General features: G+C 67.2%; 54 protein-coding genes and 2 riboswitches (1 of these 56 only partly in view). Of the genes, 30 read left to right on the top strand and 24 right to left on the bottom strand.

Annotated features, from left to right (window positions below; translation table 11 throughout):
- Together QGG75_01265 and ccrA are read left to right on the top strand one after the other, a co-directional pair.
- Positions 1–478, top strand: partial view of a nitronate monooxygenase family protein gene (locus QGG75_01265; protein MDP6065876.1) — the final stretch only. It extends 650 nt beyond the left edge of the window; only the last 478 of its 1128 coding nucleotides appear in the window; its start codon lies beyond the left edge, outside the window; its stop codon occupies positions 476–478.
- A gap of 115 nt (positions 479–593) precedes the next feature.
- Positions 594–1862 (top strand): crotonyl-CoA carboxylase/reductase, encoded by a 1269-nt coding sequence (gene ccrA, locus QGG75_01260; GenBank protein ID MDP6065875.1) that lies wholly within the window; start codon positions 594–596, stop codon positions 1860–1862.
- A 225-nt stretch (positions 1863–2087) separates the two neighbouring features.
- Here ccrA and QGG75_01255 read toward each other — a convergent pair whose 3' ends face one another.
- The 8 genes from QGG75_01255 to QGG75_01220 form a co-directional block, all read right to left on the bottom strand.
- The gene (locus QGG75_01255; protein MDP6065874.1) at positions 2088–2951 is read right to left on the bottom strand and encodes an amidohydrolase family protein; all 864 of its coding nucleotides are present in this window, start codon (positions 2949–2951) and stop codon (positions 2088–2090) included.
- Positions 2944–4152 carry a CoA transferase gene (locus tag QGG75_01250; protein ID MDP6065873.1) on the bottom strand — a complete coding sequence of 403 codons (1209 nt, stop codon included), beginning with the start codon at positions 4150–4152 and terminating at the stop codon, positions 2944–2946. The genes QGG75_01255 and QGG75_01250 overlap by 8 nt, the downstream gene beginning before the upstream one ends.
- Before the next feature lie 2 nt (positions 4153–4154).
- The gene (locus QGG75_01245; protein MDP6065872.1) at positions 4155–4934 is read right to left on the bottom strand and encodes an enoyl-CoA hydratase-related protein; all 780 of its coding nucleotides are present in this window, start codon (positions 4932–4934) and stop codon (positions 4155–4157) included.
- 66 nt (positions 4935–5000) lie between these two features.
- Entirely contained in the window at positions 5001–5642 is a 642-nt protein-coding gene (eda, locus tag QGG75_01240; GenBank protein MDP6065871.1) for a bifunctional 4-hydroxy-2-oxoglutarate aldolase/2-dehydro-3-deoxy-phosphogluconate aldolase, read from the bottom strand.
- On the bottom strand, positions 5639–6535 hold the full coding sequence (locus tag QGG75_01235) for a sugar kinase (GenBank protein MDP6065870.1): 897 nt from the start codon (positions 6533–6535) through the stop codon (positions 5639–5641). The genes eda and QGG75_01235 overlap by 4 nt, the downstream gene beginning before the upstream one ends.
- 21 nt (positions 6536–6556) lie before the next feature.
- The gene (locus QGG75_01230) at positions 6557–6982 is read right to left on the bottom strand and encodes a Zn-ribbon domain-containing OB-fold protein (protein MDP6065869.1); all 426 of its coding nucleotides are present in this window, start codon (positions 6980–6982) and stop codon (positions 6557–6559) included.
- A gap of 2 nt (positions 6983–6984) precedes the next feature.
- Positions 6985–8145, bottom strand: coding sequence for an acetyl-CoA acetyltransferase (locus tag QGG75_01225; protein MDP6065868.1), 1161 nt, complete (start codon positions 8143–8145; stop codon positions 6985–6987).
- A gap of 7 nt (positions 8146–8152) precedes the next feature.
- Positions 8153–8941 carry an enoyl-CoA hydratase/isomerase family protein gene (locus tag QGG75_01220; protein ID MDP6065867.1) on the bottom strand — a complete coding sequence of 263 codons (789 nt, stop codon included), beginning with the start codon at positions 8939–8941 and terminating at the stop codon, positions 8153–8155.
- Between the two features lie 52 nt (positions 8942–8993).
- Between QGG75_01220 and QGG75_01215 the strand changes: the two genes are divergently transcribed.
- From QGG75_01215 to QGG75_01195, 5 genes are all read left to right on the top strand, one after another.
- Positions 8994–9317, top strand: a complete 324-nt coding sequence (locus QGG75_01215; protein ID MDP6065866.1) for an NIPSNAP family protein — start codon at positions 8994–8996, stop codon at positions 9315–9317.
- A gap of 74 nt (positions 9318–9391) precedes the next feature.
- A complete protein-coding gene (locus QGG75_01210; protein ID MDP6065865.1) occupies positions 9392–9850 on the top strand; it encodes a MaoC family dehydratase in 459 nt (152 codons plus the stop codon).
- A gap of 24 nt (positions 9851–9874) precedes the next feature.
- Positions 9875–10795 carry an SDR family NAD(P)-dependent oxidoreductase gene (locus QGG75_01205; protein ID MDP6065864.1) on the top strand — a complete coding sequence of 307 codons (921 nt, stop codon included), beginning with the start codon at positions 9875–9877 and terminating at the stop codon, positions 10793–10795.
- A 32-nt stretch (positions 10796–10827) separates the two neighbouring features.
- A complete protein-coding gene (locus tag QGG75_01200) occupies positions 10828–12009 on the top strand; it encodes an acetyl-CoA C-acyltransferase (protein MDP6065863.1) in 1182 nt (393 codons plus the stop codon).
- A 2-nt stretch (positions 12010–12011) separates the two neighbouring features.
- Complete coding sequence (locus tag QGG75_01195; protein ID MDP6065862.1) at positions 12012–12761, top strand: hypothetical protein; 750 nt, start codon at positions 12012–12014, stop codon at positions 12759–12761.
- 3 nt (positions 12762–12764) lie between these two features.
- On the opposite strand, the gene QGG75_01190 is transcribed toward QGG75_01195, so the two are convergent.
- Positions 12765–14033, bottom strand: a complete 1269-nt coding sequence (locus QGG75_01190; GenBank protein ID MDP6065861.1) for an MFS transporter — start codon at positions 14031–14033, stop codon at positions 12765–12767.
- A gap of 115 nt (positions 14034–14148) precedes the next feature.
- Here QGG75_01190 and QGG75_01185 point away from each other — a divergent pair, with 115 nt between their 5' ends.
- From QGG75_01185 to QGG75_01160, 6 genes are all read left to right on the top strand, one after another.
- Entirely contained in the window at positions 14149–15408 is a 1260-nt protein-coding gene (locus tag QGG75_01185; GenBank protein MDP6065860.1) for an EF-hand domain-containing protein, read from the top strand.
- A 180-nt stretch (positions 15409–15588) separates the two neighbouring features.
- Positions 15589–16839 carry a branched-chain amino acid ABC transporter substrate-binding protein gene (locus tag QGG75_01180; GenBank protein ID MDP6065859.1) on the top strand — a complete coding sequence of 417 codons (1251 nt, stop codon included), beginning with the start codon at positions 15589–15591 and terminating at the stop codon, positions 16837–16839.
- A 143-nt stretch (positions 16840–16982) separates the two neighbouring features.
- Positions 16983–17933 (top strand): branched-chain amino acid ABC transporter permease, encoded by a 951-nt coding sequence (locus QGG75_01175; protein MDP6065858.1) that lies wholly within the window; start codon positions 16983–16985, stop codon positions 17931–17933.
- Positions 17930–19291 (top strand): branched-chain amino acid ABC transporter permease, encoded by a 1362-nt coding sequence (locus tag QGG75_01170; GenBank protein ID MDP6065857.1) that lies wholly within the window; start codon positions 17930–17932, stop codon positions 19289–19291. The genes QGG75_01175 and QGG75_01170 overlap by 4 nt, the downstream gene beginning before the upstream one ends.
- Entirely contained in the window at positions 19288–20046 is a 759-nt protein-coding gene (locus QGG75_01165; protein ID MDP6065856.1) for an ABC transporter ATP-binding protein, read from the top strand. The genes QGG75_01170 and QGG75_01165 overlap by 4 nt, the downstream gene beginning before the upstream one ends.
- Before the next feature lie 26 nt (positions 20047–20072).
- On the top strand, positions 20073–20756 hold the full coding sequence (locus tag QGG75_01160) for a helix-turn-helix domain-containing protein (protein ID MDP6065855.1): 684 nt from the start codon (positions 20073–20075) through the stop codon (positions 20754–20756).
- Between the two features lie 20 nt (positions 20757–20776).
- On the opposite strand, the gene QGG75_01155 is transcribed toward QGG75_01160, so the two are convergent.
- From QGG75_01155 to QGG75_01125, 7 genes are read right to left on the bottom strand one after another with little or no spacing between them, the layout of a single operon-like run.
- Complete coding sequence (locus QGG75_01155) at positions 20777–20947, bottom strand: hypothetical protein (protein MDP6065854.1); 171 nt, start codon at positions 20945–20947, stop codon at positions 20777–20779.
- Between the two features lie 27 nt (positions 20948–20974).
- The gene (locus QGG75_01150; protein ID MDP6065853.1) at positions 20975–21334 is read right to left on the bottom strand and encodes a hypothetical protein; all 360 of its coding nucleotides are present in this window, start codon (positions 21332–21334) and stop codon (positions 20975–20977) included.
- A gap of 33 nt (positions 21335–21367) precedes the next feature.
- Positions 21368–22765 (bottom strand): heterodisulfide reductase-related iron-sulfur binding cluster, encoded by a 1398-nt coding sequence (locus QGG75_01145; protein ID MDP6065852.1) that lies wholly within the window; start codon positions 22763–22765, stop codon positions 21368–21370.
- A gap of 2 nt (positions 22766–22767) precedes the next feature.
- Positions 22768–23772, bottom strand: coding sequence for a methylenetetrahydrofolate reductase (locus QGG75_01140; GenBank protein ID MDP6065851.1), 1005 nt, complete (start codon positions 23770–23772; stop codon positions 22768–22770).
- Positions 23769–24485, bottom strand: a complete 717-nt coding sequence (locus tag QGG75_01135; GenBank protein MDP6065850.1) for a methylenetetrahydrofolate reductase C-terminal domain-containing protein — start codon at positions 24483–24485, stop codon at positions 23769–23771. Before QGG75_01135 ends, QGG75_01140 begins: the two co-directional genes overlap by 4 nt.
- Positions 24482–24937, bottom strand: a complete 456-nt coding sequence (locus tag QGG75_01130) for a hydrogenase iron-sulfur subunit (GenBank protein MDP6065849.1) — start codon at positions 24935–24937, stop codon at positions 24482–24484. Before QGG75_01130 ends, QGG75_01135 begins: the two co-directional genes overlap by 4 nt.
- Entirely contained in the window at positions 24934–29508 is a 4575-nt protein-coding gene (locus tag QGG75_01125) for an FAD-dependent oxidoreductase (GenBank protein ID MDP6065848.1), read from the bottom strand. Before QGG75_01125 ends, QGG75_01130 begins: the two co-directional genes overlap by 4 nt.
- 195 nt (positions 29509–29703) lie before the next feature.
- Positions 29704–29846: riboswitch (cobalamin riboswitch) on the top strand.
- A gap of 141 nt (positions 29847–29987) precedes the next feature.
- On the opposite strand from QGG75_01125, the gene cobW reads away from it, so the two are divergent.
- Genes cobW through QGG75_01105 form a run of 4 tightly spaced genes read left to right on the top strand, consistent with a single transcriptional unit; the run spans position 29988 to position 36872 of the window.
- Entirely contained in the window at positions 29988–31040 is a 1053-nt protein-coding gene (gene cobW, locus QGG75_01120; protein MDP6065847.1) for a cobalamin biosynthesis protein CobW, read from the top strand.
- Positions 31041–31042: 2 nt separating this feature from the next.
- Positions 31043–34789, top strand: coding sequence for a cobaltochelatase subunit CobN (cobN, locus tag QGG75_01115; GenBank protein MDP6065846.1), 3747 nt, complete (start codon positions 31043–31045; stop codon positions 34787–34789).
- A complete protein-coding gene (gene cobO / locus QGG75_01110; GenBank protein MDP6065845.1) occupies positions 34789–35409 on the top strand; it encodes a cob(I)yrinic acid a,c-diamide adenosyltransferase in 621 nt (206 codons plus the stop codon). Before cobN ends, cobO begins: the two co-directional genes overlap by 1 nt.
- A gap of 14 nt (positions 35410–35423) precedes the next feature.
- A complete protein-coding gene (locus QGG75_01105) occupies positions 35424–36872 on the top strand; it encodes a cobyric acid synthase (protein ID MDP6065844.1) in 1449 nt (482 codons plus the stop codon).
- A gap of 151 nt (positions 36873–37023) precedes the next feature.
- Here the strand turns inward: QGG75_01105 and cbiB are convergent, their stop codons facing one another.
- Positions 37024–37983 (bottom strand): adenosylcobinamide-phosphate synthase CbiB, encoded by a 960-nt coding sequence (gene cbiB / locus QGG75_01100; GenBank protein ID MDP6065843.1) that lies wholly within the window; start codon positions 37981–37983, stop codon positions 37024–37026.
- 100 nt (positions 37984–38083) lie between these two features.
- Here cbiB and QGG75_01095 point away from each other — a divergent pair, with 100 nt between their 5' ends.
- The 10 genes from QGG75_01095 (at position 38084) to QGG75_01050 (ending at position 46628) form a co-directional block, all read left to right on the top strand.
- Positions 38084–39088, top strand: a complete 1005-nt coding sequence (locus QGG75_01095) for a sirohydrochlorin chelatase (GenBank protein MDP6065842.1) — start codon at positions 38084–38086, stop codon at positions 39086–39088.
- 7 nt (positions 39089–39095) lie between these two features.
- On the top strand, positions 39096–39716 hold the full coding sequence (locus tag QGG75_01090) for a precorrin-8X methylmutase (protein MDP6065841.1): 621 nt from the start codon (positions 39096–39098) through the stop codon (positions 39714–39716).
- A gap of 267 nt (positions 39717–39983) precedes the next feature.
- Entirely contained in the window at positions 39984–41240 is a 1257-nt protein-coding gene (cbiE, locus tag QGG75_01085) for a precorrin-6y C5,15-methyltransferase (decarboxylating) subunit CbiE (protein MDP6065840.1), read from the top strand.
- Positions 41237–41956 carry a precorrin-2 C(20)-methyltransferase gene (gene cobI, locus QGG75_01080; GenBank protein ID MDP6065839.1) on the top strand — a complete coding sequence of 240 codons (720 nt, stop codon included), beginning with the start codon at positions 41237–41239 and terminating at the stop codon, positions 41954–41956. Before cbiE ends, cobI begins: the two co-directional genes overlap by 4 nt.
- A complete protein-coding gene (cobJ, locus tag QGG75_01075) occupies positions 41953–43716 on the top strand; it encodes a precorrin-3B C(17)-methyltransferase (GenBank protein ID MDP6065838.1) in 1764 nt (587 codons plus the stop codon). The genes cobI and cobJ overlap by 4 nt, the downstream gene beginning before the upstream one ends.
- A 118-nt stretch (positions 43717–43834) precedes the next feature.
- A complete protein-coding gene (gene cobM / locus QGG75_01070) occupies positions 43835–44596 on the top strand; it encodes a precorrin-4 C(11)-methyltransferase (GenBank protein ID MDP6065837.1) in 762 nt (253 codons plus the stop codon).
- 21 nt (positions 44597–44617) lie between these two features.
- On the top strand, positions 44618–45556 hold the full coding sequence (locus QGG75_01065; protein MDP6065836.1) for an AEC family transporter: 939 nt from the start codon (positions 44618–44620) through the stop codon (positions 45554–45556).
- A 70-nt stretch (positions 45557–45626) separates the two neighbouring features.
- Positions 45627–46022: a hypothetical protein gene (locus QGG75_01060; protein ID MDP6065835.1), complete on the top strand. Its 396-nt coding sequence runs from the start codon at positions 45627–45629 to the stop codon at positions 46020–46022.
- Between the two features lie 23 nt (positions 46023–46045).
- Positions 46046–46180: a hypothetical protein gene (locus QGG75_01055; protein MDP6065834.1), complete on the top strand. Its 135-nt coding sequence runs from the start codon at positions 46046–46048 to the stop codon at positions 46178–46180.
- A 10-nt stretch (positions 46181–46190) separates the two neighbouring features.
- Positions 46191–46628, top strand: a complete 438-nt coding sequence (locus tag QGG75_01050) for a MaoC family dehydratase (protein ID MDP6065833.1) — start codon at positions 46191–46193, stop codon at positions 46626–46628.
- A 3-nt stretch (positions 46629–46631) separates the two neighbouring features.
- On the opposite strand, the gene QGG75_01045 is transcribed toward QGG75_01050, so the two are convergent.
- From QGG75_01045 to QGG75_01030, 4 genes are all read right to left on the bottom strand, one after another.
- Complete coding sequence (locus QGG75_01045; GenBank protein MDP6065832.1) at positions 46632–47405, bottom strand: enoyl-CoA hydratase/isomerase family protein; 774 nt, start codon at positions 47403–47405, stop codon at positions 46632–46634.
- A gap of 11 nt (positions 47406–47416) precedes the next feature.
- On the bottom strand, positions 47417–48697 hold the full coding sequence (locus tag QGG75_01040) for an ArgE/DapE family deacylase (protein ID MDP6065831.1): 1281 nt from the start codon (positions 48695–48697) through the stop codon (positions 47417–47419).
- A 40-nt stretch (positions 48698–48737) separates the two neighbouring features.
- Positions 48738–49475 carry a cobalt-precorrin-6A reductase gene (locus tag QGG75_01035; GenBank protein MDP6065830.1) on the bottom strand — a complete coding sequence of 246 codons (738 nt, stop codon included), beginning with the start codon at positions 49473–49475 and terminating at the stop codon, positions 48738–48740.
- A 143-nt stretch (positions 49476–49618) separates the two neighbouring features.
- A complete protein-coding gene (locus tag QGG75_01030) occupies positions 49619–50701 on the bottom strand; it encodes a cobalt-precorrin-5B (C(1))-methyltransferase (protein ID MDP6065829.1) in 1083 nt (360 codons plus the stop codon).
- A gap of 406 nt (positions 50702–51107) precedes the next feature.
- Here QGG75_01030 and cobA point away from each other — a divergent pair, with 406 nt between their 5' ends.
- Both cobA and QGG75_01020 read left to right on the top strand, forming a co-directional pair.
- Positions 51108–51947: a uroporphyrinogen-III C-methyltransferase gene (cobA, locus tag QGG75_01025; protein ID MDP6065828.1), complete on the top strand. Its 840-nt coding sequence runs from the start codon at positions 51108–51110 to the stop codon at positions 51945–51947.
- Positions 51934–53265: a cobyrinate a,c-diamide synthase gene (locus tag QGG75_01020; GenBank protein ID MDP6065827.1), complete on the top strand. Its 1332-nt coding sequence runs from the start codon at positions 51934–51936 to the stop codon at positions 53263–53265. The genes cobA and QGG75_01020 overlap by 14 nt, the downstream gene beginning before the upstream one ends.
- On the opposite strand, the gene QGG75_01015 is transcribed toward QGG75_01020, so the two are convergent.
- The 3 genes from QGG75_01015 to QGG75_01005 are packed head-to-tail and all read right to left on the bottom strand — an operon-like array spanning position 53248 to position 54392.
- Positions 53248–53466 carry a hypothetical protein gene (locus QGG75_01015; protein MDP6065826.1) on the bottom strand — a complete coding sequence of 73 codons (219 nt, stop codon included), beginning with the start codon at positions 53464–53466 and terminating at the stop codon, positions 53248–53250. The genes QGG75_01020 and QGG75_01015 overlap by 18 nt on opposite strands.
- Before the next feature lie 27 nt (positions 53467–53493).
- Entirely contained in the window at positions 53494–54204 is a 711-nt protein-coding gene (locus QGG75_01010) for a CbtA family protein (GenBank protein ID MDP6065825.1), read from the bottom strand.
- A 2-nt stretch (positions 54205–54206) separates the two neighbouring features.
- Positions 54207–54392: a CbtB domain-containing protein gene (locus QGG75_01005; GenBank protein MDP6065824.1), complete on the bottom strand. Its 186-nt coding sequence runs from the start codon at positions 54390–54392 to the stop codon at positions 54207–54209.
- 123 nt (positions 54393–54515) lie between these two features.
- Positions 54516–54728: riboswitch (cobalamin riboswitch) on the bottom strand.
- Between the two features lie 73 nt (positions 54729–54801).
- Here QGG75_01005 and cobU point away from each other — a divergent pair.
- Positions 54802–55335, top strand: coding sequence for a bifunctional adenosylcobinamide kinase/adenosylcobinamide-phosphate guanylyltransferase (gene cobU, locus QGG75_01000; GenBank protein MDP6065823.1), 534 nt, complete (start codon positions 54802–54804; stop codon positions 55333–55335).
- Positions 55336–55515: the final 180 nt, after the last annotated feature.

The following is a 55515-nucleotide window of genomic DNA, read 5'->3' as shown; positions in this document are numbered from 1 at the left end:
CGACGCCATCGCGCCGGTGCCGGTGGTGGCCGCCGGCGGCATTGCCGACGGCCGCGGCGTGGCCGCCGCCCTGGCGCTGGGGGCCCAGGCCGCTTGGGTCGGCACGGCTTTTCTGGTGGCCGACGAGTGCGGCATTCCGGAATATCAAAAGCAGCAGATCATCGATGCCCAATCCACCGATTTCGTGGTCAGCCGGGCCTGGACGGGAAAGCCCACCCGAAGTTTCAACAACCCCATGACCCGGGCCTGGGCCGAATCCGACCTGGAGCCCCTGGAGGCACCGGTGCAAAAGGTGCTGGTGGAAGACTTTCATCAGGCCGCCATAGAGACAGACCGCCAGGAGCTTTGGTTCAATCCCGCCGGCCAGATCGGTGGCATGCTGACGCGAAGGCGCCCGGCCGCGGAAATCCTCGAGGACATGGTGCTCGGTGCCATCGAGGTGCTGAAAGGGCTGCGGGCGGAAGTCTCTGTCGCCTAGTACCCCCGGGTGCAAAGGGATGGCTGGCCGATGGTTGCTGGCACTTTGTGTTCCAGAGCACTTACAATGCGCTGAAAGTACAGAACAGCTCAGTACAGTACCGGGAGGACGAGCCATGAACACGGACACGACGCAGGCAGGCGATTCGGCCCCTGAAATCTTCGATCTCGGCGAGCGGCCGGCTTTGGGCGTGGTGCCGCAAAAGATGCACGCCTTCGTGGTTCGCCAGGACCGCTTCGGCGAGCCTGAGCAAGCCTGGCAGCGCGAGACCATCGCGACCCCCGCGCTGGGGCCCAAGGACGTGTTGGTCTACGTCATGGCGACGGGTATCAATTACAACAACGTCTGGGCAGCCCTCGGTTATCCCGTCGACGTCATCGCCGAGCGCCAGAAAAAGGGCGAGCCCGAGGACTTTCACGCCGGCGGCAGCGATTGCTCGGGCATCGTCTGGGCCATCGGCGACCAGGTCAGCGAGGTGGCCGTTGGCGACCAGGTCGTGGTCCACAGCGGCTGGTGGGAACCGGACGATCCCTGGGTGCTCTCGGGCCGCGATCCGATGCTGGCGCCGTCCACCCGGATCTGGGGTTACCAGACCAACTACGGCAGCTACTGCCAGTTCGCCCGGGCCCAGTCGCACCAGTGCCAGCCCAAGCCCAAGCACCTGACCTGGGAACAGGCGGCGTGTTACATGCTCTGCGCTTCCACCGCCTATCGCATGCTGATGGGCTGGCCGCCCCACACCGTCGAGGATGGCGACGTGGTGCTGGTTTGGGGTGCCGCCGGCGGTCTCGGCAGCTTGGCGCTGCAAATCGTCGCGGCCCACGGCGGCAAGCCCGTGGCCGTGGTTTCCGACGAGGCCAAACGTCAATTCTGCCTCGACCACGGCGCCGTCGGCGTGGTCAACCGCAACGACTTCGACCATTGGGGCACCATGCCCGATACGGCGAGCCAGGAATGGGGCCAATGGATGAAGGGCGCACGGGGCTTCGGCAAGGCCATCTGGGATTGCCTGGGAGAGCGACAGAACCCGCGGATCGTGTTCGAGCATCCGGGCGAGGCGACCTTGCCGACGTCGGGTTTCGTCTGTGACACGGGTGGCCTGATCGTGATCTGCGCCGGCACCAGCGGCTACAACATCAGCATGGATCTGCGCTACCACTGGATGATGCAAAAGCGCTTCCAGGGCAGCCACCTGTCCAACGACGAACAGGCGGCGGCGGCCAACCAGCTGGTCATCGACAAGAAAGTGGACCCCTGCCTATCGGACACCATGCCGTTCGACGAGATAGGCCAGGCCCATCAGCTGATGCACGAGAACCGGCATCCCTACGGCAACATGGCCTGTCTGGTGAACGCCACGGAAACGGGTCAAGGCGCGGGCTAAGGCCCATGTGCCAGTATTTGCTGCCTGCCAGGCCGCCACCGTGCCGTCGGTATCCTGTTCCATGAGCCGCGTGTAGCCCACCACGTCGGCGGCCAGGATAGCTGAAAGCCGCCGTTGAACGCCGTTCTCGTTCACCGAATGCCCCCCCGAAGGTGTCGGCGAAATCCTACACGATCTTGGCTTGGTGGGGCGATTCGGCGGGACATTCCGGTGGCAAGGCAGTGTTCACAGATTGATACGGTAGATCTCGACGGCGTTGTCGCGAAACAGCCGGCGGCGCTCGGCCTGGCCCAGATCGGCGACGATTTCCTGAAAACCATCGAAGATGGTGTCTAGGCTGTCGGCGGCCAGGCTGTCGACCGGCCAGTTGGAGGCGAACATGGCGCGCCCGGCCCCGAAGACCTCGATGGCATCAAGCACCACGCGGCGGTTGGCGGCCGCTGTCCAGGGCTGGCCGGCCCGGCCCAGGCCGGAGATCTTGAGGGCCGTGTTGGGCTCGGCGGCGAATTCCTCGATGGCGGTTCGCCACACCGCCAGCGCCGCCTCGTCGCGGTCTGTCGGCAGGCCGGTGTGGTTGAGGATGATGAGGGTGTCGGGAAAGTCCCGGGCCAGCGCCGCCGCTTCGCCGAGCTGGCTCCACGGCGCCTGCAAGTCGTAATGAAAGCCGTGCCGGGCGAGCAGGGCATAGCCCTGGCGCCATTGGGGGTCGGCCATGGAGACCGGCTTTTGCCGGATGGAACGCAAGAGCGGATATTGGGCGTGGCCGGCCAGCACCTCGGCGATATCCGCGCGGGCGAAATCGGCCCAGCCCACCACCGCGTTGGGCAAGCCGTGGCGTTCGGCGATCTCCTGCAACCAGGCGCTTTCGGCCACCGGATCCTCACGCGCCCATTCGGCCTCCATGTGCACCGTGGCGACGACGTTCTGCCGGGCCGCGTCGCGCCGGTAATCGTCGGGCAGGTAGTCGCGCTTGATGGCGTCGTAGTTGTCGCCGTAACGAAATCCCACCAGCGACTCGTCCTGCAGCCAGGGATAGGGGTTGCGCCCCAGGTACCAGAAGTGCTGGTGGGCGTCGACGATCTCAGGCATCGCCCAGCACGATAGCGCCGGAGGCCGCCAGTTCCTCAATCTCGGCGGTGGCGTAGCCGTATTCCAGGAGCACCTCGCGGGTGTGCTGGCCGAAGGTGGGGGCCGGCCGGTGGACGCCGCCCGGTGTTGTGCCGAACTTGACCGGCGGGCCCAGGGTTCGCACCCGCCCGGCCAGCGGGTGGTCGGTCTCCAGCACCATGTCGCGGGCCAGCACCTGTTCGTTCGCGTGCATCTCGGCCACGTCGAGGATGGGGCCGGCCGGAACGCGAGCTGCTTCCAGGATTTCCAGCCATTGGGCGCTGGTCTTGGTGGTGAAGACGGCTTCGAGCTCGGCGATCAGTTCCGCCCGGTTGGCCATGCGGCCCTCGTTGTCGGCAAAACGCGCATCCTGGGCCAATTCCGGCCGGCCGATGGCCTCGACCATGAGACCCCAAGTGCGCGGGTTGGCGGCGCCGAGATTGAAATAGCCGTCCTGGGTACGAATCGCCTGGTAGGGCGCGTTCAAGGGATGGGCCGAACCCATGGCGCGGGGCGGATCACCAGTGGCGAAGCTGATGGCCGATTGCCAATAGGTATGGACGATGCCGGCCTCCATCAGCGAGGTGTCGACCATCTGGCCTTCGCCGGTTTTCAGCCGCCGCGTATAGGCGGCCAGAATTCCCATGGCCAGCAGGATGCCGGCGGTGATGTCGGCCACCGGCGCGCCGACCTTGACCGGCGGCCGTTCGGGTCCCTCGCCGGTGATTGACATCAGCCCGGAATAGCCCTGGGCCACCAGATCGAAACCGCCGCGCAAGGCATAGGGCCCGGTGCGCCCGAAGCCGGAGATGGCGCCGTAGATCAGGCCGGGATTGGTTTTCCGCAGCGTCTCGAAATCGAAACCGAGTTTGGCCATGGTGTCGGGGCGGTAGTTCTCGGTCACCACGTCGGCGGTCTCGAGGAGCTTCCGCAGCACGCCTTTGCCATCCTCGGTCTTGAGATCGATGACCATGCCGCGCTTGTTGCGGTTCATCATCAAAAACGCCGCCGATTCGCCGTTGACGTCGGGCGGCAGCGTGTGCCGCGTGTCGTCGCCCTCGAGTTTCTCGACCTTGATCACGTCGGCGCCCATGTCGGCCAGCATCAGGCCGCAGGTGGGGCCGGCCATGACGTGGCAGAGCTCGATCACCTTGACGCCCTCGAGCGGGCCGAAAGGTTCCATCTTCAGCGCCCTTCGAATTCGGGGTTCTTCTTGGCCAGGAAGGCGTGGTAGCCGATCTGGAAATCCTCGGTGGCGAAGCAATCGTAGCTCTCGTCGCGCTCGGCCTCGGTCAGCGGGGCCGGGTCCATCAGGCGGTTGACGAACTGTTTGTGCCAGCGCGCTGTCAGCGGCGCGCCTTCGGCGATGCGCCGCGCACTGGCATAGGTCGCGGGTTCGAGGTCGTAATCGGGCACGACACGATTGACCAGGCGTTTTCCCAGGGCCTCCTCGGCGCCGAAAACGCGGCCCTCGAGCAGGATCTCCAGCGCCGCCGCCTTGCCCACGATCTCGATCAGCGGCTGCATCTCGTCGATCGCCACGACCAGGCCCAGGCGCTTGACGGGGATGCCGAAACGGCCCGATTCGCCGGAGATGCGCAAATCGCAACAGGCCGCCAGCTCGAGTCCGCCGCCGACGCAGACGCCGCCGATCATGGCGATCACGGGATGGCGCAGCGCGGCCAAGGTGCGCAGCGTGCCGTGGGTCTTGAGGGCGTAGGCGCGGGCCTGTTCGGCCGTTGAGCGCTCGGTCTCGAATTCCGAAATATCGGCCCCGGCGGCAAAGGCCTCGTCGCCGGCGCCGCGCAGCACGACGCAGCGCACCGTACCGTCGGATTCGAGTTCGGCGAGAATCTCACCGAGTCTGCGCCACATGAAAACATTCAGCGCATTGCGCCGCTCGGGCGCGCTCAAGGTCACCGTCACGATGCCCCCGTCACGGGCCAGTAGAACGTCACCAGACATGGAACTCTCCGCCAAACGGCGCGCCGCGTGCGCCGGGGGGAAATCTGCGGGCCGGGCCGGTCGTTGTCAACGATGGGCACCCAGCGCCGCCGCCTGGCGGGCGCGGTCCTCGATGGCCTGCCAGTCGCCCGCCGCCAGCAGCTCCGTCGGCGCCGGCCAGGAGCCGCCGACGCAGACGACGTTGTCGAGGGCCAAATATTCCGCCGCGTTGGACTGGTCGATGCCGCCCGTGGGACAGAATCGAAGTTCCGGGAAAGGCCCGGCGAAGGCCCGTAACGCGGCGCTGCCGCCGGCCGGCTCGGCCGGGAAGAATTTCAAAGTCGTGAGGCCGAGCCTCCGGGCGCGCTGCACTTCGGAGGCCGTGGCGACGCCGGGAAGATAGGGCAGGCCGGCCTCGGCCGCCGCTGCCACCAGATCGGCATCGAACCCCGGGCTGACGGCGTAGCGCGCCCCGGCGGACCGCGCGGCGGCTATTTCCTCGGGCCCGGTCAGCGTGCCGACGCCCACCACGGCCTCGGGGACGGCCGCTACCATGGCCTCAACGGCCGCCAGTGCGGCGGCGCTGCGCAGCGTCACCTCCAGCACCGTCAAGCCGCCGGCCACCAGGGCCCGGCCCAGCGGCACGGCAATGGAGAGGTTTTCGATGGTCAGTACCGGCACCACCGCGACCGGTGCCAGCAGTTCCTCGATGGTCGTTCGGTCAGTCATTCACGGCTTTCCTTCGGAAGTATCGCGCCATGGCAGCCGATGACCCGGGCCGCCAATTGGTGGCCCGCCGCGGCGGCCGCCGCCGGGGCCCGGCCGGCCAGGCGGGCCGCCAGATAGGCGGCGTTGAAGCTGTCGCCGGCACCGGTGGTGTCGACGGGCGCCAGGGTCTCGGGCACCGGGATGGTCGTTGTTCCTCCCTCGGCCGCCACCAGGCAGCCGTCCGCGCCCATCTTAACGACGACCTCGGCCACCCCGGCGGCGCGGTGGCGGGCGGCACAGGCGGCGCCATCGCCGTCGCCATAAAGCGCCTGTTCGTCGTCGAGCGTCGGCAGCGCGATGTCGACCAGCGGCAGCAGGCGATCGAACTCAGTCCGTGCCGCCGCCGCCTCGGGCCAGCCGCGGGGCCGGTAGTTGCTGTCGAAGGCAAGACGCAGACCACCCGCCTTGAGCTCGCCCAGACGTCCCGCCAGCGCCTGGCATCCGGCCGCACCGATTACCGAGAGCGTGATACCGGAGAGATAGACCCAGTCGTAGGCCGCCAGGGACTCGAGCACGGCGGCGCCGTCGCCGGCAAAGAGTTCGCGGGCCGGGGCCCGGTCGCGCCAGTAATAGAAACTGCGCTCGCCGCCCTCATTGGTGCGAATGAGATAAAGCCCGGGCAGCCGGCCCGGCCGGCGCACGATGCCTTCGATGCCGACGCCCTCGGCCTGCCAGGCGCGCAGCATTTCGTCGCTGAAGGGATCATCGCCCAGCGCCGTCAGGTAATCGACCGAAACGCCGGCCCGGGCGAGGTAGACGGCGGTATTCAGGGTATCGCCGCCAAAGCCGATGCGGGCCCGGCCGGCCGGCCCCGAGATCTCGATCATGCATTCGCCGATGGCCGCGACCTTCACGACGGCCTCCACGGCAGGGTCTTAGGCCCGGAGCGGCCGAAACAGCGGCAGCGTCGTGTCGCCCCGCTCCTCGAACACCACCTCGACCGGCATGTCGGCGCTGATCTTGGCGGGGTCGCAGCCGACGATGTTGGTGGGCAGGCGCACCCCTTCCTCGAGCTCGACCAGGGCCACGGCATAGGGCACCTCGCCGGCGTAGATCTCCTTGGGCACGGCATGGGTGACCACGATCCAGCTATAGACCCGGCCGCGGCCCGAGGCCCTGACGTGCTCTACCGAGGCGCTGCCGCAATGGGGGCAAAGCCCGACCGGCGGAAAGCGCAGGCGAGTGCAGTCTGCGCAGCGCTGGATGATCAGCTCGTGGCGGGCGCAGGCCTCCCAGAAGGTGCGCGAATCGGCGTCGAGAGTGGGTGTTGGTTTCTGTGGTTTCTGTGGCTTCCGCGTCATGCTCAGTTCCCCAGCACCAGGGCGCTGCCGCAGGTCATGGCGCCGGCCGTGGTCAGCGCAATCTCGGCGCCCTCGACCTGGCGTGGCCCGGCCTCGCCGCGCAACTGCTCGACCGCCTCGACGACGTGGTTGAGGCCGTGGATATAGGCCTCGGACAAGAGCCCGCCGTGGGTGTTGATGGGCAAGCTGCCGTCGCTGGCAATATGGCCGTCGGCCACGAAGTCGCCGCCCTCGCCGTCTTTGCAGAAACCGAAACCTTCGAGCTGCATGAGCACGCTGTAGGTGAAGCAATCGTAGATCTCGGCCACGTCGACGTCGCCGGGGCCGACACCGGCGCTTCGCCAAAGGTCTTCGGCGATGTAGCGGCTGTAGTTGTGGGCGTGTTCGGGCCAGCGCATGGCGTCAAACAGGTCATCACCCTGGTTGGGGCCGCCGCCGTAGGCCGCGCCCATGATGCGAACGGGTTTTTGTTTGAGATCGCGGGCCCGCTCGGCGCTGGTCACCAGCACGGCGCAGGCGCCGTCCGATTCGAGGCAGATGTCGAGGAGCCGGAAGGGCTCGACGATCAGGCGCGAGGCCTGATGATCCTCCAGCGTGATGGGGTTTCGCATCATGGCGCGCTCGTTCTGGGCGGCGTTTTGCCGGCACGTCACGGCGACCTGGCCCAATTGCTCGCTGCTGGTGCCGTACTTGATCATGTGGCGCCGGCACCACATGGCCATGGCCTGGGGATAGGTGATCCAGCCGAAGGGGGCGGTGTATTGCGTGATGCCGAGGGTATTTATGTCGCGGCTGCCGCCCAGCCTGAAACCCGAACGCCCGTTCATGGCCCGGAAACAAAGCACGTTTTCGGCCAGGCCGGCGGCGATGGCGGCGGCGGCGGTCTGGACGATCAGGGCGGCGGCATTGCCGCCGGCCGAGAACTCGACGGCGTAGCGCGCCGCCGGCAGGCCGAGCCCGGTGGCGACCGCCATCGAGGGCACCGAGTCGCCGAAATTGAAGCTCACCACGCCGTCCACCTGGGCCGCTTCGAGGCCGGCATCGGCCAGCGCCGCGCGGCAGGCCTCGAGCGCCAGATTGAGGACCGTGGTCCCCGATTCCTTGGAATACGCCGTGTTGCCGATGCCGGCGATGGCGTACTTGTCGCGCAAGGTCCAGGCCATGGCTGCCTCAACGGCCCTTGAAGTCGGGGTTGCGTTTTGCGTCGAAGGCGACCAGGCCCTCGGTGGCGTCGTGGCTGGCCGTGGCCCAGTTGTAGACGAAGCTCATTTCGAGCTGCAGCCCCGCTTCCAGGCTGCCGCGCAGGCCCTCGTTGACCAGGTGCTTGGTGGCGGCCAGCCCGGCCGGGCTCTTGGTCAGGTACTCCTCGATCATGCTCTCGATCTCGGCCATCAGCCGTACCCGGGGCACCGAGCGGTTGACCAGGCCCATGGCGGCGGCCTCGGGGCCTGAGAGCAAACGGCCTGAGAACATCAGCTCCTTGGCCCGGAAGGCGCCGATGGCGCGGGGCAGGCGCTGCGAGCCGCCGGCCCCGGGGAGTTGTCCGAAATTGAGGTGGCCATCGCCGATGCGCGCCTCGTCGGCCGCCACCGCCAGGTCGCAGCAGAGCAAGAGCTCGAGCCCACCCGCGACGCAGGCGCCGTTGACGGCGGCGATGAGGATCTTGTCGCTCTGCTCGAACTGGTCACAGAGCGCGAAGAAATCGCGGAGATACTTGCGGAACTCGGTCGGCTGCTTGTAAAGCCCGAGATAGCCCTTGAGGTCGCCGCCGGCCGAAAAGGCCTTGCCGGCGCCGGTCAGCACGACGATGACGATCTCGGGATCGGCATCGATCTCGGCGAAGGCGGCGGCCAGTTCCTTGATGGTGTCCCAACTCAGCGGATTCAGGCTGTCGGGCCGGTTCAAAGTCAGCTTGGCCACCCGATCCTGGCGTTCGAAGAGAATGTTCTGGTATGTCATGGACCCACTATAGCCTGGGCACCACGTCACGGGAAAAGTCAGGGAGAAAAAAATGCTGCTCGACGTCCGCACCTACCGCTGCAAGCCGGGAACCATCAAGGCCCACCTCGCGCTCTATGCCGAAAAGGGCGCCGGACCGCAAAGCCGCAACCTGGGCCAGCCGCTGGCCTACATGACCACCGAGACCGGCAACCCCAACGAATACGTCCACATCTGGGTTTACGAAAGCGCCGCCGACCGCGAGGCCAAGCGCACCGATCTTTGGGCCGACGCCGACTGGATCGCCTACACCCAGGCCAGCGCCAAGCTGGGAGCTCTGGAAAGCCAGGAAAACAAGCTCATGGTGCCGGTGGATTTCTTCCCGTCGCCGCGCTGATTCTCTGCTAAGCTTTTTGCTGGGGGGCAGGCCATCGGGCCTGCCTCTTGCATGCAGAGCACGGAGGACAGCATATGACCACGGTCGCCAAGGAAGAGCTCGCCTCGTACATCGGCAAGGATCTCGGCACTTCGGACTGGGTTACCGTCGACCAGGCCCGCATCAACGAGTTCGCTGACGCCACGCTGGACCACCAGTACATCCACGTCGACGAGGAACGCGCCAAGGAAACGCCCTTCGGCACCACCATCGCCCACGGATTCCTGACGTTGTCGCTGATCCCGCATCTGGCCAGCCAGGTGCGGGTGGAGCCCGAAAACGTCGTCATGGGCATCAATTACGGCCTCAACAAGGTGCGGTTCCTGAATCCTGTCAAGGTGGGAAGCGAGGTGCGGGCCCGGGTCAAGATGCTCGGCGCCGAGGAAAAGCAGCCGGGCCAGTTGCTCGTCACCACCGACGTCACCATCGAGATCAAGGGTGAGGAAAAGCCGGCCCTGGTGGCCGAATCGCTGGCCATGTTCATCACCCAATAGGGCCAGCCCGGGAAAGGAAAAATCATGACCATTCGTTTCGATGATCGCGTCGCCATCGTCACTGGCGCCGGCCAGGGGCTGGGGCGGAGCCACGCGCTGGCGCTGGCCGAACGCGGGGCCAAGGTGGTGGTCAACGACCTGGGCGCCGCCACCGACGGCACCGGCGGCTCTAGCGAAGCGACCCAGGCCGTGGTGGCGGAAATCGAGGCCCAGGGTGGCGAGGCGCTGGCCAACGGCGCCAACGTGGCCAAGCCCGACCAGGTCGAGGCCATGGTGGCCCAGGCCATGGAGCGCTGGGGGCGCATCGACATCCTGGTCAACAACGCCGGCATCCTGCGCGACAAGTCGTTTGCCAAGATGACCATGGAGGACTACCGCACCGTGCTCGACGTCCACTTGATGGGCAGCGTGCACTGCAGCCAGGCGGTATGGCCCATCATGCGCGAGCAGAGCTATGGCCGGATCGTCGTCACCACGTCTTCGGCGGGGCTTTACGGCAATTTCGGCCAGGCCAACTACGGCGCCGCCAAGATGGCCGTGGTCGGCCTGATGAACGTGCTGCATCACGAGGGGGCCAAGTACGACATCCGTGTCAACACGCTGTCGCCCAGTGCCGGCACGCGCATGACCGAAGGCCTGGTGCCGCCCAAGATCTATGAGCTGCTGACACCCGAATCGATTACCCCCGGGCTATTGGTGCTGGTCAGCGAGGAGGCGCCCGCCAAGGAGATCCTGGCCGCCGGCGGCGGCACCTTTTCGCTGGTGCGCATCTACGAGACCGGCGGCATCGTGCTGGGACCCGACGAGATCAGCGCCGAGGCCGTGGCCAGCCGCTGGGCCGAGGTCAGCGAGCCATCGGCCCAGCGCGAGCTTGGCGGCGCCTTCGACCAAACCGAAAAATTCGTCACCGCGGCGGCCGAGGCCCTGGGCCTCGACGTTTCCTAGCCGGCGGTACAGCAAGCAACGGAGAACTTGAAATGAAAGAAGCAGTCATCGTGTCGACGGCGCGCACCCCCATCGGCCGGGCCTATCGCGGCGCCTTCAACAACACCGAGGGCCCGGCCCTGGCCGGCCACGCCATCAAGCACGCCGTCGAACGCGCCGGCGTCGAACCCGGCGAGATCGACGACGTGGTGCTGGGTTGCGCCATGCAACAGGGCACCACCGGCCTCAACACGGCGCGCCAGGCGTTGCTGGCCGCCGGCCTGCCGGTCGAGGTCAGCGGCATGACCATCGACCGCCAATGCTCGTCGGGCATGATGGCCATCGCCACGGCGGCCAAGCAGGTGCTGCACGACGACATGCCGATCTGCGTCGGCGGCGGCCTCGACAGCATCAGCCTGGTGCAGAACGAACACGCCAACAGCCACCGGGCGGCCAACGAGAGCGTCCTTGCACGCGCCAAAGACATCTACATGCCCATGCTGCAGACCGCCGAGGTGGTGGCCGAACGCTACGGTATCAGCCGCGAGCGGATGGACGAATACGGCTTGCAAAGCCAGCAGCGCACCGCCGCCGGGCAAGAGGCGGGCCACTTCGACGACGAGGTGGTGGCCATGACGGCGACCAAGATGCTGGTCGACAAGGCCTCGGGCGAGGTGGCCTACGAGGAGGTGACGCTGGCCAAGGACGAGGGCAACCGGCCCGATACCACGCTCGAGGGTTTGCAGAACCTGAAGCCCGTGTTCGAGGGCGGCAACATCACGGCCGGCAACGCCAGCCAGCTTTCCGACGCCGCCGCCGCCTCGGTGGTGATGGACGCCAAGCTGGCCGAGCAACGCGGATTGGAGCCCCTGGGCTACTACCGCGGCCTGGCCGTGGCCGGCTGCCAGCCCGACGAGATGGGCATCGGCCCGGTCTTCGCCGTGCCCAAGCTGCTGCAGAGCCACGGCCTCAAGGTCGACGACATCGATCTTTGGGAATTGAACGAGGCCTTCGCCGTGCAGGTCATCTACTGCCGCGACCGCCTGGGCATCTCCAACGACATCCTCAACGTCAACGGCGGCGCCATCTCGATCGGCCACCCCTACGGCATGTCCGGCGCCCGCATGGTGCCGCACAGCCTGATCGAGGGCAAACGGCGCGGCGCCAAGTACGTCGTCTCGACCATGTGCATCGGCGGCGGCATGGGGGCGGCCGGGTTGTTCGAAGTGGCCTAAAGATGGCGCAAACGGCACTCTTCGAACCCGGCGGCTATCGCTACGTCCGCGGCCCCTTCCAGTATTCGGGCGGGGTGGCGGCGGAAGCGGGGTTCGTAGTCGAGCGCGCTAGCTTCGCCCGACCCCTGCCGATCGTCGAGGGTTTCGCGGCCATCGAGGCGCACCTCAAGGCGCAGGGCCGGCCGCTGACCGCCTTCTGTGCCTGCGAGCTGCGCTCGCCCGCCCCTTTCACGGCCGAGGGGTTCGTCGCCTTCAACCGGGTCTACGTCGGCACCCTGGAACGCTGGGGCATTTTCCACGACGAGGAAAACCCGGTGGCGCGCTCCAACGTCTGCCCCGAGATCGAGCCGCCGCCGGAGCCCAGCTTCGTGGCCTTCAGCTACACCGTTCCGGGCAGCGCCGCCGGCCCCAACTTCGTGGTCGCCGGCTCGGCCGAGGCCGCCGAGGGCACGGGAAGCTACGAGAACCGCATCGTGCGTGAGGGCGAGACCTCAGCCGATGCCTTGCGTGAAAAGGCCTGCTTCGTGCTGGACGCGATGGAGGCGCGCATGGCGGCGTTGGGCGTGAGTTGGGGCAATGCCAGCGCCGTCCAAGCCTATACCATCCACGATCTCCACCCCTTCCTGGCCGACCAGATCGTGGCCCGCGGCGCCGCCGCCAGGGGCCTGACCTGGCACTACACCCGGCCGCCGGTGGAGTTGCTGGAATTCGAGATGGACGTGCGCGGTGTGGCGTTGGAGAGGATGCTCTGAGGGCTAATCCTCGACATCCCACGACGGCGTACGCAGAAATAACGCCAGTACGGAGCAGCCCAGCGGCACCAGGGCCAGGATCTGCAAGGTGGCGATGTAGCTGCCGCTGAGGTCGAAGGCCAGGCCGAAGGGCAGCGGCCCCACCGAGGCGCCGACGACGCCGATCATCTGGCCGGCGCCCTGCACCGAGCCCAGGTGCTTGCGGCCGAAATAGCGCGCCCAAATGTAGCTGAAGAAGGTGATGTTGGTGGCGTTGTTGGCGCCAAATAGCGCCCCGTAGATCAGCGCCGTGACGATGTTATCGACCAGCGAGGCGGTGAGCATCGTCAGCGACAGCAACACCAGCGCCCCGGCAAACACGTATTGCGTGGGAAAGCGGTCGAGGATGCGGCCGAAGACGGGTATCGCCAGCACCATCATGACCCCCGAGACGGTGAAGATCTGGGCCGCCATCTGCTGGCTCAGCCCCTGGGACTGAAAGATCGAGACCTGGAAGAAAAACAGCGCCGTGACCAGCGCCGCCGGGGTGAACAGGCTGACTGAAATGATCCAGAAGGCCCCTGTGCGTATGGCCTGCTTGAGCGTCAAGCCGGCCACGGCGGCGGCCGATTCCTCCCCCGCCGCCGTCTCGGGCGCATCGCCATCGGGCAACAGGCCGCAGTCCTCGGGCTTGTTGTGGACCAGCAGCAGGACCAGCGGCAGCAGAATGGCCCAGGTCATGATGCCGAGCCAGAGCCAGGCCTGGCGCCAACCGACGCTGTCGACCAGCCACTGCACCAACGGCGGATGCAGCGCCATCGAGGCCGAGAAGCCGAGCGCCATGATGCTCATGGCGAAGCCGCGCTTCCGGTGGAACCACTGAGCCACCAGGTTGGCGCAAAACAGCATCAGCGAGCCTTGGCCGAGAAAGCGCAGCGCGGCAAAACCCAGCGCCAGGGTGATGCCACCGCTGACGGTGCCGAAAGCGACACAGGCCAAACCCAGCAGCACGGACACCACCAGCATCACCCGCCAGACGCCATAACGATCCACCAGCCCGCCCATGCGCGGCAGGCCCAAGGCCGCCACCAGGGTGGCGATGGCATAAGCCGAGGCGATCGAGGTCTGGGCCATGCCCAGGTCCCGGCTCAGGGGTTCGATGAAGACGCTGAAGGTGTGGGACTGGCCGGGACCGCTGGCGAAAAAGCTGACGGCGGCGACGGCCAGAACCGCCCAGCCAAAGAAAAACCGCCGTTGCACGGCGGCAAAGAGGGAAGCTCGCACGCTGTTCATGAACCAACACCCTACGCCAATCGCCCGCATGCGGCCAGCAATTCGATAGATCGACAGCCGAGGTCGATCGGACGTACCCTGGGTTTCCGGCCCATTCAAGGAAACCCGACCCACCGTGCGCATCCTGGCCCTCAGCTTTTTTGGCATTCTTTTGCTCGTCCCCGGTGCGCCGGCCCGGGGGGCTGACCCGGGGGCCGAATTCGAGCGCATCTCGGCCGCTTGCCAGGCCGACAAGGCGGGCTGCGAGGGGGCGCTCTGGACTTTCGTCGACATAAACGCCGACGGTCGCCTGACGGTAGCCGAGATCACGCGCTTCTTCCGCTTTGCCATCGGCGGCCAACACCGCCCGCCGGCGGAATCGAGCGCCGCCGACCGCCTGCTGGCCAGCGTCATCGGCGGGCCGTTGGGGGCGCGGGTCTTCATCAAGAATTTCGATTACGACGGCGACGGCCAAGTGGCCCGCAAGGAGTTCTACCGGGACGCCGGCGAGGCCGGCATGGAGCCCCTGCTGGTGCGCCTGCGCCAGGCTTTCGAACAGACCGCCGGCCAGGCCGCGGCGCTGGCCGGTGCCGTGGCAGGCGGTGCCATGAAGGGGCCGCCGGCCCCTCATCCGGCCCCGGCCCCGGCTCCCGCCGCCAGGGATCAATCCGAACCGCCTTACTTGGCCTTTCTGCGCCTGGCCGGCCAATGCTGGCAGCCCATCTCCAGCGCCGGCCAGGCCAATACGCCGCTAATCATCTACCGCGTCAAACTCAAGACCAACGGCTTCCTGGCCCGCGACCCCAGACGACGCAGCAGCCACAGCCGCAAGGAACAAGCCTCGCACCTTTACAAGGTCATCAGGAGCCGTGGTCTGGCGGCCATCGCCGACTGCCAGCCTTATGAGCTGCCGCTGGCGGACTACGATGGCTGGAAGGAGATGGACGTGGCGTTCAGTCCCCAAGGCCTGCGGCAGGTCGCGAAAATCCGGATCAAGGCGAAGCAGGGCAAGGCGCCAACGATCAAGGCTCAGCAAATCAAGAATTTCAGGTCAAAAGACGGCCTGCGCCTCAGGTATCGCAAGGGGAAGATGTCGCCCCCGGTAAAACGATCCTTCCACACGCGATTTAGTCGCTGCTGGGACAACCAACCGAGGGGCACCGGGGATTCCACGCCGTTACTACAATACCGCCTGCAGTTGGACGAAAACGGATACCTGGAGATGGCCGACATGCAGGCCAATAAGCGCAAAAAAGCAGTGGGCTGGGAGATCGTTCATGACGCCGCGATCAAGGCCTTTGCCAAATGTCAGCCTTATAAACTTCCAAAGAAACTCTATCACGAGTGGCAGGTAATCGGGGTCCAGCTCTGGCCCAAGGGGTTCGCGACCTTCTAGTGCCGCACTTCGGTTGACAAGCGATTTTCCCACGGACAAACTGACGGTTGTCAGCCAGACATCAATCAGGGTGATTTGGCGGTACTTGACGGTGTTCGACGCCTAGGCGTTGGGTTCGCTGTCCGTGTCGCCGGGTGCAAAAAACATACGAAACCCACACCCCCCCATAGGGAGAATGCCATGCAGTTTCACAAACTGGGACTAACGGTTGCCACGGCCGCCACCGGCGCCCTGTTGGCCGCCTCGGCCTGGGCCGCCGAGCCCATCAAGATCGGCTTCATCGATCCGCTGTCCGGCCCCTTCTCGGCGGTCGGCGAGAACGGCCTCAGGGAGTGGCGCTTCGCCGCCGACACCTTCGTCAACTCCAAGGGCGGGTTGCTGGGCGGGCGCATGATCGAGGTGGTCGGCTTCGACAACAAGATCAGCCCCAAGGAAAGCCTGATCCAGCTCAAGAACGTCATTGGCCAGGGCATCAACTTCATCGCCCAGGGCAACTCCTCGGGCGTCGCCAACGCCCTCACCGATGCCGTGCGCAAGCACAACAAGCGCAATCCCGGCAAGCGCGTGTTGTTCATGAACTATTCGGCGGTCGACCCGGCGCTGACCAACAAGAAATGCAATTTCTGGCACTTCCGCTTCGACGCCAACGCCGACATGAAGATGAATGCGCTCACCGACGTCATCGTCGCCAATAAAGGCATCGACAAGATCTACATCATCGGCCAGGACTATTCCTTCGGCAAAGCCGTGGCCGCGGCCGCCGTCAAGTACCTGGGCGAGAAGAGCAACATCAAGATCGTCGGCAACGAGCTTCACCCCATCGGCAAGGTCAAGGATTTCACGCCCTACATCACCAAGATCAAGGCGTCGGGCGCCCAGGCCGTGATCACCGGCAACTGGGGTGCCGACATGGTCAACCTGGCCAAGGCCGCGGGTAGCGCCGGCCTGAATGTCCAGTTCTATACCTACTACGCCGCCGGCACCGGTATCACGGCAGCCATCGGCCCCAGCGGCAAGGGCCGCATCCGGCTGGTCAGCGAAGGGCACTCGAACCCCACAGTGACCAAGGCATATGACGACTACGTCGGCGCCTACAAGGCCAAGTACCCCAAGAAGGATCTGTCGCAGGCGCGCATCATCTATGCGCTGCGCATGTTCGCGGCCGCCGTCGAGACGGCGGGCAGTGCCGATCCTTTCAAGGTGGCAATGGCCTTCGAGGGCATGGAGCACAGGACCCTGGCCGGCGACAAGGTGGTCATGCGCAAGGGCGACCACCAGGCGCTGATGCCGATTCAGATCAGCGTTCATACCAACGAGAACATCAAGTGGGACTTGGACGGCTCAGGCTTCGGTCTCTACACCGAATCCTCGGTATCCTTGGAAAAGGCGGCCATCGGGCATTCCTGCAAGATGAAGCGGCCCTCATCCTAGGTCCACAAGTCCCAGGGTCTTTTCCCGCGTAATTGCGCAAGGCCGGCCGTCAGCCCCATCCCGAGCTGCCGGCCGGCCCCTTGCGCGCCTTTGCCGGCAGCCTGCATGGTCGCCTGCACCATCCTTCTCCAGGAACCCCAGAGATGATGGAAATCACGTTCTTTTCCATGCTCAACGGGCTGGTTTACGGCCTCCTGTTGTTCATGCTGGCGAGCGGCCTGACGCTGATCTTCAGCATGATGGGTGTGCTCAATCTGGCCCACGCCGGCCTCTACATGCTGGGGGGCTATTTGGGCTATACCATCTCCAAATACATGGGCTACTGGCCCGGACTGGTGTTGGCGCCCCTGATCGTCGGCTTCCTCGGGGCCATGATCGAACGCTACGGCTTGCGCAACGTGCACAAGTTCGGCCACGTGGTGGAACTGATCTTCACCTTCGGCGTGGCCTTCCTGCTGGAAGAGGTCGTGCAGTTCATCTGGGGCAAGGACCAGCTTCCCTATAACCCGCCCGCGTCCCTCGAGGGCCCGCTGTTCGTTCTCTTCGGTACCGAATTCCCGGCCTACAAGGGCTTCATGCTGGTGCTCTCGATTGCCATTTTCGTCTGCCTCCTGACAGTACTGGCGCGCACCCGGGTGGGCCTGATCATCAAAGCAGCCATCGAATACCCCGCCATGCTCTCGATGCTGGGCCATAACGTGCCCTTCGTCTTCATGATGACCTTCGGTGTCGGCGCCGGGCTGGCCGGCATAGCCGGTGCCATCGCCGGCCCGGTCATGGGCACCTACCCGGGCATGGCCTTCGATCTCGGCACCATCGTTTTCGTCATCGTCGTCTTTGGCGGCCTGGGCTCGCTGACCGGTGCCTTCGTGGCCTCGCTGATCATCGGCATCGTGCAGACCTTCGCCGTTTCCATCAACGCCTCGGTGGCCGACTTCCTCGCCCTGCTGGGCGTGGCCTTTCCCCAGGACCATTTGCTCTCGGATCTGTGGACTATGACGTTGCCGCAAATCGGTCCTTTGATTCCCTACATCATGCTGGTGGTGATCCTGATCTTCCGGCCCACCGGCCTATTCGGGACGCGTGAGACATGAGCGCGCTGACCGCTGCCCGCCGGGCCCAGTACGCCCAAGCCAAGCGGCGCCGGCTGATATCCTGGGGCGTGGTCCTGGCCGTGCTGGCGGCGTTGCCCTTTGTCTTCCAACTGAACATCTTTGCGCTCGCGGTGATGACCCAGATGGGCATCGCCGTGATCTTTGCGCTCAGTTACAACATGATGCTGGGCCAGGGCGGCATGCTGTCGTTCGGCCATGCCGTTTACTTCGGCATGGGCGGCTTCCTGGCCATGCACTTCATGAACTTCATCGAGGAAGGCGTGATCCCGCTGCCGATCCCGCTGCTGCCTCTGATCGGCGGCCTTTTCGGTCTGCTCATCGCCATTATCATCGGCAGCTTCTCGACGCGGCGCGCCGGTACCGTTTTCGCCATGATCTCGATGGGCATCGCCGAGTTGGTGGCCGCCTCGTCGCTGATTTTCGTCGCCTTCTTCGGCGGCGAGGAAGGCATCAGCGGCGACCGCACCATGGGCCCCAATCTGTTGAGCTTCGACTATGCCTCGGAGATCGAGGTCTACTACATCGTCGCCATCTGGGTGGCCATCGCGATTTATTTCATGCACCGCTTCTCGCGTACCCCGGCCGGGCGCATGGCCAACGCCGTGCGCGACAACTCCGAACGGGCCGAGTTCGTCGGCTACAGCCAGCGCGCCGTGCGCTGGATGTCGTTCTGTGGCGCCGGCTTCTTCGCCGGCGTGGCCGGCGGCTCATTCGCCATTGCCTACGAGATCCTGACCGAAGAGACGCTAAACGTGGTGACCTCGTTCGGTGTCCTGCTATGGGCCTACATCGGCGGCATCGGCTTCTTCATCGGCCCCATCGTCGGCGCCATCTTCTATACCTTCCTGCAGACCGTGATGAGCAACTACACCGAGATCTGGGTATTTTACGTCGCCATCATCTTCCTGCTCACGGTGTCCTTCGTTCCGGCGGGCCTCACCGGCATCATGATGATGCACCTGCCGGCCTACCAGAACGGCCGGCTGAAGCTGCTCTTCCAGCCCTATGCCTTGATGGCGGTGCCGGGGCTGTTGTTCGTGTTCGGCGTGGTCGGTTTTCTCGAACTTGGGCATTTCATGAAACTGACCGCGGCGACGGAGCGCGAAACCAGTTTGTTTTTCATCACCATGAACGTCGATTCCGTGGTGCCCTGGTTGGCTTTCGCGATCATGGTCGGGCTCGGCATTTTCGGCATGCGCCGCTTGATGCCCGGCTTGATGGCGGCCTGGACCGAAGCCAATCCGACGCTGGGCGCAGCCGTCAAGGCAGCGCCCGAGGCGACAATCGAGACCGTCGAGGACGAGGCTGCGGTTAAAGAGGGAGCGGCTTCTCCATGACGGCGGTCATCGAACTCAGCGGCGTCCACAAGGACTTCAGCGGCTCGCAAATTATCCGCGGAGTCGACTGGAGCATCGACGAGGGCGAGCGCCACGCCCTGATCGGCCCCAACGGCGCCGGCAAGTCGACGCTTTATAACCTGATCAGCGGCAAGTATCCCATCAGCGCCGGCTCGATCAAGCTCAGGGGCCGCGAGATAGCCGGCTTGCCGCCCTTCGAGATCAACCGCATGGGGCTCAGCCGCAGCTTCCAGGTGACCAACATCTTCCACCGCATGACGGTCTACGAAAACGTTCGCTGCGGCGTGCTCTGGTCGCTGGGCTACAAATACTCCCTGTTGCGGCCGGTGGAGGAGCTTGAGGACGTCAACCTGCGCACCGACGAGATCCTGGAAGAGATCGGCATGGCCGGGCGGGCCGCCGTGCCGGCCGGCATCTTGACCTACGCCGAACAGCGCGCCCTGGAGATCGCCATCACCATCGCCGGCGGCGCCGACATCATCCTGCTCGACGAGCCCACCTCGGGCATGAGCCACAGCGAGACCGAGCAGACGGTGGAACTGGTGCGCCGCATCACCGAAGGCAAGACGCTGGTCGTCGTCGAGCACGACATGGGCGTGGTGTTCGACCTGGCCGACCGCATTTCAGTGCTGGTCTACGGCGAGATCATCGCCACCGACCGGCCCGACAGGATCCGCTCGAACCGGGCCGTGCAGGAGGCCTATCTGGGCACCGAGGAGACGGTGGAAAGTTGAGGCCCGCAGCCGGGGGGAACAGAGCCGTGACAACGAACAGCGAGATCGAGAAGCGACACGACCTGGGTATCGCGCGCGTCAAGCGCATCCGCAACCGGGCCCTGGTGCGGGAACGCCGGGGGCAAATCCTCGATGCCGCGCTCGAGCTCTTTATCGAGAAGGGCTATCACCGCACCACCATCCGCGATATCTGTGCCCGTTCGGGTACCAACCAGGCCAGCCTCTACGACTACGTCCAGAACAAGGACGACATCCTGCGCCGCCTGCTCTACCGCATGCACCATCCCGAGCGGCCCGAAGGCGATGGCGAGCCCTGCGAGCCCGCGGATTTCGAGAGCTTCGAGGCCTATCTGGTCGATTTCTTCAGCTTCGCCTGGACCGAGAACAAGAAGGCCATCCAGCTTACCTACCGCACCGCCGGCGACATGGCCCGGGACGACCTGGCCGAGGTGCTGGGCCGCGACGCCGCCCTGGTCGACAGCGTGGCCGCGGGCATCGACCATTTCTTTGAGCTCTCGGCCGACGACGACCGCGTCGTCCTGGTGGCCAACGTCGTCGTCTTTCTCGATGCCTTCCTGCCGCTCCGGGGCTGGAACCTGCGCCAGTTCGAAGCCGAATACCTGGCCCGCACCCTGGCCGGCCTGGTCAGCGACATGATCGCCGGCCTGGAGAACGACGCGGTCACCGAGGCCCAGAGGCGCCGGGCCTAAAGCAGCGCCGCCCCCAGCCCCTACTTTCGCGCCCTGAGCAGGATGATGGTCTCGCGGATGACGTTGAGGTCCTTGCGGGCGATGTTGGCGATCTGTTGCAGGGTGAGCTCGCCGGCGTCGAGTTTCTCCTGGTAGACCTTCTCGGGCACGATGGCCACCTGTTCGATCGAGAAGTCGACGCCCAGCGCCATGGCCAGCTTGGAATTGGCGCCGCCCTTTTACTGCCACTCGCGGTTCAGCTCGAGATCGAAAAGCGCCAGCATCTCCGGCGTCACCGGCCGCACATGCGTGGGGTCGTTGATGAAGTCGTCGTGGCGCGGGTGCGGCACCTTGATCACCACCTGGGCGCTGGGCGCGCAAATTCGGTAGAGCTCGGACATGATACCGAGGAAGACCTTCGAGGTCTCGCCTAGGTGTTCCAGCACGTGGTTGAACACCACTTCCTCGGCGGCGTTGTCGTCGAAGGGCCAGGGAAAGCTTTCCAGGTCGTGCACCACGTCGGGCGCGAAGGTGTCCTCGCCGTCGAGGTTGACATAGCCCTCGAGCTTGCGCGTGCTGCAGCCCATGTTGATTTTCATTCGTCCCGCCTCATGCCGCCGTGACGCAAGTCGCTATCCTAACACCCCTTTGGCATCTAGCAGCGGCCGCGGGTCGGTGATGTTCTTCGAAAGCTCGGCCGTCCCCTCGTCGCTGCCGAAGGCCAGCAGCATCAACTGCGTGGCATGCAGGATGGGAACCGGCGCTTCGAGCCTCATCTCGGGCTGGCGGGCATCCAAATTCAGGTGGCACATGGGGCACATGGTGACGACGGCCTCGGCGCCGCAGTCCTGGGCATTGCGCACCACACGCCCCGAGAGCTCCGTGGCCACCTCGGTCTGGGTCAGACTCAGCGAATTGCCGCAGCATTCGGTCTTGAACGACCAGTCCACGGGCTCGGCCCCCAAGGCCCGCATTAGCTCGTCCATTTGCTGCGGGTATTCGTAGTGCGCAGCGCCGGTCAGCTTGGCCGGCCGGGTGATCAGGCAGCCATAGTAACAGGCCACTTTCAGGCCCTCGAGCGGCTTGGACACCTGGGCCGCGATGGCGTCGAGTCCGGCCTTTCGGTAAAGCGTGTCGATCAGGTGCTCGACGCTGACGCCGCCCTGGTAGGTGTAGCCGGTCTCGGCTTCGGCTGCGGCCGCCGCGCGCTGGTCGCTGGTCACCTCGTGCTCGGCCGTCTTGAGCCTGGCAAAGCAAGACGAGCAGGGCGAGGTAATGGTGTCGACGCCCATCTTTTCGACCGTGGCGATGGTACGCATGGGCAGCACCGTGGCCAGGGTGTGGTCGCTGGCGTGGGCCGGGCTGGAGCCACAACAGGTCCAGCCTGGCGGCTCGACCAGGTCGATCCCGAGCTGCTTTGCCACGCGCCTCGCCGTGCGGTCGTATTCCGCCGACGAGCCCTCCAGGGCGCAGCCCGGGAAGTAGGCGACGGCTTGTTTGCCGGTGGCGGGTTTGGCCTTCCTGGCCGGGCGCACGAATTTGGGCAAAAACCCCAGGCGGCGGCGCTTGAGCATCTGCCAGGCCAGGTCCAGGTGCCGGAACGGCTGGCCCAGGCGCAGGTTCAAAAGCCCCATCAGGCCGACCTCGAAGACCCGGCCGAAGAGCTTGATGTTGGCCAGGAAGATGTCGTTGAAGTGGGCGATCTCGGGGATCGCCGGGGCGATGCCGCGCTTTTTTGCCTCCTGGCGCAGCGTATCCATCACGGCGGTGACGTCGATCTCCTGCGGACACCGCGTGGCGCAGGTGTGGCACGAGGCACAAAGCCAGATGGCGCGGCTTTCCAGCACGTCCGGCAATCCCAGTTGCAGCGAACGCATGACCTGGTTCGGGGTCAGGTCGAAGTGCGCCGCCAAGGGGCAGCCGGACGAGCATTTGACGCACTGGTAGCAGCGAAAGACGTTCTCGCCGATGGCTTCGAGAACGGTCTGGGAAAGCGCTGCCGCGGGCACGGATTCGACTCTGGCGTCCACCTTCAATCGTCCCCCACCTCGGGCCGCGGGTAGAGCCCGGCGCCCTCGACCAGCGGCTTGATCGCGGCCTCCCATTCGATGGCCATGATGTGGACGCCGGCCACGCCCTCGATCTCGCGGATCTCCTGGATCTGCTCGATACAGAGCTTGATACCCTCGGCCCGCCAGGCCTCGGCCCGGGCCGGCTTGTCGTCAGGGTCGACCTCGGCCACGGCACCGGCCATGCGCTGGACGCAGGCCTCGGGCACCATCATGCCCGGCACACGGTCGCGCATGTACTTGGCCATGCCGGTGGATTTGAGCGGCCCCACGCCGGCCAAGATCTTGGTCCGTTCGTGGACGCCGAGATCGACGACCTTTTTCATATAGGCGCGAAAATGGTCCATGTCGTAGATCAACTGCGTCTGGATGAAGTCGGCCCCGGCGGTGGCCTTCTTGGCCAGGCGGTAGGGCCGCCAGTCGTAGGGCTCGGCGAAGGGATTGGCCGCCGCGCCGACGAAGTAGCCGGGGCCGCCACCCTTGATTTCCTCGCCGCACTGGAAGCGGCCCTCACGCAGCCCCTTGACCATCTGCACGAGTTGCAGCGAATCGATGTCGTGGACGTTCTTGGCCCCGGGATGGTTGCCGAACGACTGGTGGTCGCCCGAGAGGCAAAGGATGGTGTTGATGCCGTGCGCCGCGGCGCCCAAGAGGTCGCTCTGTATGGCCAGGCGATTGCGGTCGCGACAGGTCATCTGGATGATCGGCTCCAGGCCTTTTCGCTTGGCGATGATGCCGGCGGCGATCGAGGACATGCGCACGATGGCGGTTTGGTTGTCGGTGATGTTGGCGCCGTCGACGTAGCCGGCCAAAAGCTCGGCTTTCTTTTCGATGACTTCTGGGTCCCAACCCTTGGGCGGACCGATCTCGCCGGTGACGGCGAAATGGCCGTCGGCGAGGACGCGTTCGAGCCGGGATCGGGACTTCTGGCCCGACGCCGTATCCTGGACTTCGGCGGTGTTGCTCATGCCACCCCCTCCGCCTCTTCTTCCCCGTATTCCTCGCCCTCGGGCGGCAGCCTGAGGTCGTCGCGGACGATGCGGCGGGGCCCGCCGTCGCGGCTGGTGGACCAGTCCTTGGGCGGTTGCACCTCCATCAGCTCGTCGATCAGGCCCAGCGCGCCCATGCGCTCCCAGACCATCTGCCAGGCACAGGGCGTGGCCTCGTCGATCTCGCAGGCGCCGGCTTGCGATCCGCCACATGGCCCGTTGAAAAGCTGCTTCGAACAGCGCGACACCGGACAGACCCCGCCGGTGATGTGCAGCAGGCAGTTGCCGCAACCCTGGCAGCGTTCCTCCCAGACGCCCTGTTCGGTGGGGGCACCCATGAAGGTGGTGTTGAGCGCCGGGTAGATGCGTTTGCCCGGCAGGTGCTGGGCGATGGACTGCACGCCGACGCCGCAGCCCAACGAAAGCACGGCGTCATATTCGGCGAATTTCTCGCTCAGCGGCTCCAGGTATTCGGCCTCGCACTGGCGCTGCACCATGGCCTCGTCCACTTCCAGGGCCTCGCCCTCGAGCCCCGCCGACATGCGCAGCGCCGAGGCCAAAATGCCGACTTCCTTGGCGCCACCGGAAAAGCATACCGTGACGCAGGTGCCGCAGCCCACGGCCAAGACCTTCTTGTGCTCGGCCAGCATCTTGCGGATCTCGCTGAGCGGTTTCTGTTCCGCCACGATCATGGCGTTGCCTCCAGGTTTTCGAATTGCGGCGTCGCTGGGGTGGGCGCGGCCAGCCGATTGGGGCCGAGCTCGCGGATGCGCTCGCCGAACTCCGTCGCCAGTTCGGCGAAACGGGCACCCATGGCGGCCGAGATGTTGATCATGCGGGCACGGTCGCTCTCGAAACCGATCTGGTCGAGCATCCGGCGCACGTAGTCGATGCGCTGGCGGGCGTGCAGGTTGCCCTTGAGGTAATGGCAAAGCCCGGGCAGGCAGCCCGCCACCAGGACCCCGTCGGCGCCTTCCTCGAAGCTTTTCAGCACGTGCAGCACGTCGACCCGGCCGGTGCAGGGAAGCTGCACGATGCGTAGCGAATCGGGATAGCTGAGCCGCGCCCCGCCGGCCAGATCGGCCGCCGCGTAGGCGCAATGCTGGCAGCAAAAGGCGATGATGCGGGGCTCGAAGTCGCTCATCCCACCGGCTCCGGCTGAGGCTGGGGCTGGGGCCCCGTGGGCCCGAACATGGCGTCGACCTTGGCCATGATCTGGCTGTCGGTGAAGTGCCTGAGATCGATGGCCCCGGCCGGGCAGGCCGCGACGCAAAGTCCGCAACCTTGACAGAGCGCGGATTCGATGTGCGCGGCTCCGGCGATGGCGCCGACGCCGGCCAGATCCTTGGCAATGCGCGGCGCACCGAAGGGACAGCTGCGCACGCAGGTCAGGCAGGCCACGCAGATCTCCTGATCCACCGCCGCCACGGCGCCGCCCGTGGTGATGGTGTCACGCGACAGCACGGTGGCGGCCCTCGAGGCCGCCGCCCGGGCGTGCACGATGGCTTCTTCGAGAAGCTTGGGGTAGTGTGCCATGCCGGCCATGAAGATGCCCTCGGAGAGGAAATCCATGGGCCGGAGCTTGGCGTGGGCCTCCATGAAAAAGCCGTCCATGTCGAAGGGTACCTTGAGCCGCACCGCCACGTCGCCGGCCGCCGGGTGCGGCACCACCGGGGTCGAGAGCACGAGCAAGTCGGCGGCGAGTTCGAGCTCGCGCCCGAGTATGGGCTCATGGGCGCGCACCGTCAGCCGCTCGCCCGGCTCCACCGCAGGGACCAGAGGCGGCCGTCCGTCGTCATAACGCACGAACAGGATGCCGGCCTCGCGGGCCTGGGTGTAGAGGCGTTCCTTGAAACCGTAGGTCCGGATGTCCTTGTAAAGGATGGTGATGCGGGATTCGGGGTGCCGGCGCTTGAGCACCAGGGCGTTCTTCAGCGCCGAAGTGCAGCAGATGCGGCCGCAATATTTCTCGGCCGGGCCGACGCACTGGATCATGACCACCTCGTCGGGCGTCTCGTCGGCGGCCAGCCTGGTCTCGAATTCCTGCTGCGTGACTATGTCGGGCCGGCTGCCCAAACCGTATTCATCACCTCGGTATTCCCGGCCGCCGGTGGCCACCACCACGACGCCATGGCGGATCTCGCTGTCTCGGCCGTCCTTGTCACGTAGCGTCGAGGCGAAGTTTCCCATGAAACCGCTGCTGGCCACGAGCTCGCTGGCCAGGTGCAGCGTGACCAGCGGATCAGCGGCCAGCCGTGCCTCGAGATCGGCCAGAAGCTCGCCCGGCGAGGCCGGTTTACCGTCACTGAGCCCGCCACCGATGCCGAACTCAACCAGGCCGAAATGCAGGTGCCTGAGGTTGCCGCCCAGCGCCTCGTCGCGTTCCACCAGGTGTACCGGGAAACCCTGTTCGGCGAGCGCCAGCGCCGCCGTCATGCCGGCCGGGCCGCCGCCGATCACCAGGGCCGCCTTTTCCACCGCCATCTCGGAGGTTCCCAGGGGCTCAAGGGCCGCCGCCCGGGCCGTCGACATGCGCACCAGGTCCTTGGCCTTGCCGGTGGCCCGGTCCCAGTCGTGGGAATGCACCCAGGAGCACTGGTTGCGGATGTTGGCCATGTCGACCAGGTAGGGATTGAGGCCGGCGGCGCGCAGGCTGGAGCGGAACAGCGGCTCGTGGGTGAGCGGCGTGCAGGCCGCGATGACGACGCGGTTGGCGCCGGTCTGGCGCACGGTGTCGCTGATCTGGGCGATCGAGTCCTGCGAACAGGCGTATATGGTGTGCTCGGTGTGGATGACGCCGGAAAGCCCGCCGGCATATTGGGCCACGGCGTCGACGTCGAGGAAACCGGCGATGTTGGTGCCGCAGTGGCAGACGAAGACGGCGGTGCGGGCCTCTTCCTCGCTGACGTCGCGTTCGGGCGGAAAATCGGGCGCCCGGGTCAGGGTGTGGCGCCCGGCCGCCAGCAGGCCGCCGATCTGGGCCGCGGCGGCGCTGGCCTCGACCAGCGAATCGGGTATGTCCTTGGGCTCGCGGAAGGGCCCGACGGCATAGATGCCGGGGCGGCTGGTCTGCAAGGGATCGAAGTGCTGCGTCTGGCAGAAACCGTAATCGTCGAGTTCCACCCCCAGCCGCCGGCCCAAGTCGCGCACGCCCTGCGAGATCTCCATGCCCACCGACAGCACGACGAGGTCGAATTCTTCTTCGACCATGCCGTTACCGCCGTCGTTGAGATAGCGCACCAGCAGGTTCTTGCTCCCGGGCTGTTCCTTGAGGCCCGAAATGCGGCAACGCGTGTAGCCGACGCCGTACTTTTCCTTGGCCCGCTGGTAATAGCCCTCATAGCCCTTGGAAAACGAGCGCATGTCCATCATGAAGACGCGAACCTCGGTCTCGGGCTCGTGTTCCTTGGCCATGATGGCCTGCTTGGCGGCGTACATGCAGCACACGGCCGAGCAGTAATCGTGATTCTGGTCGCGCGATCCTATGCACTGCAAAAAGGCGATCTTCTTGGGCGTCTCGCCGTCCGAAGGCCGCTGCACGTGGCCGTCTGTCGGGCCCGAGGCCGAGAGCAGGCGCTCATGCTGCAAGGACGTGATGACGTTGGCATAGCGGCCGAAGCCGAATTCCTCGGAAAGTTCGGCCCGGTAGGTCTGGTAACCCGGTGCCAGGACCACGGCGCCGACCTCGATCTGGCGCTTTTGTTCGACCATCTCGTGGGCGATGGCATCGACGCCGCAGGCGAAATCGCAGGCCAGGCACTCGGCGCAGATGCCGCAATCGAGACAGCGCGCGGCCTCGGCCTGGGCCTCGGCTTCGCTGTAGCCGGTCTCGATCTCGGCGAAATTATCGCGCCGCGCCTCGGCCGCCACGGTCGGCACCGGCACCTGTGGCGCCGGCACGATCTCACCCCGGGCCAGCTTGGCTTCCAGCTCGGAGTCGGGAATCTCGACGGTGGGGACGGGTTCGGGCTCGGCAACCTCGATCGCCTCGCCCTCGAGGTAGCGCTGGATGGTCGCAGCCGCCCGGTGGCCGCCGTCGACGGCCTCGATGACGAAGGCCGTACCGCTGACCGCATCGCCGGCGGCAAAGACGCCGGGGCGGTCGGTGGCGAAGGTATTGCCGTCGACGGCAATGGTGCGGCTGGCCGTGATACCGACGCCCGCGTCCTCGGGGATGAAGGCCAGGCCGGCCTTCTGGCCGACCGAGAAAATGGCCACCTCGGCGGCGATGGTAAAACGCGAATCGGGCGCCACGTGGGCCACCGGCCGGCCATCTTCGCCGGCCTCGAAACGCTCGACGCGCTCGCATTCGAGGCCGGCGACGGCGCCGCTGCCGTCGTCGATCAGGCCCAAATAGTTGAGCCCTATATGCAGCCCGATGCCCTCGGCCCGGGCCTCGGCCAGTTCGTGGTCGCTGGCCGGCCACACCCCGCGGCTGCCGCGACAGGCGATCTCGACCGCGCTGGCACCCAGCCTGAGTGCTGTGCGGGCGCAGTCGAAAGCGACGTCGCCACCGCCCAGCACCACCACGCGGCGGCTCTTGACGGCGCTGGCCGGGCTGGTTGCCAAATCCGTCTCGGCCAGCCGCACGTCGCGCAGGAATTGGGTGTTGATCAAAACCCCCGCGAGCTCGTTGCCGGGGATCGGCAGGCGGATGCCTTCGTGGGCGCCGACGGCGATCAGCACGGCGGCATAACCTTCGGCCTGCAGGGCATCGAGGCTTTCGACCGGCGTGTTGAGCTTGAGTTCCACACCCAAGTCGAGGATGTCCTGGATCTCGCGCTCGACGATTTCGGCCGGCAGGCGGTATTCGGGCACGCCCACGCGCAGCATGCCGCCGGCCAACGGCAGCGCTTCGTAGATGGTGACGCCGTAGCCGGCGCGACAAAGATCCTGGGCCGCGGTCAGGCCGCAGGGGCCGGCGCCGATGATGGCGATGCGTTGGTCGTGGCGGCGCTCGGCGGGCTCGACGGGCTGGCGCGGGCCAGCCATCTGGGTGTCGGTAACGAAGCGCTTAAGCGCCCGGATGGCGATCGGGGCATCGACCCGGCCGCGGCTGCAGGCTTCCTCGCAGCGCGCATTGCAAATGCGGCCGCAGATGGCGGGGAAGGGATTGTCCTCTTTTATCGTGCGGTAGGCCTCGTCGTAGCGCCCCGCCGCGATCAGGGCGATGTAGCCCTGGGCGCGCTGGCCGGTGGGGCAGGCGTCGCGACAGGGCGCCAGGCCGCGTTTGTCGATGGCGAAGCCGTCCGGCGTGGCCTGGGGATAAAGCTTGTAGGCGGCGCGGCGCTGGTTGAGGCCTTCGTTGAAGGCGTTGGGCACCGCCACCGGGCAGACCTTGGCGCAGTCGCCGCAGCCGTTGCAGCGCTCGAGATCGATGTAGCGCGGTTTGGTCCGTAACCTCGCGCTGAAGGCGCCGGGGGAGCCGGTTACCGCTTCCACTTCGCTGTCGGTCAGAAGCTCGATATTGAGGTGCCGCCCCACGTCGACCAATCTGGGCGAAATGGTGCACATGGCGCAATCGTTGGTGGGAAAGGTCTTGTCGAGCTGGGCCATGTGGCCGCCGATAGCCGAGTTCTTTTCGACCAGGTAGACCTTGTAACCGGGGTCGGCGAGTTCGATCGAGGCCTGCATGCCGGCAATGCCGCCACCGACCACCAGCACGGCGCCGCTGACGGTGTTGTCTTGGGGCGTCGCTGCGGGCCTGGCCGCCATCTCGGAACCTCTCCCCGGATCCTAGGTTTCGTGTTGCCGCGGCGCCCGCCCCGCTGCCTTGGCATTATCACTTACTCGCGGTAAGGACATATCATGAGTCCGGCTGATATATCACCCAATTTTTGCCACAAATTTGACCCTGCGCGGGTTTGTCGCGCCCGCCCGGGCCGTGCTAGTGTCCGCGCTTGTCGACCGAGGGAAGCCGGTGACGCCTGGGGCTAGAGCTTGGGCCAGGCCGGCGCTGCCCCCGCAACTGTGAGCGGCGAGGCCCGGCAAAAGCCACTGGCGCAAGTGCGCCGGGAAGGCGCCGCGGCCCTTGACCCCGAGCCAGGACACCTCGTCGACGGCATTTGGGATTTCCCAATCCTCGGAGGGAGGATGCTTAGAGTGTTTAGCCTGATGGCCGTGCCTGGCCCAAAACCCGATACCAGAGCGCTGGAAATGTCTACCGCCCGCCCCATGTCGTGCGCAGAGGCATCATGACCGGCGTCCACAAGATCCCCGCCACCGTCATCACCGGCTTTCTCGGGGCCGGCAAGACCAGCGTCATCCGGCATTTGCTGGAAACCGCCAATGGCCGCCGGCTGGCCCTGGTGATCAACGAGTTCGGCGACATCGGCGTCGACGGCGAAGTGCTCAAGGGCTGTGGCATCGAGGCCTGCGAAGACGGCGATATCGTCGAGCTGGCCAACGGCTGCATCTGCTGCACCGTGGCCGACGATTTCCTGCCCACCATGCAAAGCTTGATCGAACGCGCCCAGCCGCCCGACCACATCATCATCGAGACCTCGGGTCTGACGCTGCCCAAGCCTCTGGTGCGGGCCTTCAACTGGCCCGAGATCCGTACCCGGGTGACGGTCGACGGTGTGGTCGCGGTGGTCGATGGCGATGCCGTGGCCGCCGGCCGCTTTGCCGCCGACCCCGAGGCCATAGAGGCCCAACGCCGGGCCGACGACAATCTCGATCACGAAAGCCCGCTGGAAGAGGTCTTCGAGGACCAACTGGGCGCGGCGGACCTGGTGGTGCTGAACAAGGCCGACCTGCTGGCGGCCGAGGATCTCGATCTGGTCAACCGCGAGCTCGCCCGGGAACTCAGGCCCGCCGTCAAGGTGGTGACGGCCAGCCACGGCCGCATCGACGCCGCCGTGCTGCTGGGCCTGGCGGCGGCGGCCGAGGACGATCTCGATAACCGGCCCTCGCACCACGACGGCGCCGACGAGCACGACCACGACGACTTCGAGACCTTTTCTCTCGATTTTGCCGCCATCCCCGAGCCCCAGGCCCTGGTGGCCCGGCTCGAGCCCGTCATCGCGGCCCACGACATCCTGCGCATCAAGGGCTTCGTGGCCGTCGAGGCCAAGGCCATGCGGCTCGTCGTCCAGGCCGTCGGCGGCCGGGTGCAGCACTATTACGACCGCGATTGGCGGCCCGGCGAGGATCGCTCGAGCCGCCTGGTGGTGATCGGCCAGCAGGGGCTCGACCAGGCGGCCATCAGCGCGGCGATCGCCGAGACCAACAAAGACCGGAACTGACCGTGCATCTGCTGGCCGTCACGCCGGGGCAGATTTCCGATGGCTCGGAAGCCGTCGATCTCGGCCAGACGCCGGGCGACATCGTGGTGCTGTCGGCGGCCGACAGTGAACTGGCCGGCCTGGCCCAGGCCCAAAGTAGCCGGGGGCCGGACTTCCCCACGCTACGTCTCGCCAACCTGATGCAGCTCGGCCACAACCTCTCGGTCGATATCTACGTCGACGAGGTGGTGTCCCGGGCGCGGCTGGTCATCGTGCGGCTGCTGGGCGGCAGGGGCTATTGGCCCTATGGCATCGAGCAGATCTCGGAGGCCTGCCGGCGGGCCGGCGTGGCGCTGGCGGTGCTGCCCGGCGACGACCAGCCCGACGCCGAACTGGCCGGCCTTTGCACGCTGGCGCCCGAGGCGGCGCACCGTTTGTGGCAGTATCTGGTGCATGGCGGCGAGGCCAATTTTCAGAACGCGCTAGCCTATGCCGCCAGCTTGATCGGCCATGAGGCCAGCTGGCTGGAACCGGTGCCGCTGCTGCGGGCCGGGCTTTACTGGCCCGGCCGGCGCCAGCCGACGCTCGATGACGTCAAGGCCCAGTGGACCAATGGCGCCCCGGTGGCGCCGCTGGTCTTCTACCGGGCGCTGCTGCAGACCGGCAACCTGGCGCCGGTCGACGCGCTCATCGCGGCGCTTGGCGATAACGGCCTCAACCCGCTGCCGCTATACGTTGCCAGTTTGAAGGAGCCGCTGTCGGCCGAAACCGTGGCCCAGGTCTTTGCCGAGGCCAAGCCGGCCGTGGTGCTCAACGCCACCGGCTTCGCCGTCTCGACGCCGGGCGCCGAGCGCCGCCGGACGCCCTTCGACGAGGCCGCTTGCCCGGTGCTGCAGGTGGTCTTCTCGGGCGGCGACGAGGCCGGCTGGCGGGCCGGCCAGAACGGCCTCTCGGCCCGCGACCTGGCCATGAACGTGGCGCTGCCGGAGGTCGATGGCCGCATTCTCAGCCGCGCCGTATCGTTCAAGACCGAGGCGCGCTACGACGCCGCCACCGAGACCTCGGTGGTGCGCTATGCGCCGGTACCGGACCGCATTCGCTTCGTTGCCGAACTGGCGGCCAATTGGGCCGCCCTGCAAGGCACACCGGTCGAGGAACGCCGTGTTGCGCTGGTCATGGCCAACTATCCCAACCGCGACGGCCGGCTGGGGAACGGCGTCGGGCTCGACACCCCGGCCTCGGCCTTCAACGTGCTCGCGGCCATGCGCGCCGCGGGCTACAGCGTCGACGACCTGCCGGCCGACGGCCAGGCCCTGATCGAGCGCCTGGCCGAGGGGCCGACCAACGACCTGGTCGACCGGGCGGCGCGAGCGGGCGGTATGCGCTACGCCCTGGCCGACTACCGCGAATTCTTTGCCGGCTTGCCCGCGGCAGTACAAAACGCGATCGGCGAACGCTGGGGCAAGCCGGAAGCCGATCCCTTCGTCGCGGGCGAGGAATTCCTGCTGGCCGCATTTCAACTCGGCAACGTCGTCATCGGCCTGCAGCCGGCGCGAGGCTACAATATCGACCCGGCGTCCAGCTACCACGATCCCGATCTGGTGCCGCCGCACGGTTATCTCGCCTTCTATGCCTGGCTGCGCCGCGACTTCGCCGCCCAGGCCGTGGTCCACATGGGCAAGCACGGTAATCTCGAATGGCTGCCCGGCAAGGCCGTGGCCCTCTCCGAGGGCTGCTTTCCCGAGGCCGCACTGGGGCCGCTGCCGCACCTCTATCCCTTCATCGTCAACGACCCCGGCGAGGGGACGCAAGCCAAGCGCCGGGCCCAGGCCGTCATCATCGACCACCTGACGCCACCCATGACGCGGGCCGAAAGCTATGGGCCGCTGGCCGAGCTCGAGCTGCTGGTCGACGAATACTACGAAGCCTCGGGCGTCGATCCCCGCCGCCTGGCGGTGCTGGGCGGCCAGATCCTCGAGCTCAGCCGTGAGATCGGCCTCGACCGCGACTGCGGCATCGCGGCCGAGGACGGCGACGCGGCGGCGCTGGGCAAGCTCGACAGTTACCTGTGCGAATTGAAGGAGATGCAGATCCGCGACGGCCTGCACATCTTCGGCGAGGCGCCGTCGGGGCGGCTTTTGCACGATCTGCTCGTCGCCCTGGTGCGGGTGCCCCGGGCCGCCGGCGAGGGTGGTGACCGTTCGCTGATACGGGCTCTGGCGGCCGACCTCGGGCTCACGGATTTCGATCCCCTCGATTGCGACATGGCGGCGCCCTGGCAGGGGCCCAAACCGGAAGTGCTGGCCAATGGCGGCACTTGGCGCAGTGCCGGCGACACCGTCGAGCGGCTGGAGGAGTTGGCCGTTCGGCTGGTCGATGGCTCGACCAGCGCCCCGGTGGATTGGCCCCAGAGCCAGGCCGTGCTGAACACCATCGAGCAAAACATCAAACCTGCCGTGCGGGCTTGCGGACCCGACGAAATCGCCGGCCTGCTGCGGGGGCTCGAGGGCCGCTTCGTCGAGCCCGGATCTTCCGGTGCGCCGACCCGGGGTCGGCCCGACGTGCTGCCCACCGGGCGCAATTTCTACGCTGTCGATTGCCGCACCGTGCCCACCCCGGCGGCCTGGCAGTTGGGCTGGAAGTCGGCCACGTTGTTGCTCGAGCGCCACCGCCAGGAACACGGCGAATGGCCGCAAACCCTGGCCATTAGCGCCTGGGGCACCTCCAACATGCGCACCGGCGGCGACGACATCGCCCAGGCGCTGGCGCTCTTGGGCGTCAAGCCGGTGTGGGAGCTCAGCTCGCGCCGCGTCACCGGCTTTGAGGTGCTGCCGCCGGCCGGCTTCGACCGGCCGCGCATCGACGTGGTGCTGCGCGTCTCGGGCTTTTTCCGCGATGCCTTTCCCGAACAGATAGCACTTTTCGATTCGGCCGTGGCCGCCGTGGCGGCGCTCGACGAGCCGCCCGAGCTCAACCCCCTGGCCGCGCGCGTGCGCAGCGATGCCGCGGCATTCGTGGCCCAAGGTTTATCGGCCGAGGCCGCGGCGCGGCGCGCCGGCTTTCGCGTCTTCGGCTCCAAGCCCGGGGCCTATGGGGCCGGCCTGCAGGCGCTGATCGACGAACGCGGCTGGCAGACCGACGCCGATCTCGCCCGTGCCTACATCGCCTGGGGCGGCTATGCCTACGGCGCCGGCTCGCAGGGCGTGGCCGAGCATGGTCTTTTTGAATCCCGCTTACGCCAGGTCGAAGTGGTGGTGCAGAACCAGGACAACCGCGAACACGATCTTCTCGATTCCGACGACTATTACCAGTTCGAGGGCGGCCTGACCGCCGCCGTGCGCCACGCCAGCGGGGCCCAGCCGGCGGTCTACCATCCCGACCACGCGCGTCCCGAAACGCCGCGTATCCGCACGCTGGAAGAAGAAATCGGCCGCGTCGTTCGAGCCCGCGTGGTCAATCCCAAATGGATCGCCGGTGCCATGCGGCACGGCTACAAGGGGGCCTTCGAGATGGCCGCCACGGTGGACTACATGTTCGCCTTCGCGGCCACCGCCCGGGCCGTCGCCGACCACCATTTCGATGCCGTCTTCGAGGCCTACCTGGAGGATGACGAGGTGCGGGAGTTTTTGCTGGATTCGAATCCCGCCGCCGCCCGTGAAATGGCCGAGCGGCTGATCGAGGCGCAGGACCGTGGGCTTTGGAAGCCGCGTTCCAACTCGGCCGCGGCGCGGCTGGCCGAGGTGGCAGGGCTTGTTCTGGAGGATGTCTGATGGCTGAGCAGGATTTTGCCCGGGCCAATGAAAAGGCCCGCAACAAGAAGGCGGCGCGGGACAAGATGCTGGCCACCAAGACCATCGAAAAGGGCCTGTTGATCGTCCACACCGGCAAGGGCAAGGGCAAATCGACGGCGGCCTTTGGCCTCGCCGCCCGGGCCGTCGGCAACGGCATGAAGGTGGGCGTGGTGCAGTACGTCAAGGGCAAGTGGGAGACCGGCGAACGGCTGGTGCTGGAGGCCTTCCCCGAACAGGTCACGATTCGCACCATGGGCGAGGGCTTTACCTGGGAGACCCAGGACCGCGAACGCGACATGCGCGCCGCCGAGGCCGCTTGGCAGGCTTCCAAGGAAATGATCGAGGCCTGCCGCGGCGATGATCCGGCCTACGACATGGTGATCCTGGACGAGCTCAACATCGTGCTGCGCTACGACACGCTGCCCCTGGACGAGGTGGTGGAATTCCTCGAGGCCCGTCCCGCCGACCTGCACGTCGTCGTCACCGGCCGCAATGCCAAGGAGAAACTGATCGAGGCGGCCGACCTGGTGACCGAGATGACCCAGGTCAAGCATCCCTTCCGTTCCGGGGTCAAGGCCCAGCGGGGCATCGAATTTTGACCACGCCGGCCATCATGCTCCAGGGCACGGGCTCGGACGTCGGCAAGTCGCTGCTGGCGGCGGCGCTCTGTCGCATCTATGCCCGCCAGGGGCTCAGCGTGCGGCCCTTCAAGCCGCAGAACATGTCGAACAATGCCGCCGTCACGGCCGATGGCGGCGAGATCGGCCGGGCCCAGGCGCTACAGGCCCGGGCCGCCGGCGTGGCGCCGGCCAGCGACATGAACCCGGTCTTGCTCAAGCCCGAGAGCGAAACCGGCGCCCAGGTGGTGGTGCAAGGGAAAATGTGGCGGCGCGCTGCGGCCCGCGATTACCAGGCGTTGAAGCCCGAGTTGCTGGGCAAGGTCCTGGAGAGCTTCGAGCGTTTGGGCCGGGGTGCCGACCTGGTCGTCATCGAAGGCGCCGGCAGTCCGGCGGAAGTGAACTTGCGCGCCGGCGACATCGCCAACATGGGCTTTGCCGAGGCTGCCGACGTGCCCGTGGTGCTGGTCGGCGACATCGACCGCGGCGGCGTCATCGCCCAGATCGTCGGCACCCAGGCGTTGCTGAGCAAGAGCGAACGGGGCCGCCTGGGCGGCTATCTGGTCAACAAATTCCGCGGCGATCTCAGTTTGTTCGATGACGGCATCGACATCATCGGCCAGCGCACCGGGCTCGAAAGCCTGGGCGTCGTGCCCTACTTCCCGGCCGCCCACCGTCTGCCGGCCGAGGACGCCGTGGCCCTCGAAGGCTACCGGGCCAGCGAAGACCGGCCCATCCGCATCGCCGTGCCGCAGCTCTCGCGCATCGCCAACTTCGACGATCTCGATCCCCTGATCGCCATGCCCGAGGTGGGACTCGAGATGGTGCGGGCCGGCCAGGCCATTCCCGGCGATTGCCAGTTGGTCATCCTGCCCGGCTCGAAGTCGACGCGGGGCGACCTCGAATTCCTGCGCCACCAGGGCTGGGACGTGGATATCCGGGCCCACCTGCGCCGCGGCGGCACGGTGCTGGGCATCTGCGGCGGTTTTCAGATGCTGGGGACCAAAGTGTGCGATCCCGATGGCATCGAGGGGCCGGCCGGCGAAACCCCTGGGCTGGGGCTGTTGGATTTCGCCACCGTGCTAGGCGGCGACAAGGCCCTGGTCGAGGTGACGGGCGTCGAGCAGACCAGCGGCCAGGCCGTGCAGGGCTTTCGCATGCACCTCGGGCGCTCGGCCGGCCCGGCGCTCGAGCGTCCCATGGTGGTGATTGACGGAGACGGCGAGGGAGCGGTGTCGCTGGACGGGCGCGTGCTTGGCTGCTATCTCCACGCCCTCTTCGCCGCCGACGGCTTTCGCGCCGCCTTCCTGGGCCGGCTCGCCGGCCGTCAGGTGGGTGCCATGGCCTTCGATGACGAGGTTGAAACGGTGCTCGACGATTTGGCCGACCACGTGGCCGCCCACGCCGCCACGGAAAGAATCTTGGAGGTGGCCCGTGGCCGCTAGCGCAGTGTCTGCCGTCGCCCCCCCACCCCAACCCTCCCCCACAAAGGGGGGAGGGGGTCGGCTGTCGGTTCCTGTTTTTCCCCTCCCCCTTGATGGGGGAGGGCAGGGAGGGGGTGTTTTTTTTGGTGTTCGGGCGGCGGCGTTCGCCAGTTCAAACCCCCAGCAGCAGAACGAACGCCATCCCCAGCGCCAACACGGCGCCGGCGCGCCGGTAGACCGCCAGGGCCCGGCGCACGTCGAGGGCCGTGGCCTGGGCCTGGCCCTCACCCAGCCAGGCGTCGTCGACGGTGCCCTCCTGGTAGTTTCTGGGGCCCGCCAGCTTGAGCCCCAGCGCTCCCGCCATGGCGGCTTCGGGCCAGCCGGCGTTGGGCGAACGGTGGCGTCCGGCGTCGCGCCGCATGACCGTGGCGGCGGTGCCGGCGTCGGCCGAGGGTGTGAGGGCCGCGGCCAGCACCAGAAGACCGCCGCTGAGGCGGGCGGGAAAATAGTTGGCGGCGTCGTCGAGGCGGGCGGCAAAGGCGCCGAAGTCCTCGAAGCGCTTGTCGCGGTGGCCGATCATGCTGTCGAGGGTGTTGATGGCCTTGTAGGCGGCCAGGCCAGGCAGCCCCAGCATGAGGTACCAAAAGAGCGGCGCCACGACACCGTCGCCGAGGTTTTCGGCCGCCGTTTCGATGGCCGCCCGGGCCACCCCAGCGGCGTCCAGCGATTGGGGATCGCGGCCCACGATGTGGGCCACCGCCTGGCGGCCCGCGACCAGGCCCTGTTCAAGGCCCTCGGCCACGGCGCGCACCGCATCGGCCAGCCCCTTGTAGGCCAGCAGCGTGCTGGCCAGCACGGCCTCGACGGCCCAGCCGCCGCGCACGCCGCGCAAGATGTCGCTGAGCAGCCAGCCCAGGGCGAAGGCCAGCGCCACCACTCCGAGCGTCGTTGCCAGGCCCCGCCGGCGCCGCGCCGCCGGGCTTCCGTGGGGCCGGTTGAGGGCGCTTTCCAGCCAACCGATGAGCCCCCCCAGCAGCGCCACGGGATGAGCTATCCGGCGATAGAGCCAGGGCGGGTCACCGACGAAAAAATCGATACCGAAGGCAATTACGGCGATGGCCAGCAGATTCACGCCGCCGGCAAATTCGCCAAGCCAATGGGTCAACATGAGCGGACCATGACGGCGCCCGGCGCCGGCGTCAACGCGTGACAATACGAGGGATCAAGCGAGCATGAACGACAAAACAGGTGTGATGGTGTGCGGCCACGGCAGCCGCGATCACCAGGCGGTAACGGAATTCCAGGCGGTGGCGCGCGGCATCTCCGAACGCCTGCCGCACTACGACGTCGATTCGGGCTTTTTGGAGTTCGCCCGGCCGGTAATCCGCGACGGCCTCGACCGGCTGCGCCAAGACGGCAACAACCACATCCTGGCGGTTCCCGGCATGCTCTTCGCCGCCGGCCACGCCAAGAACGACATCCCCTCGGTGCTCAACACCTATGGCGCCGAATATCCCGAGCTCAAGATCGAATACGGCCGCGAGCTGGGCATCGAGCCCAAACTCATCCGGGCCGCCGGGGCGCGGGTGGAGGAGGCGCTCGAGGCGGCCGGCGATGCCGTGCCACGGGCCGAAACCTTGCTGGTGGTGGTGGGCAGGGGAGCCTCCGACCCCGACGCCAACTCCAACGTCTCCAAGGTGACGCGCCTGCTTTGGGAAGGCCTGGGTCTGGGCTGGGCCGAGACGGTCTATTCGGGGGTCACCTTTCCCCTGGTCGAGCCGGGGCTCGAACACGTCGCCCGGCTGGGCTATCGCCGCGTCGTGGTCTTTCCCTATTTCCTCTTCATCGGCGTGCTGGTCAAGCGCATCTACGAACACACTCGTATCGTCGCCGCCCGCCACCCCGGGATCGAGTTCATCGAGGCCCAGTACCTCAACGACCATCCCCTGGTGCTCGACTGCTTTGCCGAACGGGTCAACGAGATCATCAATGGCGGCAACCTGATGAACTGCCAGCTCTGCAAGTACCGCGACCAGGTGCTGGGCTTCGAGGACCAGGTCGGCCTGGCCCAGGAAAGCCACCACCACCACGTCGAGGGCATCGGTACCGACGCCGATGGCGGCCACGATCATGGGCATGGCCACGACCACGACCACGACCATGGCCACCACCCGTACCCCCACGCCGAACACCCGCTGGGGCCGCGCAGCATGGAAAAGCTGAAGACCGGCGGATGATGGGTTGATGACTGTGGACTACCTCCGCGATCCGGCCGAGATCTACCGCCGCTCCTTCGCCCAGGTGCGGGCCGAGGCAGAGCTCGACGGCCTGCCGGCCGGGCTGGTGCCCGTGGCGGTGCGCATCGTCCATGCCTCGGGCATGCCCGATGTGGTGGCGGACCTAGCCTATGCCCCCGAGGTGGCGGCTGCGGCTGGTGCCGCTTTGGCCGGGGGCGCGCCGGTGATCGTCGACTGCCGCATGCTGGCTGCCGGCCTGATCAAGAACCGCCTGGCCGCCAACGAGGTAATTTGCACCCTTAACGAACCGGAGGTGCCGGATCTCGCCGAGGCCGCCCGCACCACCCGCTCGGCCGCCGCCGTCGAACTTTGGCGGCCTCATCTGCAAGGCGCCGTGGTGGCCATCGGCAATGCGCCCACGGCGCTTTTTCGCCTGCTCGAAGTGCTGGCCGACGGGGCCCCCCGGCCGGCCGCCATAGTGGGCTTTCCGGTGGGCTTCGTCGGCGCCCGGGAATCCAAGCAGGCCCTGGCCCAAGGCGACCACGGCGTGCCATACCTGACGCTCCTTGGCCGCCGCGGCGGCAGCGCCATGGCGGCGGCGGCGGTAAATGCCTTGGCGGGAGACTAGGGATTATGGGTTTTCCGAACAATGCCCGAGCGGCCGCGGCCAGGACAGGTAAAGGTCTGCGAGAGCTGGGTTTCCGGGAGTATGGAGAGATGACCACAGAGGCACAGAGGCACAGAGAGAGATTCGGATCTCTCCCCGGAAAATCTCTGTGCCTCTGTGCCTCTGTGGTTAATTCAAACGGCCGCTTGGAAGCCCGATTGGCGCCAGACAGAGGCAGAACGTCGACAACGAGACCCGCGCCTGCCTTGGTGGATTGGCAAAAAGGCAATGCCCCAGCCGCAGGCGAAGCCCGAGGGACCCAACGTGGCACGTAGGAAATCCGATCCCTGGCTGAGCATCGTCGGCATCGGCGAGGACGGGCTCGAGGGCCTGAACGACGAGGCACTGGCCCACATCGCGGCGGCCGAGGTGCTGGTGGGCGGCGAGCGCCATCTGGCCAAGCTCGAGGACGACGGCCGCGAGCGCCTGAGCTGGGGCAGCCCGCTGGAAGAAACGGTCGAGATCCTGCTGGCGCGGCGCCACCGCCGGGTCTGCATCTTGGCCAGCGGCGATCCGCTTTGCTACGGCATCGCCAACCGCATCGTGCGCCAGATCGGCACAAAGGGCGTCGTCGTGGTGCCGCACCATTCGGCCTTCACGCTGGCCTCGGCCAGGCTCGGTTGGGACCGCGCCCGGGTCGAGACCATCACGCTGCACGGCCGGCCGCTGGAGCGCCTGGTGCCCTACATTCAGCCTGGTGCGCGCCTTCTCATCCTCAGTGCCGACGGAGCAACGCCGGGCCAGGTGGCGGGGCTGCTGCGCCGCCAGGGCTTTGGCCCCAGCCGCCTGGTCGTCTTCGAGCACATGGGCGGCCCCAATGAGCGCCGCCGCGAGGGCCTGGCCAGCACCTGGCGGGCGCGCCGGGTGGCCGAGCTCAACACCATCGCCGTCGAATGCCGGGCCGGCGCCAAGGCGCAAATCCAATCGCGCGCGCCGGGCCTCCCCGACAACGCCTTCGAGCACGACGGCCTGCTCACCAAGCGCCAGGTGCGGGCCGCCACCCTGGCCGCACTCATGCCCATCCCGGGCCAGTTGCTCTGGGACGTCGGTGCCGGTTCGGGCGCCATCGCCATCGAGTGGCTGCGCGCCGCCGCCAACAGCCGCGCCGTGGCCATCGAATCGCATCCTGGCCGTCTGGCCGCGATCGAACGCAACGCCCGCAACCTGGGCGTCCCCGAGCTGCAAATCGTCGCCGGCATGGCGCCGCAAGCGCTGGCCGGTCTGGCCAAACCCGATGCCGTCTTCATCGGCGGCGGCGCCAGCCATAAAGGCCTCTTCCAGGCCTGCTGGCGGGCCCTCCCGGCCGGCGGCCGGCTGGTCGCCAACGTGGTCTCGCTGGAAGGCGAACGGGCGCTGATGGCCTGGCGGCAGCGCCACGGCGGCGATCTCGTGCGGCTGGCCATCGAACGCGCCGAGCCCATGGGCCGCCTCACCGCCTGGCGGCCCTTGCGGCCCGTCATCCAGTACGCCGTGGTAAAATCATGAGCGGCACGCTTTACGGCCTGGGCATCGGCCCTGGTGACCCCGATCTCATTACATTGAAGGCCCACGCCATCCTGCGGGCCGTGCCGGTGATCGCCTACCCGGCGCCCGAGACGGGCTCGAGTTTTGCCCGCGACATCGCCGCTCCCCACCTGCCGGGCGGGCAGCAGGAAATCGCCATCCGCATGCCCATGGTGGCGGCGCGCTATCCCGCCCAGGAGATCTACGACCGGGCGGCCGGCGTGATCGCCGGCCACCTCGGGGCCGGCCGCGACGTGGCCGTGCTGTGTGAGGGCGATGCCTTCTTCTATGGCTCGTTCATGTATCTCTTCGGCCGCCTGGTCGAGGACCACAAGGTCGAGATCGTGCCGGGCGTTTCCTCGCTTTCCGCCGGCTCCGCCCGCCTCGGCTTGCCGCTGACCTCGCGCAACGACGTGCTGACGGTGCTGCCCGGGCCCTTGCCGGCCGATGAGCTGCGCGCCCGCATCGAGGCCGCAGATGCCGTGGCCATCCTGAAAGTCGGCAAGCACCTGGAAAAGATACGCGGCGTGCTCGAAGACCTCGGCCTGGCGGACAAGGCGCGCTACATCGAACGCGCCACGCTGCCCGACGAACGCTCCGTCGCGCTCGGCGACCTCGACCCCGCCGAGGTGCCGTACTTTTCCCTCATCCTGGTACACAAGCGCGGCGAGGCCTGGACAGGCGAGGCCTGGACATGATCGTCATCGTGCTCGAGCCCAGCGGCCTGGCCACCGGGCAGAAGATCGTCGACGCCCTGGGCGGCGAGCTGCACGGCCTGGCCGGCCGGGTCGATGCCGGGCACAGCTTCAGCCAAACGACGGATCACCTGCGCCAGCTCTTCGCTGCCGGTGAGACCATCGTCGGCGTCTGCGCCGCCGGGATACTGCTGCGCTGTCTGGCTCCCGCGCTGGCTGACAAGCGCTATGAGCCGCCGGTCATTGCCGTGGCCGAGGACGGCTCTTCCGTGGTGCCGCTGATCGGCGGCCATCAGGGCGGCAACGCACTCTCGCGCCGCATCGCCGCCACCGTCGGTGGCCATGCCGCGGTGACGACGGCCGGAGATCTTGCCTTCGGCCTGGCGCTCGACGATCCGCCGGCCGGCTGGACGCTGGCCAACCCGCACGATGCCAAGGCCTTCGTGGCAGCGCTGTTGGCCGGGGCGAGGGTGCGGCTCGAGGGCGACTGCCCCTGGCTCCAGGAATCCGAGCTGCCGTTGAGCGCCGATGGCGAACTGGTGATCCGGATTTCCGTAGATGACGAGCCCGGCGGCGCCACCATCCTGGTCTACCACCCGGCCTCTTTGGCCATCGGCGTCGGTTGCGAACGCGGCACCGAACCCGCGGAACTGGTAGCTCTGGTCGAAGCAACCTTGGCGGCCGAAGGTCTGGCGCCGGCGGCCGTCGCCGGAATCTATTCGCTCGATCTCAAGGCCGATGAAGCGGCCGTGCATGCCGCCGCCGCCCGCTTCGATCTGGCACCCGATTTCTTCAGCGCCGCCCGCCTGGAACAGGAAACGCCGCGCCTCGCCAACCCTTCCGACGTGGTGTTCGCCGAGGTCGGCTGCCACGGCGTGGCCGAGGGTGCGGCCCTGGCCGCCGCCGGGCCCGCGGCCGAGCTCGTCGTGGCCAAGCGGAAATCGGACCGTGCCACCTGCGCCGTGGCGCGGTCGCCCGTGGTCATCGAGGCAGGATCGCGGGGCAGCCTGGCGGTGGTCGGCATCGGCCCCGGCAGTCAGGCCTGGCGCACGCCCGAGGCTAGCCGGCTGTTGCGCGAGGCCAGCGACCTGGTGGGCTATTCGCTCTATCTCGACCTGGTGGGTCCGGCGCCGCACCAGGTACGCCACGATTTCCCCCTGGGCGAGGAGGAAACTCGGGTGCGAAAAGCCTTGGACCTGGCGGCCGAGGGCCGCCGGGTGGCGCTGGTGTCGTCGGGCGACGCCGGCATCTACGCCATGGCGACGCTGGTCTTCGAGCTCATCGATGGCTGCGATCGGCCCGACTGGCGCGGCCTCGAGGTCAACGTCAGCCCCGGCGTCTCGGCCATGCAGGCGGCGGCGGCCCGGGCCGGGGCGCCGCTGGGCCACGATTTTTGCGCCATCTCGCTCTCGGATTTGCTGACGCCCTGGGAGGCCATCGAAAAACGCATCAAGGCCGCCGCCGAGGGCGACTTCGTCGTGGCCTTCTATAATCCCGTGTCGCGCCGCCGTACCACGCAACTGGCCCGGGCTCGCGAGATTCTGGCCGCTCACCGGCCGGCCGCAACGCCGGTGATGATCGGGCGCAACCTGGGCCGCGACGACGAGGCGCTCAGCGTCACCACGCTGGCCGAGCTCGATCCCGCCAGCATCGACATGCTCTCGATCGTCATCGTCGGCTCGAGTGAAACCCGCGCCTTCGACGGCCCCAGCGGGCCCCGGGTCTATACGCCTCGGGGGTATGCGGGAAAGGGCGGGTCGTGAGGCGCCGTTGGTCACCCCCACCCCAACCCTCCCCCATCAAGGGGGAGGGGGCAGAACCGCGCGCTCCCTCGAACCCCCTCCCCCCTTGTGGGGGAGGGATGGGGAGGGGGGTACGCCCATGACCGTCCACTTCATCGGTGCCGGCCCCGGCGATCCCGACCTGATAACGGTGCGCGGCCGAAACCTGATCGCCGGCTCGCCGGTCTGTCTCTACGCCGGCTCGCTGGTGCCCGAGGCCGTGGTGGCCTACGCCCCGGCCGGCGCCCGGGTGGTCGATACGGCGCCGCTGAACCTCGACGAAATCATCGCCGAGATGCAGGCGGCCGAGGCCGCCGGCCACGACGTCGCCCGCGTCCATTCCGGCGATCCCTCGCTCTACGGTGCCATCGGCGAGCAGATGCGCAGGCTGGCCGCGCTGGGCATCGACTACGACGTCACACCCGGCGTGCCGGCCTACGCTGCGGCGGCGGCCAGCCTGGGCCGCGAGCTGACGCTGCCGGGCGTCAGCCAGACCGTGGTGCTGACGCGCACGGCCATGAAATCCTCGGCCATGCCCAACCGCGAAAGCCTGGCGACGCTGGGCCAGAGCGGTGCCACCCTGGCGATCCATTTGAGCGTGCGAAACCTCAAAGCCGTCTGCGCCGACCTCGTGCCTCATTACGGCGAAGATTGCCCGGTCGCGGTGGTCTATCGTGCCAGTTGGCCGGACGAGCGGATCGTCCGTGGCACGCTGGCCGACATCCGCGCCAAGGTGCGGGCCGAGAAGATCACCCGCACGGCATTGATTCTGGTTGGCCCGGTGCTGGCCGCCGAGGGTTTCGCCGATTCGGCGCTCTACAGCCCCGACCACCGCCACCTGTTGCGCACGGGACGGGACTAGCCAGGGCTTTCGCTGAAGGCCATGCAGATCCTTCTCGATATCATCGTACCGGTCTTCGGCGTCGTGGCCATCGGCTACGCCGCGGCGCGCCTGGGCTGGCTCTCGAAGGCCGGCGCCGAGGGGCTCGTGGCCTTCGTCTTCAACTTCGCCATCCCGGCCATGCTGTTCCGGGCCATGGCCACCCGGGCCATGCCCGATCCCATCGATTGGGGGTTCTTGATTGCCTATTTCGGCGGTGGATATCTGGTTTGGGGGCTGGGTATGGTGATCAGTCGCCAGGGCTTTCGCCGCCATTTCGACGAGGCCTCGGTCGCCGGCATGGGCGCGGCCTTCGGCAATACGGTGATGCTCGGCGCTCCCCTGGTGCTGATGACCTATGGCGAGGCCGGTATGCTGCCGGCGTTCCTCATCATCTCTTTTCATTCCTGGCAGCTGATAGCCGTGGTCACAGCCCTGGTCGAGGGCGCGCGCGGCAACCGCGATCAGTTGTCGGACATCCCCGGGAACGTCGTCCGCGGCCTCGTCGCCAATCCCATCCTCATCGGCTTGGTGGCGGGCGTCCTTTGGAACCTGTCGGGGTTGCCGCTTCCGGCGGTCGTCGATGGCATAGCGGGAATGCTGGGGAAGGCGGCTATTCCGTGCGCGCTGTTCAGCATGGGGGCCTCTCTGGCCGTCTACCGCATCACGGGCGCGCTGGCCGAGTCCACGGCGACGGTCACGCTCAAGCTCGCGCTCCACCCGCTCGCCGTTTACCTGCTGGGAACCTACGTCTTCGCCTTGGAGCCCATGTGGCGCGACGTCGCCGTGCTTATGGCGGCCATGCCCATCGGCGTCAACGTCTACCTTTTTGCCCAGCGCTACGACGCCGGGACCGCGCCCGCTGCCACCGCCATCGTGATCTCGACCGCGGTGTCCGTGCTGACGGTGGCTTTAGTGCTGCACGGTCTCGAAGTCAGGTAGCGGGGCGATTCCAGCAAAACTTGAAATGCTCTAGTATTGCTTCGTCGGGGGGCAACGGAAGAGGAATTCCATGGGCATAGAACGCCTCGACGGCTTCATGACGACGGAAAAGCAGCGCGGCTTCGAGACCGACTTCAGGCTCGAGACAGAAACCTACGAGGTCTGGGACGAGATCGAGGTGGGCCGCGTCGCCACCGCCAAGCAGACCTTCGTGGTCAAGGAACAGGATATTCTTTCCTACAACTTCTCGGCGCTGGAGGACGATCCCCTGTTCGTCGATCCCCAAGCCGCCCGGGCCGCCCCGGCCTCGACCAAGTCATCGCCCATCCCCTGTTCGCGGTGCAGATCGCCTTCTATTGCATCGAAAAGGGCCCAGGCAACTGGCTGCGCTCACCGGGTGCCCGCAATCCGGGCCAGAAGCTCATTTTCCATGAACCTTTCCGGGTCGGCGATGAGATCACGCTGACCATCACCTGCCAGGACAAGTGGGTGCGCCGCAACAAGTACTATCTGCAAGACCGCTACGACTACCACAACCAGGAAGGCACGCTGAAATCCGTCTGGTACGCCACCCTGATCCTGCCGCCAAGCCGCGCTGAACTGGCGCGCTTCGCGGCCCAGTAGGGAGGGGGCAATGAGCGAGCTGCACTTTTCCGACATCCGCATCAACGACCCCCTGCCGACGGTGGAGCACGCCGTTAGCCAGGACACAATCGACCTCTGTGCCGTGGCGCATCTCGACTACAACCCGGTACACACCGACGTCGAATGGTGCAAGGAAGCGCAAGTCTTCGGCACACCAAAAACCGTGGGCCACGGCATGTTCACCATGACGCTCATGACCTCGGTCATCCTGCGCGCCTGGCAGCACGGCGGCGCCTTCGTAAATTCCATCGAGGCCAAGCTCACCCGCCCTGTCGAGGTCGGCCAGACGCTGCGCTGCGAAGGCACGGTGATCGAGCTCCACCCCCGGGCGCCAGGCCAGAGCTTCGTGGTCGTCGGCTTGACGGCTTTCAACACCCAGGGCGCCACCGTTGCGGTGGGCCAGGCCCAGGTTACGGTGCCGGATTAGGGGTTATTCCCACTCCGCCTCGCGCTTCTCCAGAAACGCCACCACGCCTTCCTGGAAATCCGCGGTCTGCGATAGCGCGATGGCGGCCTGGCGGGCGTATGCGGTGCCGTCCGCCAGCGTCATGCCGCCGCCCAGCGTTATGGTTTTGCGGATGGCGGCCAGAGCCTGGGCCGGCTTGCGGGCCAGGCCGGCGGCGTAGGTTTGGACCTCGCTGCGCAAGCGTTCGGCCGGGCAGAGCACGTCGACCAGGCCGATCTCCAGACCCTCCTGGGCCGTCAGGATCCGGCCGTCGAAAAGATACTTAATTGCGGCGGGCCGCCCCAGCAGGCGGGCCAGGCTTTGCGTCGTGGCGATGGGGGGGATGAAGCCGATGTCGATCTCGGGGTGGCCGAGCTTCGCGTTGTCAGCGCAAAAGCGCAGATCGCAGTGAAACGCCACCTCGAAGCCGCCGCCCACGGCGGTGCCGTTGATGGCGGCCAGTACCGGTTTTTCGCTCTGTTGCAGGAGGTGCATGATTTCCAGGCTGCGGTCGACCCACTCCGTCATGCCGGCCTCGTCGATGCCGCGGAAGACTTCGAGGTCGGCGCCGACGGCGAAGTATTTCTTAAGCGCACTGGCCAGCACCAGCACGCGCACGGATGGGTCTCCCAGGACGGCGCTGAGCGCCCCTGGCAACTCGCGCAGCATGGGCCAGTGCACGGCGTTGACGGGTGGGCGGTTGTAGCGGAACCAGCCGACGGCGTCTTGGACGCTGAAGTCGATGAACTCGAAATCCATGCCAGCGTGCCCTAAACCGCTTGCAGCCCGCACCACTCGGCGATGAACAGCGCCATGGTCTGTGTGTTGCGGCGCACCGATTCGAGCTCCACGCGTTCGTTGAAGCCGTGGATGTTTTCCGACCGCGGCCCGTAGACCAGGCCCGGCGTGTCGGCGTAGAGGCCGAAGAAGCGGGCGTCGGTGGTGGCTGTCGTCGGCACCTTTTGCAGGGGCTTGCCGTTGACCGCTTCGTGCGCGGCGGCCAGCACGGCCTTGGCGGCGTCGGCGTTGGCCAGCTCGTAGCCCTCGGCGAAGAAGCCGTGGTAGACGATTTCGGGCGGCGAATTGGCCAGGAACGAGTCTTTTTGCGCCGCCGCCCGGATGGTGTCTTCGATCTCGCGCCGGGCCTCGGAGAGGTCCTGTTCCGGATAGGTAGCGATGCGCACGTCGAAGATGCACCAGGCCGGCACGCTGGAGGGCCAGTCGCCGCCCTCGATGCGGCCGATGTTGAGGTTGATGGGGTGGTGCACGTCAGCATAGGCGGCGTGGCGCCGGTCGTCCCCGTTCCAGCGTTCCTCGAGACCGTGCAAGGCCTGCATCAGCGGGAACGCCGCCTCGATGGCGTTGGCGCCCGAGCCCGCCTCCAGCACGTGGACGGGGCGGCCGCGCAGCTTGACCTGGAACCAGAGCACGCCGATCTGGGCGCCCACCAGCGAGTCCCCCATGGGCTCGGGGATCAGCGTCGCCTCGGCCCGGTAGCCGCGTTGCAGGCACGCCAGTGCGCCGTTGCCGGTGCATTCCTCCTCGATCACCGACTGCAGGAAGACGTCGGCCGCCGGCACCTGGCCGATGCGCTTGAGGGCATCCATGGCGAACAGCATCTCGCCCAGCCCGGCCTTCATGTCGCCCGCGCCGCGGCCGTACATCCAGCCGTCCTCGATACGCGCATCGAACGGCGGCGTATCCCACATGTCGAGCGGCCCCACCGGCACCACGTCGATATGGCCATTGAGGATCAGCGAGCGCCCGCTTGGATTGTCCGGCCGGTGGGCACCGACCACGTTGAAGGCGTTGTCGTAGGAAACGTGCACCGGAGAGAATCCGGGCAGGTGCTGGATGTCCTCGATGCGCACCTGCCAGCGGTCGACGCTGAGGCCGCGGCCGCGCATCTCCCGGGCCATGAAGTCCTGGGCAGTGTGTTCCTGGCCGCGCAGCGAGGGGTATTTGACCAACTCGGCGGTGAAGGCGACCTGGTCGTCGAAGCCCTCGTCGACGGCATTCATGATCTTGGACGCGAGGTCGCTGGACGGCATGGGAATCTCCGACAAGAAAAAAAGAACGGTAGCGCGCGCTTCAGGCAGCGGCAAGCTTGAGCCAGTCGAGCGCTGTCGCGGGGGTCTCGACGGTTTCGCCCGCCACCAAGGGGGGGCGGCGGATCATGACCACCGGAATTGCTCGTTCGCGGGCGGCGGCGATCTTGCCGTAGGTCGCCGGGCCGCCGCTCTGGCGGCTGACCAGGCCGTCGATGGCGTGATCAGTCAGCAGCGCGCGTTCGTCCTCGAGACTGAAGGGGCCGCGGCCGGTAATGACCTGGCAGTCGAGGGGCAAATCGCCGGGCGGGCTGACCAGGCGTACGAAAAACCTGATGCCGTCGAGGCCTGCATAGGCGCCAAGCGCCCGCCGGCCCACGGTCAGCAGCACACGCTTGGCCAGGCCGGGCAGCGCCGCCGCCGCCTCGGCGTCGTCCGCCACCTCGATCCAGCGGTCGCCGGGCTCGGCCGTCCAGGGCGGGCGCCGCAGCATCAGGCGCGCGAGATCGAGGCGGTCGCAGGCCGCCGCAGCCTGGGCCGAGATCTGCACGGCATAGGGATGGGTGGCGTCGACCAGGGCGGATATCTGCTGGCTGTCGAGATACGCCATCAGTCCCTCGGCACCGCCAAAGCCGCCAACGCGCACCTCACCCGGCGGCCGGCGTGGCGCGGGCATCCGGCCGGCAAAAGACGTGACCACGTCGAGCCCCGCCGCATCAGCCAGCGTGGCCAACTCGCGGGCCTCGGCGGTACCGCCGAGAATTAGAATCCTAGCTCGCATCTCTCACCGGAAAACTGGGGACAGGGACCCTTTCTTGTGGGTTCCTCTTCGGCGAAAAACGGCGGATAGTGGCGCTTTTCGGCAAAATAAGTGGGGCCAGGGACCACTTTTTGGCCAGGGACCACTTTTTGGCAGGTCTATTGCTAGCCATCGCGACCTACCGGTTCCCCGGCCCGGTCGTAGACCAGGATTTCGATGGCAACGGCGTCGCCGGCCGTTTGCCGCGCCGTCTCGCCGGCCCGTGCCGCCACCCAATCGCCTAGGGGCAGATCTTGACCCCGCGCCATCTCCAGTACCTCGGCGGCGGTGTTGGCCGAGCGCGCGCGGGCCACCGCATCGGCCCCGGCGCCGAGTTCGGCCAGCCCCCCGGCCAGCCACTCGAAATCGACCTGGCTGCGGCCGGAATGAAGATCGAGATCTCCCTGGCCCAGCTTGACCAGCTTGCCGAAGCCGCCGGCGATGGTGAGAAGCGGCACCGGGTTTCGCCGCAGGTACTTGAGCAGGCCGCCGGCGAAATCGCCCATCTCGATCAGCGCTGCCTCGTCGAGGCCGTAGTGCGCCTTGACCGCGGCCTCGGAGGTCGTGCCCGTACTGGCGGCGACATGATCGAAGCTGCCGGCCCGGGCCACGTCCACGCCCTGGCGGATGCTGGCGATCCAGGCGGCGCATGAATAGGGGATGACGATGCCGCTGGTGCCCAGCACCGAGAGCCCGCCCACAATGCCCAGGCGGCCGTTCAAGGTGCGGTTCGCCAGGGCCTCGCCGTCGGCAATCGAAAGCGAGATCTCGACGTCGGCTGGCACGCCGTGCTCAGCCGCGATTTCGGCTACCGTCTCGCGCATCATGCGGCGCGGCACCGGGTTTATGGCCGGCTCGCCGACGGCCAGCGCCAGGCCCGGCCGGGTTACCGTGCCGACGCCCGGCCCGGCCCGGAAAACGATGCCGCTGGCGGCGGGGCCGCGCCTCAGCGTGGCCAGCACCAGTGCCCCATGGGTGACGTCGGGATCGTCGCCGGCGTCCTTGATGATGCCAGCGCTGGCGCTTTCGGATTCCAGGACCTCGCGGGCCAGGGCAAAGGCCGGCCGTTGGCCGCCGGGCAGCGTGATGGTCACGGGATCGGGAAAGCCGCCGCCCAGCAGCGCCGTGAAGGCCGCCCGGGTGGCCGCGGTGGCGCAGGCGCCGGTGGTCCAGCCCCGTCGCAGGGGTCCCTCGGGCTTCTCGTTCATGGCCCCATTATTAGAGCGATTCACGTTCGAAGCGAATCGCTCGAGGCCGCTTTTTGCTGGGCCCTCACCGGGCGGGCGCATCCGCGCCCTTGGCCTCCGTCCCCCAAAGGGGGCCGGCATAGCGCCGATCCCACAGCGTGGTTTTTTGCTGCTTGTTCATTTATTGCAACGAGAGCGACCGCGACCCGCCGCGACTGCGGCGCGCCCGCGCAGGCAGCGGACCTTTAGGTCCGCCGCCGTGAGCGACAAAAAGCCAACGGGAGCAACGCGACCCGCCGCTCCTGCGGCGCCTCCGCGGAGGCTGCGGAGCGCAGCTCTGCCGCCGTGAGCGACAAAAACCCAGAGTGGAGCTCATCCCATGAGATCCACTCTGGCCTACCCGTGGAGCTGCGTGTAAAACCGGGCCATGACGGAGTTTCCTTTCGAGTTGCCGGAATTCGCGCCGGGCTGGGTCTGGCTGGTGGGCGCCGGGCCGGGCGAGCCCGGGCTTTGTACGCTGCTGGGCTATCACGCGCTCAGGGCCGCCGACGTGGTGGTCTACGACGCCCTGGTGGGCCCCGACATCCTGGCCCTGGCGCGCGACGGCGCCGAGCTCGAATATGCCGGCAAGCGCGGCGGCCGGCCCTCGCCGCGCCAGCCCGATATTTCGCGTCGCTTGGTCCAACTTGCGCGTGAAGGCAAGCGCGTGCTCAGGCTGAAGGGCGGCGACCCGCTGGTTTTCGGCCGCGGCGGCGAAGAGGCCCTGGCCCTGGTCGAGGCCGGAATTCCTTTCCGCATCGTGCCCGGCATCTCGGCCGGCGTCGGCGGCGCCGCCTATGCCGGCATTCCCGTCACCCACCGCGACGTGAATTCCGTGGTCACCTTCCTCACCGGCCATGCCTCGACCGGCGAAGTGCCCGATGGCATCGACTGGCAGGCCCTGGCCAAGGCCTCGCCGGTGATCGTGCTCTATATGGCGATCAAGCATCTCGGCACTATCAGCGAAAACCTGATGGCCGGCGGCCGCGCGTCCGACGAGCCGGTGGCGGTGATCGCCAAGGCCACGATGGCGGAGCAGGTTGTGGTCGAAACCACGCTGGGCGGCTGTCTGGCCGACCTGGAGGCCAGCGGCCTGGAGCCGCCGGCCATCGTGATCATCGGCCAGGTGGTCCGCTTGCGCGCCGGCCTCGACTGGCTGGGGGCGCTGGGCGGCCGCGTGCTCGAGGCCGACCCGCTGGGTTTGAAGAGCCGAAGTGACACGGCCTGAAGGCCTCGTTCCCGGCCTGATCATCGCCGCGCCCGCCTCGGGCAGCGGCAAGACGACGGTGACGTTGGGGCTGTTGCGGGCCTTGCACGACCGGGGCGTCAAGGTTTCCTCATTCAAGGTCGGGCCCGACTATATCGACCCGGCCTTTCACGCCGCCGCCAGCGCCCGGCCCTGCCAGACCATCGATCCCTGGGCCATGACGCCGGGCGCCATGGCGGCCGGCCTGGGTCTGGCCGCCGAGGGCGCCGAGTTGGTCATCGGCGAGGGCGTCATGGGGCTTTTCGACGGCGCTTCCGACGGCTCGGGCTCGACCGCGGATTTGGCAGCCCAACTGGGCCTGCCGGTGGTGCTGGTGGTCGACGTGGCGGCCCAAGCCGGCAGCGCTGCGGCCCTGGTGCATGGCTTTGCCGCCTACCGCTCCGATCTCGACCTGGCCGCCGTCATCTTCAACCGGGTCGGCGGCCCGGGCCACATTGAGACCTTGCGCCGGGCCTGCGAGCCGCTTGGCGTGACCATCGCCGGCTATCTGCCACGCCGTGCCGAACTGGCGCTGCCGGACCGCCATCTCGGCCTGGTCCAGGCCGCCGAAATCCCGGCACTGGAGGATTTCCTGGCCGCCGCGGCGGCTGCCATGCGCCAGCACCTCGATGTAGACGCGCTCGGCGCCCTGGCCCGTCAGCCGGTGCTTAGCGAACAGGGCGCCAGCGCCTTGCCACCGAGTGGCATGCCGGTGCTGGGCGGGCGCATTGCGCTGGCTTCGGACCTGGCGTTTTCCTTTTGCTATCCCCATGTCCTCGCCGATTGGCGCCGCCAGGGAGCCGAGATCGTGCCCTTTTCGCCGCTCGCCGACGAAGCGCCCGACGCCGCCGCCGATGCCATATACCTGCCGGGCGGCTATCCCGAGCTGCATGCCGGCCGCCTGGCCGGCAACGGGAAATTCCTCGATGGCCTGCGCCGGGCCGCCCAAACGGCCGCCATTTTCGGCGAATGCGGCGGCTATATGGTGCTGGGCCAGGGCCTGGTCGACGCGGCCGGCCAGCGCCACGCCATGGCCGGGCTGTTGCCGCTGGAAAGCAGCTTTGCCGAGCGCCGCTTGCATCTCGGCTACCGTGATGTCGAAACCGTCGCGGACGGTGTTTTGGGGCCCGCCGGCAGCCGCTTCCGCGGCCACGAGTTCCACTACGCCACGATACTTAAGGAGCAGGGCGAGGCGGCTTTGTTCAGCGCCCGCGACGCCTCGGGCCGCGATCTAGGGTCGCTGGGCCGCCGTCAGGGCCGGGTGGCGGGATCGTTCGTCCACCTAATCGCGGCGGGCTGAGCTCCGCGCCCAACGTCGGCCGGTACCAAAGAGCGCGGCGATGGCTGCTACCGCGGCCAGGCCGACGAGCCATTCCATACCGTGCGGGTGGGCGTGCGCTTCGGCGAAGCCGGCCGAGGGACTCTGGCCGTGGGCCAGGGCCGGGGCGGCGGCGAGGAATGTGAACGCGGTGGCGATAAGCGTGCGGCTAAGTTTGGGCATTTTTCCTCTCACTCCATTTCGATTAGATTATTGGGCTGGCTCGGTGGGCGCCAGGCGCTTGTAGGCGTGGGCCGAGACGCCGCCGATGACCAGCCAAAAGAGCAAATTGGCGACCAGGGTGGCGGAAACGAAAGCCGCCGCCAATTCGGCCGGCAGGTTGCCTGCTTCGAAGCTTTCCGGGTGCGGCGCGCCGACGACGTGGGGGGCGACAATGATCACGGCGCCGAGCACCTTGAGCGCCAACCCGGACACCCACACCATAAGCCCGATGCCGACGGCCGTGGCCAGTGCCGTGGCGGCCCACCAGATCTGGCGTGCCTCCAGGTCGGTGTAGGCCGAGCCCGGCAGCTCGGGCGGCAGGCCCAAGGCCGGAGCCAGGCTGAAGGTGGCAAAGCCCGCCAGTCCCCATAGGTATCCTTCTCGTACGTCTTCGCCACCCTTGAGGGCCAGGCCGGCAGTCAGCATGAGCGCAAAGGCGATGCCGGTGAGCACGTTGGCAAACAGCGTCAGGCCGAGGCGCTTGAATTGCAGTGACGGCACGCCAGGCTCAGCCTGGCTTTCCTTGTCGTGGCTGTGGCCGGAATTGTCGCCGTGACCGTGACTGCTGCCTGCTGTCTCGAAGACCTCGGCCTGCGAGATCAGCGGCAGTACCTTGAAGCTCTGAATCCCGGTGAGGAAGACACCCGCCACCAGGCCGCCAAGAGCGGCGGCAAAGACGATGGCCCGGAATATCGCCAAATTCAGTGGCAGGGAAAGGCCGTGGCGTGGCGCGAATCGTGAGTCGCGTCATGAATGGCCTGTGGCTGCGCGAAGCCCACGCCGTAAAGCATGATCAGGCCGAAAACCAGGGCCGCGAGTGCCGAGGTCCTGACGCCGATGCCGGCCGTCGGGGCGGCCTTTGCCGTGGAAGTAAGCTGAACTGCCATGACGAACTCCTGTTTCTTTGTTTCAAACCAATCGATCTCATGCACCGTCGAGCCTCGGTGCCGGTCTTCTCAGCAGTCACAGGAGTGCGATCCTGAACCGCCGGAACGCCCCGTCCGACGCAGTCGGTCCTACACGGCAACGGCAGGTCTCCTGGCTCACGGTTTGGCGCCTGCGGCAGGCCTTCCCGGGTTGATTTTCGAGCGCCATCCCAGTGGCCGTCTCTTCGTCGCAGGCGAACCGTTCACAGTTGCGGGGGCAGCCCCGGTTTTGGCCCTGTCGCCGCACCGGGTTCCCTTTTCATCCCGCTTATGGGAACCGTCGCTTGGCCAAATAGGGCCATAGCTGGCGTACCCTGTCAATGAGATATATTAGACAGGGTAACGCCTCCCGAACCGCCGACAGGAAACCATGACCGAGCCCACCACAAACAGTCTTCCGCCCCTCACCCTGGTGCTCGGCGGCGCCCGTTCGGGCAAGAGCCGTTATGCCGAGGGATTGTTGGCGGACTGGTCAGGGACGCGGATCTACCTGGCCACGGCCGAGGCGGGCGACGCCGAGATGCAGGCCCGCATTCGCCACCACCGGGAACGTCGCGGCGAGGCCTGGATGACGGTCGAGGAGCCCCTGGAACTGGCGGCGGCGCTGGTGCGTGAGGCCCAGGGGGGCCGCGCCGTGCTGGTCGACTGCCTGACGCTCTGGCTAAGCAATATCACGTTGGCCGAACGAGATATCGAGGCCGAGGCGGCGGCCCTGATCGCCGCCCTCGGCCGCTGCGCCGGCCCTATCGTTTTGGTTTCCAACGAGGTCGGCCAGGGCATCGTGCCGGAGAACCCCCTGGCGCGCCGCTTCCGTGACGATGCCGGCAGGCTTCATCAAGAGGTGGCCCGGGTGGCCGACCGCGTGGTGCTGGTGACCGCGGGCTTGGCGCAGATCCTCAAGTAGCGGATTCCTTTTGAGGGATTCGCCTGGGAAAAAGAATGCGGATTAACCACAGAGATGGGGTAATCGGCGCTGAGGGTGGCTACTCTCCGAGCTTTTGGAACGTGGTCTGGATGTTCCAGCCACAAGAAGCGTTAAGGAGAGCAGCCATGAAGTACTATGCCGGATTGGACGTTTCGTTGA

It is taken from the genome of Alphaproteobacteria bacterium (assembly GCA_030740435.1).
GTDB lineage: Bacteria > Pseudomonadota > Alphaproteobacteria > UBA2966 > UBA2966.
This window is presented reverse-complemented; position numbering and strand designations above follow the sequence as displayed.

Bases quoted from the DNA above. Each gene is read 5' to 3' on its own strand.
- ccrA (MDP6065875.1), top strand. From the start codon at position 594: ATGAACACGGACACGACGCAGGCAGGCGATTCGGCCCCTGAAATCTTC.
- QGG75_01255 (MDP6065874.1), bottom strand. From the start codon at position 2,951: ATGCCTGAGATCGTCGACGCCCACCAGCACTTCTGGTACCTGGGGCGC.
- QGG75_01250 (MDP6065873.1), bottom strand. From the start codon at position 4,152: ATGGAACCTTTCGGCCCGCTCGAGGGCGTCAAGGTGATCGAGCTCTGC.
- QGG75_01245 (MDP6065872.1), bottom strand. From the start codon at position 4,934: ATGTCTGGTGACGTTCTACTGGCCCGTGACGGGGGCATCGTGACGGTG.
- eda (MDP6065871.1), bottom strand. From the start codon at position 5,642: ATGACTGACCGAACGACCATCGAGGAACTGCTGGCACCGGTCGCGGTG.
- QGG75_01230 (MDP6065869.1), bottom strand. From the start codon at position 6,982: ATGACGCGGAAGCCACAGAAACCACAGAAACCAACACCCACTCTCGAC.
- QGG75_01225 (MDP6065868.1), bottom strand. From the start codon at position 8,145: ATGGCCTGGACCTTGCGCGACAAGTACGCCATCGCCGGCATCGGCAAC.
- QGG75_01220 (MDP6065867.1), bottom strand. From the start codon at position 8,941: ATGACATACCAGAACATTCTCTTCGAACGCCAGGATCGGGTGGCCAAG.
- QGG75_01215 (MDP6065866.1), top strand. From the start codon at position 8,994: ATGCTGCTCGACGTCCGCACCTACCGCTGCAAGCCGGGAACCATCAAG.
- QGG75_01210 (MDP6065865.1), top strand. From the start codon at position 9,392: ATGACCACGGTCGCCAAGGAAGAGCTCGCCTCGTACATCGGCAAGGAT.
- QGG75_01205 (MDP6065864.1), top strand. From the start codon at position 9,875: ATGACCATTCGTTTCGATGATCGCGTCGCCATCGTCACTGGCGCCGGC.
- QGG75_01200 (MDP6065863.1), top strand. From the start codon at position 10,828: ATGAAAGAAGCAGTCATCGTGTCGACGGCGCGCACCCCCATCGGCCGG.
- QGG75_01195 (MDP6065862.1), top strand. From the start codon at position 12,012: ATGGCGCAAACGGCACTCTTCGAACCCGGCGGCTATCGCTACGTCCGC.
- QGG75_01190 (MDP6065861.1), bottom strand. From the start codon at position 14,033: ATGAACAGCGTGCGAGCTTCCCTCTTTGCCGCCGTGCAACGGCGGTTT.
- QGG75_01180 (MDP6065859.1), top strand. From the start codon at position 15,589: ATGCAGTTTCACAAACTGGGACTAACGGTTGCCACGGCCGCCACCGGC.
- QGG75_01175 (MDP6065858.1), top strand. From the start codon at position 16,983: ATGATGGAAATCACGTTCTTTTCCATGCTCAACGGGCTGGTTTACGGC.
- QGG75_01170 (MDP6065857.1), top strand. From the start codon at position 17,930: ATGAGCGCGCTGACCGCTGCCCGCCGGGCCCAGTACGCCCAAGCCAAG.
- QGG75_01165 (MDP6065856.1), top strand. From the start codon at position 19,288: ATGACGGCGGTCATCGAACTCAGCGGCGTCCACAAGGACTTCAGCGGC.
- QGG75_01155 (MDP6065854.1), bottom strand. From the start codon at position 20,947: ATGGCGCTGGGCGTCGACTTCTCGATCGAACAGGTGGCCATCGTGCCC.
- QGG75_01150 (MDP6065853.1), bottom strand. From the start codon at position 21,334: ATGAAAATCAACATGGGCTGCAGCACGCGCAAGCTCGAGGGCTATGTC.
- QGG75_01140 (MDP6065851.1), bottom strand. From the start codon at position 23,772: ATGAGCAACACCGCCGAAGTCCAGGATACGGCGTCGGGCCAGAAGTCC.
- QGG75_01135 (MDP6065850.1), bottom strand. From the start codon at position 24,485: ATGATCGTGGCGGAACAGAAACCGCTCAGCGAGATCCGCAAGATGCTG.
- QGG75_01130 (MDP6065849.1), bottom strand. From the start codon at position 24,937: ATGAGCGACTTCGAGCCCCGCATCATCGCCTTTTGCTGCCAGCATTGC.
- QGG75_01125 (MDP6065848.1), bottom strand. From the start codon at position 29,508: ATGGCGGCCAGGCCCGCAGCGACGCCCCAAGACAACACCGTCAGCGGC.
- cobW (MDP6065847.1), top strand. From the start codon at position 29,988: ATGACCGGCGTCCACAAGATCCCCGCCACCGTCATCACCGGCTTTCTC.
- cobO (MDP6065845.1), top strand. From the start codon at position 34,789: ATGGCTGAGCAGGATTTTGCCCGGGCCAATGAAAAGGCCCGCAACAAG.
- QGG75_01105 (MDP6065844.1), top strand. From the start codon at position 35,424: ATGCTCCAGGGCACGGGCTCGGACGTCGGCAAGTCGCTGCTGGCGGCG.
- QGG75_01095 (MDP6065842.1), top strand. From the start codon at position 38,084: ATGAACGACAAAACAGGTGTGATGGTGTGCGGCCACGGCAGCCGCGAT.
- QGG75_01090 (MDP6065841.1), top strand. From the start codon at position 39,096: ATGACTGTGGACTACCTCCGCGATCCGGCCGAGATCTACCGCCGCTCC.
- cbiE (MDP6065840.1), top strand. From the start codon at position 39,984: ATGCCCCAGCCGCAGGCGAAGCCCGAGGGACCCAACGTGGCACGTAGG.
- cobI (MDP6065839.1), top strand. From the start codon at position 41,237: ATGAGCGGCACGCTTTACGGCCTGGGCATCGGCCCTGGTGACCCCGAT.
- cobJ (MDP6065838.1), top strand. From the start codon at position 41,953: ATGATCGTCATCGTGCTCGAGCCCAGCGGCCTGGCCACCGGGCAGAAG.
- cobM (MDP6065837.1), top strand. From the start codon at position 43,835: ATGACCGTCCACTTCATCGGTGCCGGCCCCGGCGATCCCGACCTGATA.
- QGG75_01065 (MDP6065836.1), top strand. From the start codon at position 44,618: ATGCAGATCCTTCTCGATATCATCGTACCGGTCTTCGGCGTCGTGGCC.
- QGG75_01060 (MDP6065835.1), top strand. From the start codon at position 45,627: ATGGGCATAGAACGCCTCGACGGCTTCATGACGACGGAAAAGCAGCGC.
- QGG75_01050 (MDP6065833.1), top strand. From the start codon at position 46,191: ATGAGCGAGCTGCACTTTTCCGACATCCGCATCAACGACCCCCTGCCG.
- QGG75_01045 (MDP6065832.1), bottom strand. From the start codon at position 47,405: ATGGATTTCGAGTTCATCGACTTCAGCGTCCAAGACGCCGTCGGCTGG.
- QGG75_01040 (MDP6065831.1), bottom strand. From the start codon at position 48,697: ATGCCGTCCAGCGACCTCGCGTCCAAGATCATGAATGCCGTCGACGAG.
- QGG75_01035 (MDP6065830.1), bottom strand. From the start codon at position 49,475: ATGCGAGCTAGGATTCTAATTCTCGGCGGTACCGCCGAGGCCCGCGAG.
- QGG75_01030 (MDP6065829.1), bottom strand. From the start codon at position 50,701: ATGAACGAGAAGCCCGAGGGACCCCTGCGACGGGGCTGGACCACCGGC.
- cobA (MDP6065828.1), top strand. From the start codon at position 51,108: ATGACGGAGTTTCCTTTCGAGTTGCCGGAATTCGCGCCGGGCTGGGTC.
- QGG75_01015 (MDP6065826.1), bottom strand. From the start codon at position 53,466: ATGCCCAAACTTAGCCGCACGCTTATCGCCACCGCGTTCACATTCCTC.
- QGG75_01005 (MDP6065824.1), bottom strand. From the start codon at position 54,392: ATGGCAGTTCAGCTTACTTCCACGGCAAAGGCCGCCCCGACGGCCGGC.
- cobU (MDP6065823.1), top strand. From the start codon at position 54,802: ATGACCGAGCCCACCACAAACAGTCTTCCGCCCCTCACCCTGGTGCTC.